Consider the following 57,671-nt stretch of genomic DNA (forward strand, 5'->3'; position numbering starts at 1 on the left):
CATCTCCCTCAGAGCTTCATTAATCTAGCTCAGAACCTCGTTCATCTCCCTCAGAGCTTCATTAATCTAGCTCAGAACCTCGTTCATCTCCCTCAGAACCTCATTAATCTAGCTCAGAACCTCGTTCATCTCTCTCAGAACCTCATTCATCTGTCCCAGAGCTTCATTAATCTAGCTCAGAACCTCATTCATCTCCCCCAGCCTCCCCTCATCTATGTTTAATTACTTCTGACTTACCTCACTCAACTAATAACTGCCATAACTCATTTCTTCATCACAAATAGTCAGCGCATCTGGGCGGCAACGTTTAATTACGACTTTTATCCCCAAGACTCCCTCGCTTCTAAGGTCTTCAATATACCCAGGACAAGCAGCTTTCGCTTCAAGAAATGTTTGGAAAGGGCCAAAATAGTAGACGCAGTGAGGGTGTTCAGTGATGATTTCTGCCCAGTAATCACTAATAACTATCTGAATAATTCTTGAAGCCAAAGATTTGATTCCGTTAACCATACAAGAAAAGTGAGAACAATAGTTGCTATTTAACAGCATGATTGTTGCTGTAATCTTTATCGTCTGCTGAAAGCATGAGGATATGTAAGATTAGCTATGCTCAATGTTAAACTTCTATGTCACCATAACTACTTGCACTCAGTTCTCAACCCGATTGCCTTTTGCTGCGCGGATTTCAAAAGAGCGATCGTACTTTCCTTGGTGAATCGCAAAATACCTCAAGTGCTTGTATGTTCAGGCTTTGTGTAAATGTCGTGATAAACAAATAACTCCACTGAGTGCCGTGCCTTCTGGTTTGGGTACTTTCTTTATACGGGTACTTAAGTCACTCAATCTACAATTGATTAATGACAGACAACTCGTTTGCACCACTTATAGGACAACAACAAGCCGTAGAATTATTAACTCAGGCTGTTAAGCAAAATCGGCTGGCTCCAGCTTATCTATTTGTAGGGCCGGATGGTGTGGGGCGGAGTTTAGCAGCACGATGCTTTATAGAATTACTATTTTCTAGTTATGTAAAGACAAAATTAATTACGTCTTTACAAAATCGTTTGCGTCAAGGTAATCACCCAGATGTTTTGTGGGTGCAGCCGACATATCAATACCAAGGACAACGACTGACAGCAGCAGAAGCAGCCGAAAAAGGAGTGAAGCGCAAAGCACCGCCTGTCATTAGACTAGAGCAAATTCGGGAGATTACTGAGTTTCTTAGCCGTCCGCCTTTGGAAGCACCGAGGAATGTGGTAGTGCTGGAGCAAGCAGAAACAATGGCAGAAGCAGCAGCCAATGCTTTGCTGAAAACTTTGGAAGAACCAGGACAGGCGACATTAATTTTAATCGCACCCACACCTGAGTCTGTGTTGCCAACTTTAGTGTCGCGCTGTCAACGCATTCCATTTTATCGCTTAGATACAGCGTCTTTAGCTCAGGTACTAACTCAAACTGAGCATGAGCAAATTTTGCAACATCCGGCATTGTTGAGCATAGCAGCTGGTAGCCCAGGAAGTGCGATCGCATCTTATCAGCAATTACAAGCTATACCTCCTGAACTACTCCAAAACCTGGCAAAAGCACCTTCATCCTATCGTCACGCTTTGGAGTTAGCTAAAAAAATTGATAAAGAATTAGATACAGAAGCTCAACTGTGGTTGATTGATTATCTTCAAAATTCCTACTGGCAACAATGGTATCAACAAGGAATTATCAAACAGCTAGAACAAGCTCGTAAATTTCTACTTTGTTATGCCCAGCCACGCCTTGTTTGGGAATGTACATTATTGTCTTTATATCAGCAATGTAATAGCCAAGTATGAAAATGGGCATTGGGCATGGGGCATTAAAACTTTCCCAGTTATCTTGGGCTAAAACGTTGACGCAGACGAGAGATAAAAGTATTTACCTCTGGTATTTTCATCAATAAAGCAATAATTGCAAATACACCGATTCCTACTAAACCAGCTACAGCTAACTCTATTAGTAGAATCAATAAACCTTCTTTACCTAAAACGTACTGACAACCAAGCAATGTGCCATAGCTTGCTACCCCAGCTACAACGCTAGCAGCAGTTAAACCTATTATTGGTACACTCCACTCACGCCAAGGTAAACCATTGAGTTTGCGATCGAGTAACCATAACAGCATCAACATTGAGCTACAGTTTACGCCTACCGTTGCTAACACTAAACCAGAAGCACCAAAAGGTTTGACTAAAATCCAATCTAAAAAGGCGTTGAGAAAGATATTAAAAGCACTAATGCGAAAAGGTGTTTGACCATCGCCTAAAGCATAAAACACCCGCACTAAAACATCACGCCCCAAATAAGCAAACATCCCAATACCATAAGCAATGAGTAGCGAAGATACTAACTGTGTAGCATCTTGCTTAAAAGCTCCGCGCTCATAAACTACTTGGACAATAGGCACAGATAAAACCACCATCAGCGCCCCTAAAGGTAGCATAGTCACGGCGGTAAGCAACAATCCTTGGCGAATGCGTAATTTTAAGTCTGGCCAATTTTCTGGTTCAGCAAGTTTGGCAAATATTGGTAACAGAGGCAATAGAACGATGTTAGAAATAATCCCTAAAGGAGTTTGCACTAGTAAATTAGCATAGTTAAAGCCAGCAGCAGCGCCAGGGATAGGGCTAGCAAAATAAAGAGCAGTAGCGACGTTAATTGGCATCATCCCTGAAGAAATTGTCGCCGGAGTCATGATTTTGATTACTTCTTGCACACCAGGGGATTTAAAATCAAATCGCAACCTTAATGTGCCTAACCCTAACCGCCACTGGACAATTAGCTGCACCAACCACTGGAGAATTGCTCCTGCTAAGGTTCCCCACGCTAACATCATGCCACCAATAAAAGCGTATTCTGGCCGGATAATGTCTTTACCCAGTTGCAAAGTTAAGATACCAATGCCTGCAATAACAGTGATACTAGATAATAAAGGACTAATAGAGAGTAACCAATATTGATTGGCTGCATTGAGAGTACCAAAGCCAATGCCAATTAATCCCGAAAATAAAGCCATCGGAGCCATGATGCGGATCTGTTGAACTGCGATCGCCCTGGTTGTTTCTTCCAAGCCATAACCGACTAAACCAACGATCTCATCCGCAAAGACAATCTGAGCCAATGTCACCAGCAATAACAATCCACCTACTAGGGTTGTTACTGTTTCTACTAAAGGAGCTGCTTCTTCTTGCTTGCGCTTGGCTAAAACACTAACAATTGCACTATGTAATGGGCCATTGACGCCACCTAGTAAAATTAACAGAAACCCAGGAATAATATAGGCGTAACTATAGGCAGTAGCAGCAGCACCGACACCAAAAGCGGCAGCGATCGCTTGCTGTCGGATTAAACCAAATACTTTACTAATTAAGGTAGCTATGGCAACAATGCCAGCAATTCCCGCAAAAGAACGAGAGGGTTTTTGGTCTTGTTTGGTCACGAATAATACCCGACAACTTTTTGTAAAGGATAAAGATAGAAAATAAAACCTTAATCAGGTTTAATTAATATATTTCATCCTTCATCCTTTTTATCGGCATCCTAAACTATCTTGTGTCGAAATACCAGTAACTGGATTAATGCCATCAGCGCGATCGCACAACAATGCCACTTGATAACGGTCAATCAAAGCATCTGTAAAATCAGCACCAGTAATCACCGCATCATAAAAGCGGCTACGGGTCAAAGTTGCTTCGGTAAAAATAGCATTTTTAAGGTTAGCACCATCTAAAGTCACCCGATCTACCAAAGCGCCTGTCAAGTTTGCACCTTCCAAATCTGCCTTTAACAAAACTCCTTTTGTCAAAATTGCGTTGGTTAAATTTGCTCCTTGAAAGTTTGTACCCCGCATTTCTGCTGCTACAAAAGTTGCACCAGTCAAATTATTATGAGAAAAGTCACGATTGTTTAAATTAATGTTGTTGTAATTGATTATATTTGTTTGAGCAAAGGCTGGTTTAGGATTGATAATCACCCATAAACCAGCCAATATCAAAATTACTATCAAACTCAAAAAGCGTAACCAAAACTTTTTCATAGCTTTCATCAAAATCAGCCTTAAGTTCTGAGTGAAGAATGAAGAGTTAAGCTTAAATAGCCTCTCAGCAACGCCAGTTCGCTCAAGTCGGTAAACCCGCCCACGCGACTGGCTCCTCAGCACTCAGAACTTTCCACTTTCCACTGACTACTTCCAATCCTTACCAATCCGAATTGTCACATCAGATCCTAAATCACCAGTTGCCGCTACTTCAATTTGACCTAAGCCTACAATTTTTTGCAGGTCAGCTCCTACTTCTCGCTTTCCTTTTTGGACGATAATTTGAGTTTGGCGTTGAGTATCAGGCCAATCTGGCACTGCATAGACATTAGTGAAGCCTTTTTGTTTGAAATATTTGATAACTTTTTCAGTTAATTGAGGTTGATTAGAAGCATTTTGAATAGCAATTTTGAGGCTAGGAACTGGTCGCAAATCTTGTTTGAGGCCTGGGACGTTCACCCCAACATAATCATTCAATAGGCTCTGTTGTCCAGTCATATTCAGCCAATAATTATTAGGATCTTGGCTAAAACGACTAAACGTACCAGGCAATACGGTCATTTGGAAATTATCCCGTTCTAAGTTCAGGGAAAAATTCACCAAAGCCATCATTTCTTCTATTTTTAGGTTGGTATCAAAGTACTTCCGCATAATACGGGTTAATTGAGGCAACCTGGGTAACACTGTAGGACTATTAAGGCGTTCTTGTAGTGCTTTCATCAGTGCTTGCTGTCGCTGCACCCGTGGTAAATCACCCATACCTGGTTCGCGGAACCGTGCAAATAGTTCTGCTTGTTCGCCGTTGAGAGTTTGCCAGCCGCTGACTAAATTCACTGACCGTCGGCCAGAAGTACCTTCATATGCCATTGATTGGGGAACAAAAACCTCTACCCCACCCAATTGATCTACTAATTGCCGTAAGCCACTAGTAGAAATGCGGATGTAGCGGTCAATAGGCGCATTACTTAAGGTACGGCTGACTACCCGTGCCGCCAAGACAGGGCCACCTTGAGCGTTAGCATCTGATACTTTGGTTAATCCCTTTTCTGGGATCGCAATCATTGTATCCCTGGGGATCGAAAGCACTTTGATAGATTTATCGCTGGGGTTGAGCCTGACCATGAGCATGGTGTCACTTTTGCCAGCAAAACTTTCTGGTGAACCATCAACAGTACCTTTAACTGGTTCAATACCCATAATTAAAATGTTCATGGGTCGTGAGAGTTGATACTCGGAGATTTTCCCCCATAACTCTCCAGGTAGCGGGATTTTTTGCTGTTCTTTACCAGCTACTCCTGCATCTTCATCGGTTTGATCTAAATTGCTCCATAAAGGAGTCCACAACGCCAAGGTGGATACTAGCAGCCCGGATAAAATGATCCCCAAAACAACCGTCAGTATCCACAATAACCATCGAGGCATGGTCAAGCCCAATCGCTCATAAAGCTGATTGGGGATTTCGCTTACAGACTCCACAACGCCACGGGAAACATTTGCTTGCTGTTTTGGCTGGATTTCCGGTTCTGGTGCTGGTACTTCTTGAGGCGTTACTTGATTTTCTGCTTTTTGTAATTGTTGAGGTCTGACCTCATCTATATCTAAAGCTGGTACTTGTTGAGGCGTTACCTGATTGTCTGTCCATTGAATTTGTTTAATCACATTTATCTCCCCACTCAACCACTCCCTAAAAGTATGTTAATGCAAGCTACAAATCTTGCCAGTGCAAAAGCCCACTGTACACTTGTAGTGTTCTTCAGTAGATGTGTATGACAAATGACTAGTTCATTGTTCTGCGTAATCCTTGCTGGTGGTAAAGGTGAACGTTTTTGGCCCTTAAGTCGTTCTGGGCGACCCAAGCAATTTTTAAGTCTTGATGGTAGCTCTAGGAGTCTACTACAAGCAACCGCTGATCGGTTGCTAGAACTTGTAGGCGGTTGGGATTCTATGTTTGTCATAACTTCTAATCAGATAGCTGAAGGAGTACGACAACAATTGCCACAACTGCCGTCACAAAATTTATTAATTGAGTCAGAGCGAAGAGACACTGCCGCAGCTGTTGCTTGGACAAGTTTAGAAATCAAACAGCGTTATGGAGAAGACGCTATCATTGGCTTTTTCCCTGCTGATCACTGGATTGCCGATCAAAAGGCATTTGCAAACACATTAAGCGCTGCTAGCTCTCTAGCGGCAAGCACAGAAGCGATTGTCACATTAGGGATCAAGCCTACTTTCCCATCAACTGGTTACGGCTATATCGAACAAGGCAAAAAAATAGGTAGCTTTAATGAGTTGCCAGCTTATCACGTCAACCGCTTTACTGAAAAGCCCAACCGTGAAACAGCAGAAGCTTTTTTATCAACGGAACGGTTTAGCTGGAATAGTGGTATGTTCGTTTTTCGGGCTGGGGTTGTTCTGAAAGAACTTTATACCCACGCTCCGGAAATTATCGAACCTCTAGCACAAAAGGGTTCTGATATTTATCCTCAGTTGCCTAAAAAAAGTATAGACTATGCACTGATGGAAAAGACCAATCTAGCATATGTTTTACCAGTCGAATTCGGTTGGGATGATTTAGGAGATTGGAATGCAATCGAGCGTTTACTTAAAACGCAAGAGACTCCCAATGTGGAACTCGCTACCCATGTAGGGCTGGATACACAAGGGGCAATTCTTTATGCTACCGATCCCGAAGATGTAATAGTTACTATAGGTTTAGAGGATGTGGTGATTGTGCGCGATCGCAAGGTCACCTTGATTGTCAAAAAGGATCGTACCCAGGAAATTAAACAGATCCTCAAAACCCTTGAAAGCGATCCCCGATTTACCGACTTGTTATAACTATAAAGTTAAAACCCTTGGCAGAGGCTGAAATACCCCTTTTTCAATTATAACGGGATCAGAGCTAGGGATTTAAGTATTCTAAGTAGGAGAGATGAAAACTATATAAAGTTATAAAGTTTTTTCTTTTCAATCTAAATACTTAATTCCTAGCCGTCAATCCCCAGCCCCTGACAAAAATGTTCCTCACCCAAACAGTTCCTCGTCAAAGAGAAATTATCGAAGTAGTCCTCCGTAATGGCTGGGACTATATGCGTAGACTACTTACCGGTGGTAAAGCTGATGAGCCTCAACTGCCTACACCTGCGGTTTTAAAAAATATCTTAGTGGATTTAGGGCCAGTCTATGTCAAACTAGGTCAACTAATGTCCACTCGTCCAGATTTACTGAGCGCTGGCTATATTGAGGAACTGTCAACTCTGCAAGACGAAGTACCGCCAGTTCCTTGGACAGAAATAGAAGTACTTTTACGCAAACAAATCAAAGGGCCGCTGGAAGCAACCTTTAGTAAAATCAATCCTGTCCCAGTAGCCGCGGGATCAATTGCTCAGACACATCGCGCAACATTAGCAGACGGTCGGGAAGTTGCTCTGAAAGTACAACGTCCAGGAATTGATATTACAGTTGCCCAAGATATTGCTTTAATTCAAGGAATCGCCGATTTAGTAGCAAGAACCGATTTTGGTCGCACCTACGAAATCAAATCCATTGCCGAAGAATTTACCAAAGCACTAGAAGCCGAGTTGGATTTTACTCGTGAAGCCAATTTTACAAATCAATTGCGGGAAAATTTATCCCACAGCCGCTGGTATGATCCCCAACAAATAGTAGTTGCCGAAGTTTACTGGGATTTGACTACAGAAAAATTAATGGTGATGGAGTGGCTAGAAGGAGTACCACTTTTATCAGCAAATTTAGTTGGTGACAATAACGGTACAGATCCGGTTGCACAGCGCAAAGCAATTACCACTTTGCTATTTCGAGTTTTTTTTCAACAACTATATATAGATGGCTTCTTCCATGCTGATCCCCATCCAGGCAATTTATTTTATCTCCAAGATGGTCGAGTTGCACTCTTAGATTGTGGCATGGTAGGAAGACTTGATCCGCGCACTCAGCAGATATTAACAGAAATGTTGTTGGCGATCGTGGATTTAGATGCTCAACGATGCGCTCAGTTAACTTTACAGCTATCGGATTCTACCCAGCCAGTAATTTTAATTCGCTTGGAAAATGATTATGACCGGATGCTGCGAAAGTATCACAACATCAACTTGTCTCAAATCAATTTCAGTCAAGTAATTTATGAAATTCTGCAAATCGCCCGCAATAATAAAATTCGGCTACCTAGTAACATGGGCTTGTATGCCAAAACCTTAGCTAACTTAGAAGGGGTGGCTCGTGGGTTTAATCCAGAACTTAATTTTATAGAAGAAATTCAGCCATTGCTAACAGATTTGGTTCGCCGACAGTTAATAGGCGATAATCCTTTGCGATCGCTCTTAAGAACAGCAATGGATATCAAAAGTCTCTCCTTACAATCTCCCCGCCAAATTGAACTGTTATTAGACCGAGTGACTTCGGAAACCTTACAGTGGAATTTCTCGCTGCGTGGTTTAGATAGTGTGCGGCGTACTATGGACGATGCTGCTAACCGCCTATCTTTTAGCATTTTGGTGGGATCACTGATTATGGGGGCAGCAATTATTTCTAACCACGCACAGACAACTCAACTATCTTTTTTAAGCAGCGTCCTCTTTGCATTCGCTAGTTTGTTGGGGCTATGGCTAATCGTTAGTATTTTACGCTCAGGTCGTTTAAAATAAGCTTTATGCCGATAATTGTGGCTGAAGACCTGAGCAAATTTTATCCAGTGGCGGTGAAAGAGCCTGGCATTAAAGGAACAATCACCCACTTTTTCCGCCGCACATACCGTTCAATTAAAGCAGTTCAGAATGTTTCCTTTGAAATCGCCACGGGCGAAGTAGTAGGGTTTTTAGGGCCAAATGGTGCTGGTAAAACTACTACACTCAAAATGCTCACAGGGCTGATTCACCCTTCTAGCGGAAATGTGAGAGTGGCTGGGCAGATTCCATTTCGTCGCCAAGAAGCATTTTTGCAAAAAATTACCTTGGTGATGGGGCAAAAACAGCAGTTGATATGGGACTTACCAGCACTAGATTCTTTGAAAATCAACGCTGCTGTGTATAACATTCCTGATAAAGAGTTCCAGCGGCGGGTAGGAGAGTTAAGCGAGATGCTTTCTCTAGAAAGTAAGCTTACCCAACCAGTGCGGAAACTTTCTTTGGGCGAGCGGATGAAAGCGGAACTGTTGGCAGCACTTTTGCATCGTCCCCAGGTATTATTTTTGGATGAACCGACTTTGGGACTAGATGTGAATGCTCAAGTAGGAGTACGTGATTTTTTACGCGAGTACAATCAGCGTTATCAAGCAACAGTTTTGTTGACTAGCCATTACATGGCTGATATTACAGCTTTATGCCAACGAGTGCTGCTAATTCACCAAGGAAAGCTGATGTACGATGGTAGCTTAAATGAACTCCTAGAACGCTTTGCCCCTTACCGGGAAATTCATGTGGAGTTAACCGCATGTTTGCCAAAAGAAAAACTTATTTTCTACGGTGATATACATCTTTTAGAAGGACGAACTGTACGTTTTTTAGTGCCGCAAGAAGTGCTAACCCAAACAGTATCAAAGATTTTGGCGGATTTAGAAGTAGTTGATTTAAAAGTAACTGAACCGTCTGTAGAAGAAGTGATTGGAAAAGTGTTTCAGGCGGGAGTTATATAGTGAATGCTGAGCGCTAATAAAATTACTCATGAAGTTAATAGCTAATACTAATTTGAAAAAACTAATGTGACAGATACAAGCTTGAGAACCTAGATGAAATCTGGCTTTGTGAATTTTGAATTGGTAAAGCTTTGTAGAGTAGAAGGCGGGTAAATGAAGCAGATTTTGAGAAAAGCCTTAACTTTGGTTGGAGTTTACTATGCGTATACGCTCGAATACAGAGCAGAAATGATTTTATGGGTTTTGTCTGGCTCTTTACCTATTATCTTCATGGGTATTTGGATTCAGGCAGCACAGGGTGGAAACTTCGATTTGTCACCTATAGATTTTATTCGTTACTTTCTAGTAGTTTTCATTATTAGGCAATTTACCGCTGTCTGGGTAATTTGGGAATTTGAAAGGGAAGTAGTAGAAGGGAAATTATCACCTAGATTGTTACAACCTCTTGATCCTGTATGGCATCATGTTGCGCTTCATATAGCTGACAGAATTGCTCGCATACAGTTTGCTCTAATATTAATAGTATTATTTTTTTTACTTTATCCCCAAGCTTTTTGGTTACCAAGGTTGAGTAATTTATTATTTTTTCTATTAACAGTAGGGCTAGCTTTTACTTTACGGTTCTTAATTCAATACACTTTTGCCATGTTAGCTTTTTGGACGGAACGGGCTAGCGCTTTAGAAAATTTCTGGATGTTGTTTTATTTATTTTTGTCCGGGTTAATAGCTCCTTTAAAAGTATTTCCTGAACCTGTACGGGCAGCAGTTATGTTAACACCTTTTCCTTATTTAATTAATTTTCCAGCAAGTATTTTGGTAGGTTTACCTGTAGATTTAGGACGGGGATTTCTGGCAATGATAGGTTGGATATTGCTGTTTTTCGTTGCTAATCGCTGGCTGTGGCGTATGGGATTGAAACGTTATTCTGGGATGGGAGCGTAAATACTCGGTTACCTTTTCACGGCTTACTGTTACTCACAATTAATACCGATTTCAATAATGTTTGCGACACATAAATTATTCGTAAGGGCACAACATTGTTGCGCCCCTAACCATTGTCGTATTCTTTTTTCAAATTGGTATAACCCACAGTATCATGGAATTCCTTGGCTTATAATTTCCGTCTTTTAAAGCGAACTGAATGATTTTAGTCCACTTGAGTTGACTTGCGCTATGAACCTGTGAACTTTCATCTCTGGGCGGGGTGTCGGTAAGCACAATAGTTTGATGTTTCTCAGATTCCCTCTTATAAATTACTCGGTATTGTCTTAAACTTATCTGCTGCTCCCAAAGAATAATCTTCTAATTTAAAATCTGCAAATGGTTTATTTTGTAACCTATCTCTAAGAGCTTCATCGACAATTACACCATCTGATTGTTTTTTAACGCCAATAATGATTATACTTCTTTGATAAGCCGTTGAGTCTTGATTGGGCTGACAATCACTGCGCTTAAATTGACCAAGATTTAATAAGCGATAAACTTTAACACTGGATGTATTAATAAATAGTTTTTTTGCTAAAATTTGTATTTGCTTAGAACGTTCTAAAGCTCTGCGTTGTTCAATAGCTATATTTCCTTCACAAGAAGCCGTCCCTACAGAGATAATTTCACTAGGATTTTCCATAATATTCTGTATACCTTCTTGCTCTAGGTTCAACTTTAATAAATCAAGACTAATAATTTTATCATTATATTTAATTTGAAAATTGCTTCCTAAAAGCCATTTATATTCTACTGACAATACAGCTATATTAAACTCTGCACTTCTGCCTAGACTATCCCTACCTTCTGCATAAGTAAAGTAATCCACTTTACCTTTCCTTTGTGGCGCTTGCCCATAATTAGTAACTGAAGTAAAGCTTAATGTTCCTAGAACTAAAGCTAGCAAAGTCAGTAATCCTAGAGATGCCAGTAGCGCTGCAAATAGTGCCAAAAGTGGCATTTTTTGTGCTTGCTTATTTTGGGGTAGTAGAGTTTTAATGATAGGAGATAACAACTGTTCAGTTTGATGATTGCCCTCTACATTTATCGTTGCAGTTGTAGTTGGAGTTAGTTGTTCTTCAATCTCCTCAAGACGCTGCAAAATTTCTTGGGTATTGGCAGGACGTTTGCCTATTTCTGGTGCCATCAACCAATCAATTAAATTCAACAGCAAGGGTAAGACATGATTAGCACGATTTCGCCAGTGCAAAACATTGTGGTGAATATCGTACATTTCTAAGGGATGATATCCCGTGAGTAAAAATACAAAAGTTCGTCCTAAGGCAAAAAAATCTGATTGCGGTACAGCTTGACAATTCATTTGTTCTAGGGCGGTATAACCAGATGACATAATTGCATCCATCCCGCTACAGCTGCTAGGTCGGGGAAGGAAGTTTTTTACTACTTCTTTAGCACTACCAAAATCAATTAATACTAAATTCCCCCAAGCTTGCTGAATCAAGGGATCTAAAGGAGAACGGATCATGATATTAGATGGCTTAATATCTCGATGCAGGTACTGCTTGCTATGCAATACATCTAAAATTTCTACCAACTGTTTTAACCAAGCTATAGCTTGTGCTTGGGAAATAGGGCGATTCTCCTGCTGTAGCCATTGTTCTAAATTCGACCCGTTGATTTTTTCCATTGCGATGCAGTGCAATACCAAACCACTTCTAGTTTGATATTGGAAATAGCCATCTACTTTAGGTGTGCCAGGATGATTCAGTTGCCCTAGTATAGTTACCTCTTGCTGGAATAGTTCTATTGCTTTAGCGTCGCCTGAGACATCTTTCTTAAGTACTTTAAGGATTTTCGGCGTGTCTTGTTCGTCGTATGCTTCATAAACTTTGCTAAAGCTAGTTTTGTCAGTTAACAAGCGCATCACCCGATAGCGCCCTAGTAATTGCAACTGAGAACCACAGCTTTGGCAAAAGCGATTTTCATTATCGTCTAATTGATTGGGTTGAGGGCAAACGGGATTAATACAAAGACTCATGAGTGGCTAAACAGTAGTACAAGGGAAGCAATCTCTTATCTAAATTCTTGCGTTCCCGTCCAATGATAATGAGATTTATCTCAACTGTGCTGTTTTAAGAAGGCTTCCACAGTCTGGTTAAATGCTTCAGGTTGTGTCAAAAATGGCCAATGATTACCAGGAACTTGACAGATGCTTAAGTTCTTAAGGTAGGTTTTGTAAGGTTTAAGTTGCCAATCTTGACGGTTTACACCTTTTTCTGGCTGTACGAAGAGAGTAGGTAAATAAATTGGCTGTGTTAACCCAGGCACTCGCATTACATCTTCAAAAATTCCATCGCGGGCGGCAATAGTAAATTTGCTGCCCCAGCTACCATCTAGTTTTTGTTCTATTCCAGCTTGGAAAACTTGCTGGTGTAAGTAAGTCCATCCTTGATACTGGTTTAACTGCTGCGCTTGTTGTTTGGCTTCTTCGTAACTAGCAAATGGGCCCATACTTTTGAGAAAAGGTAAGACGCGGTACAGTAGGGGAAATGTCACCTTGAAGAAGCTGGGCATTTTCCAGATGAAGATGGGATCAACAAGAATCAAACTCCGCAAACGTTCTGGATGTTGGCGTGCCCAGATAGCAGCTAATTTGCCTGTCCACGAATGACTGACAACATGGGCACTAGACCATCCTAAATGATCCATGAGTGCTTCTAAATCGGCGATCGCACTCTCAAAACTATAATCTCTCTCCGGTTTGCTGCTTTCACCATGACCGCGCATATCTGGGGCCACGATGTGGTATTCTGCCGCTAAATAATCCCCTAAGCTAGACCACACAAGGGCATGATCGGCTAAACCGTGTAATAGCAGTAAGGGTTCTTGACCTTGCTGCCACTCTAAGTAAGACAGTTGAATGTCAGACTTTGATAAGGTTTGACGTAGAGGCATCATTGCATACCCACCCAGAGATAGAAGCTCTGCGCTTATATGTTACCGCGAAAAAAGCTTATGAGCCTGGGGCTTTTGTAAGTTTTCAGGGCAAGCAAAATGCCTGCCCCATAAAACAAGTTTGCAAATCAAGCAGTGACGATATAAGGCGAGTTAATCGCCACTACACGACCTGCATCTACTAAAGCTTGATATACTATTGCCGCTACCTCAGCGCGTGTAGCATCACGGGTAGGGTTGAGCTGTTTGAGGTTTGGGTAATTGACGATAATCTGCTTACCTATAGCTTTCGCTACTTCGTCTTTGGCATAGTCAGGAATCTTGGCTTGATCATCAAATTTGATATTGGTTGCACCATTAGCAGATAACCCTAGTCCATTTACCAGCGAGACTATAACTTGCACACGCTGGATATTTTTGTTCGGAGCAAATGTACTATCAGGAAAACCAGAAAGAAATAAACCTTGGTATGCCTGCTGAATCACCTTAGATGCCCAGAAGTCTGCTGGTACATCTTTGAATTTGGTAGCCGCACGGTTTGGGGATGGGTTAAAAGCTTTGACTAGCAAAGCAGCATATTGTGCCCGTGTCATTGTAGCATCTGGTCTAAATGTGCGATCGGGAAAACCGCTAACTATGCCCTGTTTGACTAATTCCCGAATAAACGCAGCTGCCCAATGATTACTAATATCTGTTAAATCTACAGGTGTGGGTGTTGGGGTTGGTGTTGGGGTTGGGGTTGGTGTGGGAGTTGGAGTTGGGGTTGGGGTTGGTGTTGGTGTTGGGGTTGGCGTGGGTGTTGGGGTTGGTGTTGGTGTTGGGGTTGGTGTGGGAGTTGGAGTTGGGGTTGGCGTGGGTGTTGGAGTTGGTGTGGGTGTTGGAGTTGGTGTGGGTGTTGGAGTTGGTAACCCAATATCTACAAACTCTATGCTACCCGTAACTTTAGCTGGATCTATTTGATTTCCAACAGAGATCAACTTGTTAGTACCTGCATTTTGTAAATCAAACTTACCGTTGTTGCGTAGGACGTTACCTCCTGGGTTATTGGTACTGCCTAAATCTGGTAAGGCGTTTGCAATCACCGTCAAACCATCATCAGTGTTTTTTTCACTGAAATTATTACGTAATACAGGACGTGCAGTGCCTGAGACGACAATCCCAGAACGGTTTTCGGAAATTTTGTTATCGATAAGTGTGGGTGATGCTGCATCACTAATGGCAATGCCGAAACCTGTTTTGAAGAAGGTGTTACCTTGAATTTGCCCTTTAGAATTTTTAGCTATTGAAACTCCATTAGCAGCATTCTCAGAAAACACATTGTTGAGGATAACTGGATTAGCATCACCGGTAGCAAAGACTCCCTCACGCTTAGATTGAGTAAATGTGTTATTAGCGACTGTAGGCGTACTTGATTCTATCCAGACGGCACTACCACGGCTAGCTGGATTTGTGACAGTTACTCCCCGCAGTTCTGCACCATTCAATAGCACGAAGGTGACATTTTGACCAGCAAAAGTACGACTGAGGTAGTTACCACTGCCTTCAATTAAGATGTTGCTGCCTTTGTTGGCTTCATTACCAACTACTTTTACACCAGATGGAATCGTTAGGGGAAAGACTTCACCGCTAGCTACGCTGTAATTACCATCTGTTAGTTGAATTGTTGTATCAGATGTGGCAACCTTGAGAGCTTGTGTAATTGTTTTAAAAGGAGCTTGTTGGCTTCCAGGGTTAGTACTAGTGCCGGTTACTGGATTTACGTAAAAAGTTTGAGGCATACTTATAGTGCGAAAAAAGACATAGATATCCTAGCGCTAACCATAGAATTGGGTAGCAATTGCTAAAATTTAAATAGCTAAATTGACTTCCAGCGCAATATTATACATTCCGCAAAAAGCTAGAAGAATATTTGTGTTACCTTGCAGTCTGACTTATTTGGTGCAAGGTGGCTCAGTATTATTGGTGTTATCCAACTAGCGATCGCACGATATGATGTAGTTGCGATCGCCTGGAAAAACGCCACCAAACTGCTATAGTCGGTTGGTGATGAGTTGTTTCTGTATTACCTAGTTTGTCAATAGGATAACGAAACCAGCACACCTGCAAACAGTGATGAGGTTCATAAGCCAACAGCCATGTTTTTTCATAGCGCACCAAATCACTTACCCAAGCTGGCTCAATTGTTTCTTTTTGTACCACTGTGGTAATGAAGCTTGCAAAAGCGATCGCATCTTCTCGGTGTTTTTTAATACCCTGCGGCAAATGAGTTTCTGCATATCGCCAAAACAAAGTAGTAAAATTTCTACCTAATACCTTGGCAGTGCGTGGTAGCAATTCGCGCACTTCTCCCAAACGCTTCCATTTGAGGGAATTGGCAAAAATATTTACCTGCTGTACAGAAAGTTGAGATAGCTGCTGTGTCTCCTCATCACTCAATCCCAATTCTGCACCAACGGTTTGCGGGTTGGCGAAAAAACGCTTTCTAAATTCACTATTAGTATAAAGTTGGGCTAAAACTTGCTGCGTTTGTGCTAACCCCATCTACCATGACTCCTGCCAATTTGCCGTGCTTGTTGCAGTTCTCCTATCACTTCTGCAAAGGGTGGCAAGTTTTCATCTCTTTCTAAAACAATTCCTTTAACTGGAATTTTAGCTAAAACTTCATCCATGAGTTGCCAAACCTCGACTGGCGTTGGCTGGGAATGGCTGTCAATCAATACACCGTCATGCCAATGTCCACCAACGAAATGCAACTGTACCACCCGTTCCCAAGGTAATTCTTTCAGAAAATTATCAATATCATAGCCAATTTTACTTTGGTTTTTGACTGAGCAAATGTTTGCTGGAGTTGTTGCAGATAAGCTTGTCCTCGAAGACTTAGGCGCGATCGCTTACTTACAAACCATAAAATAAAGATAATCGATAAAACGCCCATGCCAATCAGAAAACCCACGTTATGGCGTCCCTTTCCCAAAGCGATGAGGAACTTATAACCCCCTAAGCTAAAAATAATTGTCGCCGCAATTAAGCCAACTGTAATATTTGATTTTTGCCATTTCTGAGCATATAACAGTTGTTCATTTTGTAGCTGTTCTTCGTAAATATTGCAGTATGGTTGTACTTTCTCAGTTATTAAATCCAGAGATTTCACTGCTGGAGAAGAGGAATAACTAGAAAATACTTGATGTTCTAGAGGCTGTAGTTCAGACAAATCATCGTATTTTGGCGTTAGGCTGAGGAATTGTTCAGTGATTTGTAAATAACCTCTCTGAATTAAGTTCAAAATTGCTACCTTGACTACTTCTAATGCTCCTGAACGCAAGTAAGCAATTTCATAGGGATCTGGTTCACTAGGAATTAACGGCAAAGGTTGGTTTTTTGTTGGATCTTGTACCAGCCACCCACAGACTAAAAGTGCGATGAGAATGACGCTGCCATACAACAGCAGAAAGTCTGGCCCATACATATCTGCAATTGGATTATGTAGTAAAATATCCATCAAATATGCTCCTTATTAGCACACCACTCAACTTTGGGAAATTCAAAATTCCAAATTAAGAATTCCCATAAATTTAAAGGCTTGGAACAAGAGCGCTATATTTATTCACGCTTATGTATCTCAACACTATGAGCCACAACTTTTACGGAAAACATTTATATTACAATTTTAATACATATACCAGACTACGAAAAGTTACCTCTAATGACAGATGACTAATAGCTAATAATTACTCAATCAACTTTCATAACAGGTAACTTAGTACCACACCTTTTACAAAACCCAGCATCTGCATCGTGGAAAGCTAAACCGCAACCTGAACAAATTGTTTCTACCTGGTTAGCAGTTTTTACCAATCGCTTAATTAAATCTCCTACCTGCCAAGGAATTAATGCGATACCAGTCAAAATCATCAATACTGTTAGCCATCGTCCCAATTCTGAAGCTGGTGTTACATCACCAAAACCCACAGTTGTCATTGTGACAATTGAAAAATACAATGCATCCAAAAAAGTAACAAAAACTTTAGGGTTAACAGGATGCTCAACTTGATAAATTAAACCAGAGTAAACAAATATAATTGCAAATAAAGTAAATAATATGCGTGCAAATATTACACCGTCTTCAGTACTGATACTACCAAAGAAAAATTTTTTATCGATAAACCTAATTAACCTTAAAATTCGGAACCATCGCAACAGCCGAATAAAGCTTATATCCACTGCTCCTAAAAAAAATGGCAAAATAGCCATCAAGTCAATAATTGAATATAAACTCAAAAAATACTTAAGTTTATTTTCTGCACTCCAGAGGCGAATTATGTATTCCAATGCAAAAATTATCAGAATAGCAGTATTTATAAGATTTAGTTGAAAGCGGACAAAATCAGGAATATTATAAGTTTCAACTACAAAAATTCCTGACGATAAAAGGACAAGTCCAGCAATCGTTAAGTTAATTGTTTGGCCTAATGGTGTTTCTAAGTCTGTTAAGTAAAATTCGGCTTTTTCTCTGTTAAGTAACATATTTAACGATCACCAATTTTTAATAGTTGCAGAAATAACAGTTAAAATACGTTATTCTTAACCATTATCCTAATCAAACCCTGAGTTGTATGAACCATGAATCTTTTATGCGTCTAGCCCTGGTAGAAGCAAAAAAAGGTGATGCTCCTTATGGTGCAGTGATTGTTAAAGATAACGAAGTAGTTGCCGCAGCTCATAATACTGTAAGGCGAGACAGCGATCCATCAGCTCATGCAGAAATCAATGTTATTCGTAGTTTAACAGCTAAACTTAAAAATCCATCTTTGACAGGTTATAGCATATATACAACTGGCGAACCTTGTCCGATGTGTGCAACTGCTTGTGTTTGGTCGGGTATATCAGAAATTATATATGGTGCTTCAATTCAAGATTTAATTTCTGTAAATCAGTCACAAATTGACATATCTTGTGAAGAAGTTATTGCCAAGTCATTTAAAAATATTAAGGTAACAAAAGGAATTTTAAAAGTAGAATGTTTGGAACTATTTATACAAAATAATTTGCAATAATAAGTAGGATGCAGAAGGCAGAGGGCAGAAGGTAATAATTCCTTCATGAGCGGGTTCCAAAATTTGGCATTTATTTGGCATTTAATATTTATATATTTTAATCAGGCTCATTTAAATAAGACAAATATGTATTAGCAAAGATAGCAGCTTGCGTGCGATCGCGCAAATTTAAGCGATTCAACATATTTGTAACGTGATTCTTAACTGTGCCCTCAGAAATGTATAGATTCTGAGCAATTTCTCGATTACTAGCACCTTGAGCAATTAACCGCAAAACCTCTTTTTCTCTGGGAGTAAGTTCAGCTAAACTAGGGGGTATTTGTGGCGACTGATTTGATCCTACACTGCCAAACTGAGTCAAGAGTTTTTTAACTATTCCTGGCCCTAGTTGAGTATATCCTTTATGAACAGCACGAATAGCAACAGCTAACTCTTCTGATGGTGTATCTTTTAGTAAATAACCCATTGCTCCATTTTGCAATGCTGCTTTGACATATTCATCATCGTCAAAAGTTGTTAATACTAAAACTTTAGTTCCAGAAAAACGTCTGAGAATTTCTCGCGTAGCAGCAACTCCATCCATGATGGGCATTCTAATATCCATTAATACTACATGGGGCTGCAATTGAGCAACTAAATTAATTGCAGCTTCCCCATTTTCTGCTTCTCCCACGATTTCTAAATCTGATTCTAGTTCTAATAATGCTTTTAATCCTTGACGAATCAAACTTTGGTCATCTACTAGCAATACTTTAATCATCTAGTCAACCTCGTTAGGGGAATATCAACAGTAATTTGACAACCAGAACCGGGATTAGTTTTAACACTAAATATACCTCCAAGTGCTAGAGTGCGATCGCGCATACTTTGTAAGCCAAAACCAGTAGTATTTTGCTTGAAGTCGAAGCCTTTACCATTATCCCTAATATTTAAACGTAAACTTTTTGGAGTTTTATCAATTTCTATTTTAACTTCTGACGCTTCTGCGTATTTAGAGATATTTGTTAATGATTCTTGGATGATGCGATAGATCGCAGTATTAATTTCAAGTGGTAGAGAATATTCCAGGTTAATTCTACAAATTGGTAAAATGCCAGTTGAGCGTTGAAAATCTTCTGCTAATATAGCGATCGCTTGTTCTAAAGATTGCTCTTGTAAAGGATGAGAACGCATGGTAGAAACCGATTGCCTTACATCTTGCAATGCTTTAGAACCTAATTCTTTGGCTCTGGCTAAGAAACTCTGTGCTTTAGTTGGGTTAGATTGGGAAAGTTTTAAAGCAGTTTCTAATTGCAGATTTAAAGCAGTTAGTGAGTGACCCAAGGAATCATGAATTTCTCTAGCAATACGGTTACGTTCTTCTAGGGTTGCTTGATTTTCAATTCGCAAAGCATATTGACGAAGTTTTTCGTTAGCGATCGCTAATTCTTCTCGGCTCTGGCGTTCAGATAATACTGTATTCATTAGCAATAATACAAAAATTAAGCTTAAACCAAATAACAACGCTAGACTCAAGGTGAAAAAATGAAATCGCTCTTGCACCTGTGGCGGTACTGGAAAGCTTTTTACCCTGCCCTGTAGTGTAAATAAAAATAAAATAAATGATATAAATGTGACTGCTAAACGACCAGGTAATTTAAAAATTAAGCAACTTCGAGTGACTAATATTATATAAATAAAAGGAAAAATTCTAGCAGACCTTCCACCAACAGAACCAGTTATTAAAATTAAGATAATTTCACACGCTGTATAAATTATCTTATTTATTTGGTTACTAGTGGGCAATCGCAAACCCATTAATCCAAAAATAATCAGACTCGCTGTTGCTAGTTCTGGAAATTTGCTCGAAAATCGCGGCGAAGGATATGGAATTATAGCAGTTAAAGTGATTATTGCTAATAATATCCATTCTAAATAAAGCAGAAAGCGAAAAGGATGATTGTTAACTTGTATTGGGGGTTTCATGGAATTTAGATGTTGATGAAAATCTAGTAGCTAGTTATCTGGCTGTAGTGTTCTTAAAGATAAATGTAAAACTGAACTGATTCGTCGGCAGTTTTAGAACCTGAGTTTAATTTCTATTTAATACTTAGTATTATTGCTCATGCGTAAATAATGACTAAAGTCATGGATATACCCATGACTTTCTCCTCATGTGGTTATTGGAGATGAGTTCTTATGATGGTGACAGTTAAACAGGAAACAACACCCAAGGTAAGTCATGAACCTCAAAAAAATCTCACTAGTAGCTGGAGCGATCGCCTTAACTTTAAGCGCAACTCCCTTTGCTGTAAAAGCGCAAACAGGCTTTTCTTCAAACCGACTAGTTGCACAAGCTCAAAATACACAAACACCAAATGTAAAAGCTCCCAAGAAAGGGCTATGGAGACAACTGGGACTAACGGATGCACAACAAAGCCAAATAGAAGCAATTCGTCGTGAAACCCGTACCCAAATGGAAGCAGTTCTAACCCAAGAACAAAAAAACCAGTTACAAGAACAACTCCAAGCACGTCAAGCGCAAAGAGATCAGCGTCAAGCAGGACAACAGCCAGGCCAGCGTCCCAACGGTAGACAAGCAGGTGAGCGTCCCAACAGAGGTTTTGCGAGGCTGAATTTAACTGAAGCTCAAAAAGCTCAAATGAAGCAAATTATGGAGTCATCGCAACAAAGAATTCAAGCAGTACTGACTCCCGAACAACGGACAAAACTTCAGGAACTTCGTGAGAATGCACGTTCACGCCGTCAACAGCGTAATTCTAACCAAGGGCCACAATCTTAAATTCTAGGCTTAAATTCTAGGCATTAATATCGCAGTGTATGATGCAACCTCTGTATGCTTCCCCAAATCCCACTCCTCGCCTGCAACAACTTTTAGATTTAGTTGATCGCCACGCTGAAGCACAGGGAATAGCTGTCCCTCAAATTGTATATATAGAGAAATTGCGATCGCTTCCTCAAGGAACTTTTGGTAGAGCTTGGGCAAACTTGCTTGATGAAAACAAATTACAACCATTCACCACAGGTATCCGTCGCAAGCAACTCCACGATGGTATTCATGTTCTCACAGGTTATGGTACAGACCTCATCGGTGAAGCTGAATTACAAGCATTTGTATTAGGAACTAAGTTTCGATTAACTAACCTAATGCTAGAGCTAGGACTGTTGCGAGTTATCTACAAACACCAAGATTATCGACAACAGTTTAGTTGGGACAGACTGTGGCAAGCATACCAACGAGGTTATCACTCTCACTTTGACCCAGATACTTGGCAACCAGAATTACTCTGGCATTTACCCTTAACTGATGTGCAAGCATTGTTTGCTCTAGCCAACAATTAAGAGTCCTGAGCTAAAACGGAACTTACGCACTCAGATCCCCCAAGCCCCTTAAAAAGGGGCAGCCCTGCGCCCTTGTGGGTTCCCCGACTCCCTCAGTGGCGTGGCTTTAGAAATTCCCCCCTTTTGAAGCTACGGTGTACACACATCTGTGTACTAAACCGAAATCATTGTAGATCCGTCATTATCCTCCGATAAATTGGAGGACTTTAAGGGATTTTAGCCCCCCTTTTTAAGGGGGGTTGGGGGGATCAAAAGCCTGTAGGACAACTCTCAAAGACTTGTGTGTACACCGTAGCTTTTTGAAGGCGGGATCAGAGTTTCAGGCTTCAGTGCGTAAGTCCTATAAAAGTGCTGAGTTTTGAGCAAAACCGGAGTTTCCAACCCCTTGCCAGCGGAGGATATACCGGGTGCAAAAGCAGTCTTCATTCGGTAGGGTGCGTTATGGGCGGAACATCCTAATGCACCGAAAATCTCGGATGGTGCGTTGCGCTACGCGACAACTTTTTCACTTCTTTACTCAGCACCATCCTTCACACCAGATGAGACAATTGGCTAGTCCCCCTAGCAAAAGTTAGGAGTTTTGAGTTATGAGTTAATTCAAAACTCCTCGCTGTTTTAAAATGTCCAAAGAATTTGCCATTGGTAGTAAAGTACGTGTCGTAGCGATACCACCCTACGTTAAAACTGCTGATCCCATGCCGATGTTACGTCCCCCGGATGTAATTCACTTGGGAGAAGAAGGTATAGTAATTGACCGTCGCCCTGGCGGATATTGGGGTATTCGCTTTGCCAAAGGAGCCTTTCTTCTAGATAGCCAATACATCGAAAGTACAGATACTCCTTCTATTGCTCCCGAATCTGATCAAGAATGAGAATAGTAGTAAGGAAGAATTGTAAACTTGTGTGAAGTTATAATTCTACTCTGCACAATGATTTCTCGTCGCACTTTTTTGAGTACATTAATTGCTACCTGTTTTGCGGTGATCAGTTGGCTGAATTTTACACCTGCTGCTGATGCTCTTGGTGGCAAACTTCCTACAATTAATCAACCAGCACCAGAATTTACTTTGCCAACCAACACAGGCAATGGCAAGATTTCTCTCTCGGAACTGCGCGGTAAGTGGGTAGTTCTTTATTTTTATCCTAAAGACTTCACCTCTGGTTGCACCATAGAAGCTCGTCGTTTTCAGCAAGACTTGCCTAAATATTTGGAAAAAAATACCCAGATTGTTGGAGTTAGCGCTGATGATGTTGATTCCCATGCTGAATTTTGTGATTCAGAAAAGCTGAAGTTTCCTTTATTGGCTGATACTACTGGTGCAGTGAGTAAAGCTTACGGTTCTTGGATTGGTTACGTATCTATGCGCCACAGTTTTATCATTGATCCAGAAGGCGTTCTGCGTGAAACTTTTGTCAAAGTCAACCCAAACATCCACAGCACAGAAGTACTGGCGCGACTTGAACAATTGCAGTCCGCAGCTTCTTAAAATCTAACTTTTACATCCACTGAAATTAGTTTTTGATATCGAACCACAGATAAACACAGATGCATACCGATAAATATCTGTGTACATCTGTGGTTTTTTTAGGACTTACACACTGAAGCCTGAAACTGTGATCCCCCCTAACCCCCGTTTTTAAGGGGGGAACATCTAAAGCTCCCTTTTTAAGGGGGTTTGGGGGATCTATTTTAGTGTTATACCAATTCAAAAAATTTTTACAACACATCAATCATTTGTAGGGGCAGAAACTTTTGTGTCCCTACTTCCTATATTTGTCGCGTTTCTTTTCCAAATTGGTATTAATTTAAATTTTTGCAAGAAGTTTATTGATTAAAACAGGAAACTTCTAGGTTAAAACAAGAATGTTCTAGTTTGGAACAGGAAACTCCGAGTTCGGAACAGGAAACTTTGAGCTTGGAACATGAAACTCCGAGTTCGGAACAGGAAACTTTGAGCTTGGAACATGAAACTCCGAGTTCGGAACATGAAACTCCGAGTTCGGAACACGAAACTCCGAGCTTGGAACATGAAACTCCGAGCTTGGAACAGGAAACTCCGAGTTCGGAACACGAAATTTCCGTATTTAAACTCAGCATTACCAGAAGCGATCGCATTTTATCATCAGCGATCGCCTCATCGCCTTTATATTCTTTTAAATTGCTTAGTAATCTGTCTTGTAACGCACCTATTTACAACCCTGAGGAGGAATTTAACCGCCTAATTTTTTAATAACATCTACAACGATTAGTTAAAGAGGAGGTTGGATGAACGCAGAGATAAACGCACTTTGGGACAAGGTGCAGAAAATGATTCAGGACTTCATTATTCTGTTGCCTAACATAGTGCTGGCGTTGATTGTCTTTGCAGTATTTGTCTTTGTTGGTGGGCAAATCAAGCAACTAGTCAAGCGCCTTACCCGCAATCGTCGCCACGCTCGCAATTTGGGCATGGTGTTAGGACGATTAGCGCAGGGAGCCACAGTATTAGTGGGTTTGTTTATTTCTCTGTCAATTGTAATACCTTCACTACGAGCAGGTGATTTGGTGCAATTACTGGGAATCAGTGGGGTAGCAATTGGTTTTGCATTCCGCGACATCCTTCAAAATTTTTTAGCTGGTATTTTAATCCTTTTAACTGAGCCGTTCAAAATTGACGATCAAATTATTTTTAAAGACTTTGAAGGTACAGTAGAAAATATCCAGACACGGGCGACAAGTATTAGAACTTACGATGGTCGTCGCATTGTCATTCCCAATTCTGAACTATTTACAAATTCGGTAACTGTCAACACCGCCTTTGATAATCGTCGGTTAGAATACGATATTGGCATTGGCTACAATGATGATATTGACCGGGCCAAGCAACTAATGTTGGAAGCTCTACACAGTGTAAATGTTGTGTTAAAAGACCCGGCTCCCGACGTACTGGTGATGGAACTTGATGAAAGCACTGTGAATATCCGTGTTCGCTGGTGGGTCAATCCGCCGCGACGAGCAGATGCTTTAGACTCAAGGGACAAGGTGCTTTCTGCAATTAAGAAAAAGTTAGTCGAAAACGGCATCGACTTACCCTATCCCACCAGACAAATCTTATTCCACGACCAAACAGAAGAGACAGATGGCGATCGCTCGCGTCAGCGTGAAGGCTGGCCCGCAGGTAAAGGCGAAGTCCCCAAACCTCGCAGTATCAGTGGCTCGCTTAAGCAGCTAATTCTCATGCAGAATGGTCATCACAAAGGAGATTTTCACAAAGCCAATCAAAGTGCTGAGTTCTGATACTGTTTCACTTTAAGATTGATACAAATAGGCATTGGGCATGGGGCATTGGGCATTGGGGATTAAAGAAATTGCCCAGCCCCTTGTCCCCTTGTCCCGAAGCTGTGGGAGGAACGCCGCGATCAGTTGATTACTCCCTGTGTCAAAATGTTACACAATTAGGACTTGCTATTTGCATAGCCCCTAACCGATTCGCTAGGCTATTTACATCCTGGTTAATTCTGAGGCTTGCTGTGTATGGATTTTGAAGGCAAAGCTACCGCCACAACTGCTACAGACAATATAGAATTGCAAGAGCCTGCTACTGCTCGTAGACCGCTGCAATTACTGCGAGATACTGAGGCTTTGCTACGCCGTCCCACAGTTGCAACACTAGTGCCAATTTTACCGCCTAAGCTAAGTAACAGATTACAAACAACCTCATCTGTAGCAGAGGAATCCTTAAAGATACTAGCAGAAATTAACTTGGAAGAAATTAGCGACTTTGAACTACGTCCTGCAAGGATTTTTGTTGGTTTAAGTTTTGTTGGTTTTGGCGCGCTAATGATACTTGTGTTGTTGCTTTACTTGAACACGTTACAACTAGAACTTAAGACAGTTGAACAGATTCGGCAATATTGGTATCAATATATTTGGTGTGTCTGCTTGGGTGTAGCGGGGATGTTTATTTTGGGTCGAGAAGCAATGCGTCCGATCCGTAAGCCGCGAAAACTACGAAAACGTTAAATCTTGATGAGCGATCGCAAGGAAGCGTAGCGCAATCATGCGATCGCAACATCTGATATTTAAAACCAAAGTCAATTTGCTAACTTTAATACTTTGTTGTGTAAAAGCTGGCTAGATATAAATACCACAGGGAGAAATTTTATATGAATCATGACGCTTTTATTGTTAAACCTGGGTCAAAGATTTCTTTAGCCAAGCAATACGACCCAGCTTATAAGGGTATTTACCAACAAAAAACTGATGCTGAAGGAAAATTACAAGCAGATATTCAAAGACTAGTACATTATCAAGATATTCTTTATGCCCAAAATACTTATGCATTGCTAATTATCTTTCAGGCAATGGATGCTGCTGGCAAAGATAGCACAATTAAACACGTAATGTCTGGTGTTAATCCCCAAGGTTGTCAGGTATTCAGTTTCAAAGCCCCAAGTGCAGAAGAATTAGATCATGACTACCTGTGGCGTTCAGCAAAAGCTTTGCCAGAACGCGGCCGCATTGGCATATTCAACCGCTCATATTATGAAGAAGTATTAGTGGTTCGTGTCCATCCGGGAATTCTCAAAAAGCAGCAACTTCCCCATTTACCGGAGGGTAACCAAATATGGCAGCAACGTTTTGAAGAAATCAACAATTTTGAAAAGTATTTGGTAAATAATGGTGTAGTCATTCTCAAATTTTTTCTCAATGTTTCCAAATCCGAACAAAAAAAGCGCTTTTTAGCGCGAATTGAAACACCAGAAAAAAATTGGAAATTTTCTGCCAATGATGCCCGTGAACGAGCTTTTTGGGATGATTATATGAATGCTTACGAAGATGTTTTTAGTAATACTAGTACTGAATGGGCACCTTGGTACATAATTCCTGCCGATCGCAAATGGTTTACGCGCCTTGCAGTTGCAGATATTATCTGTACAAAATTACAAGAACTCAATCTAAAATATCCTACCGTCAGTGAAGAACATAGGCAGCAGCTTTTGGCAGCAAAGCAAATGCTAGAAACAGAGAATTAATATCATTGCGCTATGCAGTGAGTTCAGCACTACGGGAGAGGAGACAATCATTAGCTACTTGCTATCTTATAAAAACACAATGCCAGCGTAACCAAGATTTATTTAACTTCGCTCTAGACGAATACTTGGTAAGTATAGTGGTTTTTTACTAAGCACAATATATCTTAAGTTACATAAAGCTCATGCTATTACTAAACTTAGAACAATGAGGCTTAATTAATTGTTTTGATCAAGAATGTGGCACTGTGATACAGGCATTTCGTATCTCGATTTACTTTTGAGTAGTGGCTGCCTTGTGTTCATTAGTCACAATTGTCTCCACGTTTTTAGATATGTTTATGTTAGAGGCTAAAGAGTTAATGTCTCTAGCCTTAATTCCTTGAACAAAAGCGAGGTAACGAGCTATGGATACTCCTGTTAAATATGGCATTCAGTTAATCAAGGAAGAAGCACGGCAATTAGTAAAGAAAGGATTACTTAATCGACAACAGCCAATTTACACTCTCTATCAATATATTCCCGGCCGTGACTGGGACAGTATTGAGCTTGAGCTAGAAAGCAATGAATTCTTGCTCAGAGATAGAATTATTGACCTGTTAAGTTGTGAAGATTGGCAACAAGATTGAAGCAGCTTATAGCAGCTTAACTGCGCGAGTGGCAATTTCAAAATTTACCATTAAAGATGAAAATTTAAAACCAGAAAGCCTTGAAGCTGATTCGGAGGTTGATAAATGGATGAACAGCGATGTATGGGTTAAATCTTGTCCAGTTCAATACCCATAATTAATACCGACGTGCAGACACACAGACAGTGCTGTTGTAAGGATTAGCCCGACCCAGGCGGCTGCACTCCCAGAAATGAAGGGAGGCGGGGAAGTTTTGATTATGGCCAAATGAACGGAAATAATATCACTTGAGAGCCTTTTTACGAAAACTTGAGGGATGGCGAATTTGAGCGCAATGATGGTTGCAAGTTGCTCTTAAGTTTGTGAGACAGTTCGGATAGGTTACTGAGATTTACCGTTACACTAGCAGCTTGTAGCTGGTTGATGCTTTTAGGCAGGGATATCTTGCCTTCCTATCCACCCATTTATAGTACTTGTCCGTTTCTTGGAATAAACCGTAGTAATAGCTTTCTTTTGGTGATGAAGGATTTTAGGTAGCTCTTCTACAACATTTTCGGATAATAGACCGACTCGTTGGCTCAGAGATTCTGGCATTTCTTGCCAGCAGTGGCGGCAAAACCAGTAAATCTTAGAACCATTTATATGTTGTAGCAGCACATCAGAACAGCAAGGGCAGTAATTCATATTTTTTAGAAAACCTAATTAATAAAGAACGTTCTTGAAAATCACTTCAGCCGATTCTTAAGCACGTCACAATTAAAAACAAACTCTTTATATTTTGAGGATAAATTTTAAATATGAGGAACTTGTGAGGAAGATTAAAGGATTTTTATTTTTGCAATCTTTGTACACATTTGCTCATGCATGACTCTGATGATGCTAGATGTGAATTGCATTCCAAAAACTTTGTAGAGTCGCTTGATGTTACTTGCTCGTAGTTCCACGTTAGCAAGCACAGTAGTATTAGCTACATCCTCACAAGATCCTCAAATTATGTGCGTATAAATATAAGTGTGAAACTTAAGCCTAGAAATAACTAATACATCTAACTTAAGTATTTTTATACGTTAAACGAACTTAAACGATGCTAGAAATACGGGAAAATCAAGAAGCGGATCGCCAAGCTTCCAAAGAACAAGCCTTAGTTTTACCTTTGGGTGAAGTTGGGATTGTAGATATTCCCTTGGTAGGTGGCAAAAACGCTTCTTTGGGAGAAATGATTCGGCAGCTCAGGCGCAAAGGTATAAAAGTTCCTACAGGATTTGCAACTACTGCTTACGCTTATAGGTACTTCATCTCTGCGGCAGGTTTAGAAACAAAGCTTAGAGAAATTTTTGCAGATTTAGATATTGAAGATGTTAACAATCTGCGGCAGCGTGGTAAAAAAGCTAGGTTGTTAATACTCCAGAATCCATTTTCTTTAGAATTACAGGAAGCGATCGCCAGAGCTTACTTAGGTCTTTGTCAACAATATGATGCCGATACCGATGTAGCAGTTCGCTCCAGCGCTACTGCTAAAGACTTACCCGACGCTAGCTTTGCCGGACAGCAAGAAACTTATTTAAATGTCCACGGGCTACAAGCTGTATTAGAAGCTTGCCACAAGTGCTTCGCCTCAACTTTTACTGACCGTGCCATTTCCTATCGTCAAAAAAAAGGTTTCGACCATTTTGACATTGCTCTATCGGTAGGTGTGCAAAAAATGGTACGTTCTGACCTGGCAAGTTCTGGCGTCATGTTCTCCATCGACACTGAGACAGGGTTTAAAGATGCTGCCTTGATTACCGCTACCTACGGTTTGGGCGAAAATGTTGTCCAGGGAGCAGTTAATCCAGATGAATATTTAGTATTTAAACCTACTTTGAAACAGGGATATCGCTCAATTCTAGAAAAACGCCTTGGTAGTAAAGAAATTAAAATGGTCTATGACCAGGGCGGCACAAAATTGACCAAAAATATCCCAGTTCAACCTTCTGAACGCAGCGTATTTGCGCTCAATGATGAGGAAATTTTACAACTTGCCCACTGGTCTTGCCTCATTGAAGAACATTATTCCCAAGTACGCGGTACATACACACCGATGGATATTGAATGGGCAAAAGATGGCATCACTAATGAGCTATTTATTGTCCAAGCACGTCCCGAAACAGTACAGTCTCAGAAAACCAAAAACGTGCTGCGTAGTTATCACCTCGTAAAGGAAGCAGGGGAGCAAGGGAGCAGGAAGAGAAGTCGCAAGGAGGGAAACCCTCCGGGCGAACTTCGGAGAGCAGAGGAGAAAAGAGCTTCAAATTCCCCTCTGCCCCTCCGCCCCTGTGCACCCGTGCCTCTTGTCACAGGTCGTAGCGTGGGTGAGATGATCGGGCAAGGTAAAGCTAGAGTCATTCTGGATGTGCAGCAAATTCAGCTTTTCCAACCAGGAGAGGTACTGGTTACAAACCGGACTGACCCTGATTGGGAACCAATTATGAAACGTGCCAGTGCAATTATCACTAATTCTGGTGGACGTACTTGCCATGCAGCAATTATTGCCAGAGAGATGGGAGTTCCGGCGATTGTCGGTTGTGGTAATGCCACAACTATATTAAAGACAGGGCAAGAAATCACCGTTAGTTGTGCTGAGGGTGAAACTGGAAAAGTTTACCAAGGTTTATTACCTTATGAAGTACAAGAACTACCCTTAGAAAAATTGCCTCGTACCCGTACTCAAATTATGTTGAACGTGGGCAATCCAGAAGAAGCATTCAGTTTAGCGGCTATTCCTAACGATGGCGTGGGATTAGCAAGGATGGAATTTATTATTGCCAACCGCATCAAAACACACCCGCTAGCCTTAATTCACTTTGATGCGTTGGAAGACGAACTTACTAAACGCCAAATTGCCGAGTTAACTATCCAATATGCAGATAAAAAGCAATTCTTTGTAGATAAACTTGCTCAAGGAATTGGTACTATAGCAGCTGCTTTCTATCCCAAACCTGTGATTGTCCGTTTGTCGGACTTTAAGAGTAACGAATACGCTAATCTCCTTGGTGGCAAACAGTTTGAACCCAACGAAGAAAACCCGATGATTGGCTGGCGTGGTGCTTCTCGCTACTACAGCGATCGCTATCGTCAAGGCTTTGCTCTAGAGTGCCAAGCTATGAAGCGAGTACGGGATGAAATGGGCTTAACTAATGTAATTTTAATGATACCGTTCTGCCGCACCCCCGAAGAAGGTCAGCGCGTACTTGCAGAGATGGCAAAACATGGTTTGGTGCGAGGCGAAAACAATTTACAAGTCTACGTGATGTGTGAATTGCCCAGTAACGTACTATTGGCAGATGAATTCTGTAAAATATTTGATGGCTTTTCCATCGGCTCAAATGATCTAACTCAATTAACTTTAGGACTAGATCGGGATTCGGAGTTAGTAGCGCATCTCTTTGATGAACGCAATCAAGCTGTGAAACGAATCATAGCTAAAGCAATCCGCACAGTCAAACAGCAAGGACGGAAAATCGGTATCTGCGGTCAAGCACCCAGCGATTATCCAGAATTCGCCCGTTTCCTTGTAGGACAGGGAATTGATTCAATCAGCCTCAATCCTGACTCAGTATTGAAGACACTGCTAGAAGTCGCCGCCGCCGAAGCGCGATCGCAGTGAATTGCAAGAGGCAAGGAAGAAATAGCGTTGCAGAACAGTGGGATGAATTGGGGCAAGCTAGGTTATAGCGTCGCTTGTCCCAAACGAGTTTATTGCAAATTTAACCGATTTCCTGGTTTTATTACGATGTTTGCAACAAATGCTTTGATGTTTGTTATAAATGTTGCCTGATCCATAAATATCATCAAGACGTTTACAACAAATGCCTTGATGTTTGTTATGAATGTCGCCTGATCCATAAATAAAATTAAAACGTCTGTAACAAATGCTTTGATGTTTGTTATGGATGTTGCCTGATCCATAAATAAAATCAAAACGTTTGCAACAAATGGGGGGACGATCACTAGGCCAATTGGCACACCATGCGTTTGCATCTTCTGTGGTTGAAATAGGTCAAAATTTAAATAGACGCGATCGCATTTATCGGCCATGCAAATTACCAACAGTCTCCATACCGCCATTCTTGTTACTGACCTCGAACGCTCCGAACACTTTTATGGCAAAGTATTGGGACTAACCAAAATTAATCGTTCCCTGAAATACCCTGGTGCATGGTATCAAGTCGGCAACTATCAAATTCATTTAATAGTTGCGCCATCTGTTCCTACAGAAAACCAAAATGAAAAATGGGGACGTAACCCTCATTTTGCTTTCTCGGTTACTGATTTAGACATCGCCAAGCAGGAATTGCTGGCTCACAATTATCCCATCCAAGCCAGCGCTTCTGGTCGTGCTGCCCTCTTCATCCAAGACCCGGATGGGAATATTATCGAATTGAGTCAGCAGTGAATGGGGCATTGGGCATTGAGCATGGGGCATGGGGCATTGGAAATAAGGAGAATAATTAATTACTCTTGACTATTGACAAAATATTAATGACAAAAGACCAATGACGAATGAAAATCATTGCCTACAGTTATAGTGATCCATTATTAGAAACCCCACCTGATCCTAGTAATTGGGGATGGGAAGTGGATCGGATTTATTATGATTTAGGTCAGCGGTCTGAATTACAACAATTATTCACTGATTGCAAAGCTGAACCAGCAGATTATCTATTAATCCGCCGCTTGGAAGAGTTGGGTGATACTGTAAAGGAAGTGAGCGATCGCCTCAGTGAACTAGAAGCAATCGGTATAGTTGTCATTGCTACTGAACAACCCTACACATCGGAAAATGGCAATCTCCGCGCCGAATTGCTGAAATTGCTACACGAAATTCAACGTCAGCAGCGTAGCCACCGTATCCGCCAAGGACACGCCCGTAGCCGTCTGGATACCGCGCCTCCACCTGGCAAACCGCCTTATGGATACCGTCGCAGCAAAGATAAATACATTGTTGACCGCAGTACTTCCCCAGTAGTCAAAGATTTTTTTGAACAATTTTTGCTTTATGGTTCCTTGCGGGGTGCAGTCCGTTACTTGGCAAAAAAATACGGTAAGAAAATCTCTGTGACGACGGGACGGCGCTGGCTGACTAATCCAGTTTACCGAGGCAATATAGCTTATCAAGATGGCGCAATTATCTCTAATACTCACATTCCCATAATTTCCCAGGAAGAAGCCGCCCAAGTTGATCGACTTTTGCGCCGTAATAGTCGTTTACCATCTCGAAGTGCGAGTGCGCCGCGTTCTTTGGCTGGGTTGGTTGTTTGTAGCGAGTGTCAGTCTCACATGACTGTTACCCGCGTTACCCAACGATACCAAGACAAAGAGTATCTTTATTTACGTCCTATTAGCTGTCCCCAACGCCCCAAGTGTCGCGCCATTCCCTACGAAAAGATTTTAGAAAATACAATTACAAAAGTTTGCCAGGATTTACCCCTAGCAGTGGCGGGGGTGAATTTTCCGCAGTTGGATGCAATTAAGAATAGTTTAGGAGAGGCGATCGCTCGTCAGCAAGAAATACTCACTCAAATACCTGCTTTAGTAGAAACTGGAGTTTTAGATACTGAAACCGCAAAGTTGAGAGTATACAAACTCCGCACAGAAATTTCTGCACTCCAAGCAAAGCTAGCGACTCTCCCACCTGTAAACTTGCGTTCTGTTGCCCAAGCTGTTTCAATTCCGCAATTTTGGCTAGATTTATCAGAAGCCGAGCGAAGATTTTACTTTCGAGAATTCATTCGCCAGATTGAAATTATTCGTCAAGATAAAGAGTGGCATTTAGAAATTATTTTTATTTTTTAATAGCTATAGCTTTCTGATGATTTAATTAATTTAGCTATTTTTGCTACTTTTACTATCAAGTTTTTGTGGCAATCCTATCAGAAATAAAATTTTATATTTGTAATTATTTTATCTATTTTTAGGTTTTGAAAATCACCAATAATCCAAAAACGGTTGGGTTGCTGAGGTTATACATGATAATTTAAACACTGTCACCATGTGTCCCTGAGTTATTAAAACAGGAAATTTTAGTAATTAACTAAATAAATATCAAATTCCTTAGTCACAGTAATTACTTAGTTATACAAACTTTTAAAATCGGCTTACTTGTATCAACTTTTTAGGCAATATCTTTAGTAAACTTAAATAAAAAAATTAGGCGATTTTCTTATAAAAAAAATTTACTATTCAGAAAAATTTGAGTTAATTTGGAATCTAGCAATTGTTAAACCCACAGGTTGTTACTGGGTGGCAACATTAGAGACTCGCTTTGATCTCTATGTAATCAAACCAGCAAGTAAAATGATTATCATAGAATATGCAAGAAGGAAGCTTTATTTGGGGTCATCTAGGAAAACAGCATCGGACGATTGAAAAATGGATTGATGGGGTATGGTTAATAGTGCTGCTTTTGGCGGCAGTGTTACTATTTAGCGTAAATCTTGGAGGCGCACCGCTACGAGATTGGGATGAAGGTACTGTGGCACAGGTTGCCCGTGAGATTTTGCGTTCTCCAACAGGTTCAATGGGTTGGCTTTACCCAACTTTGGGAGGTGAACCTTATCATGACAAGCCACCTTTGATGCATTTGCTAATTGCTTGGGTTTATTCCCTTGGAGGCGTTAATGAATGGACTACACGCTTACCAGGAGCAATTTTAACATCCTTATCAGTACCTATACTGTATTGCATTGGGCGAGAAATATTTCGCCAACGATGGGCAGCTATTTACAGCGCTTTAATCTACCTCACAATGCTACCTGTAGTGCGTCATGGACGATTGGCGATGTTGGATGGCACGGTAGTAAGTTTTTTGATGATAATGATGTTGTGTGTATTGCGATCGCGCCGAGATTTGCGCTACTGTCTTGGCATTGGCATCGGCTTTGGATTAATCTGTCTGACTCAAGGAATGTTAGGCATATTGCTAGGTGCGATCGCAATTGTATTTTTGTTTTGGGACACACCAAGGCTACTGACTAGTTACTATTTGTGGATAGCAATCTTCATTGGCACTTTGCCAGCACTTTGTTGGTATAGCGCCCAGCTATTGCACTATGGTCATACTTTCATGCAGGTTGCTTTTATAGATCAACCGATTAACCGAATTGGCACAGTTTCTGAGGATAACTCCAGACTACATTGGTATTATCTCAAGGAAATTATGATGTACGCCTGGCCTTGGTTACTTTTTTTGCCACAAAGCCTACGCTTAACTTGGGAAAATCGCAATCTTAGCTGGGCAAAACTAGTACTGGTGTGGAGTGGTGTTTACCTGCTAATAATTTCCTTTATGGGAACCAAACTTCTGTGGTACTTATTCCCGATTTACCCTAGTTTAGCTTTAGCTTTTGGTGCCCAGCTAACAGAGACAGAAAATTTACCTTTAATGTCACCTTATCCCCGTTCTTGGGTGGCTGGGTTGGCCCTACTTGCTGTAGTGGCTTCTGCTGGTAGCATTTTTTTTAGTTGGGGTACAGTACCGAAAACAGACTTACAGATGATTTTTGCAGCTATTGCTCTAACCATGACTTTAGCAGCTATTCTCGCAGAGAGAGGCGATGGCCAATTCCTCAAGATTTTGTTTTGGGGAAGTTATATTTCACTGTTGCTGTTAATGAAATCTAACTATTGGGTTTGGGAATTATGGGAAGCCTATCCAGTTAAACCAGTCGCTAGCATGATAGCGCGAGCAAATCCAGCTGTTAGGAAGATTTACACATCTTTTCCCTACAGCCGTCCTTCGTTGGATTTTTATAGCGATCGCACTATTATTCCGGCATCCCTGGGGGAACTACAATACTATTGGCATTACAATGGGCAACCCTACTTTCTAATTAATGCATCTGCTTATAACAATCTCCACCTGGATTCCATTAAGCTAATTGACCAAACTGAAGGTTGGAAACTGATTACAAAAGATACCAATCGGTTGTAAACATCTCAAAGTGTGAGGCTACAATCCCTAATCCTGCTTTTGTCAATTTCTAAACGTTTTACCTCATAAGTGATCGCAAAATTTTAGATTCACAAAGAACCTACCCAAAATTTATTAATGGGGACAATCTAAAATTTTTAATTCAGGATTCACCTTGAATTGTTAAGTTTTCTATGTCAGCATCTACTCGAAAGCTGCTTAGTAAACATAACGCCATCTTTACTGTTCATCCCAGCATCAGGCCTAATGTAGAAATTACCTTAAGCTCATCCCACCCCTTGAAGGAGTAGGCTTTCTCGCCGACTTTCGGTAAGTTGGCTTTTTATCACAAAAGTGCAAAAGTACTTTCTGCCATAGGTTTAGGGATGAAATAACACCGTATACTTTCTGTTGTAGAAAATATACGGTGTTATTATACTTTAATTAACAGTGTATAAAAGCAGACAAAAGCAATTATAAAAGTAAATATATTTATTGCGAATTTTCCCTTACTTCTTTTATTTTCTCTGTTTTTTCAATCGGTTGACGATCACAGCTTGTGTTCTGCTGTGTTATGGCAATCGTACTCAAAAGAATAGCACCTCCCACAACCAGGGCTACCACAGGACGTTTAAGGAAAACGAAATCTCGTATAATCCTAGCTAACGGTCTGCTTTGACGCCGTAGCGCCGAAGATACGATCATCTGTTTGAGAGTAAAAGGATCGCGGACATAATGCCCACTCTGGCAAACTACTAGCCGTTCTTGGCAATACGGACAGCTAAACAAGCCAATGCACGTCTTAATTGGTTTCTGCGCGGCATTTCTCTGGCAAATTGGGCAAGTAACGTAATGATTATCAAAGGTGTGTGTATTCATCTACCTTGTCCGCCTAGTCCATTTACTTACTCTATAAACAATAGCTAGCTATATTGAAGCCCTGATCAATGCTTAGTAGACTCATCGGTATGGTCTTACATGAGTCATTAATCATACATACAGTTTTATTTTTACTAAGGATGGTTCAATAGTCGCAACACGAGTATAGCTAGATTTTGTAGAGAATGGCTCTCCTTTACTATTTGCTTATAATGCAACCACCCAGCCTATACATACTGTATTTTTTTTACAAAGATGGAGTCCTTATGGAATCGTAATTTACCACCTATTGTTGACCCTTAACTATTAATTCTCTCTCATTTAACCATTCTCGCCATAAAAATTTTAAGCAGTAGAATTTTTTTTAACTAAAACTTTGTAAATTCTGCCAATCAACCTAACTTGTCTGGTTGCTAAATAATGGCTCACAATGAGAAGTAACAGATAAAAATTTAAATTTTTTCTTACATTTACCTCACCTGTCAATGACTCTCTTGCCTCCCACTGAATTGAGGAAGGTGACTGAACAACCTGCCTTTCCTTCACCTTCCGCCCGTTTAGCCCGCTTAATTAACCGTTTTCAACCATCTATAGAAACTGTTGTGCTGCTTTTAGCCATTTTAATTGGCGGCGGTACAGGTATGGGTGTAGTTACTTTTCATTATTTAATCCAGCTAATTCATAGCTTGATGCTGGAAAATTTAATGGGCGCTATCGGTGTTTGGGGTGCGTGGACTTTAGCCTGTGTTCCCACTCTTGGCGGATTAATCGTCGGATTGATGCGCTGGCGCACTCAAGACTTTGGGCCTGGGCTTTCATCTTTGATTGCGGCTTCCCAAGGAAAAGAGATCAAACAACCATTACGTCCAGTAACTAAGATGTTAGCGGCATCTGTGTCACTAGGAAGCGGTGCTTCTTTGGGCCCAGAGGGGCCAAGTGTAGAAATAGGTGCCAATTTTGGCATGTTATTGTCATTGGTGCTACAAGTATCCCAAGAGCAACAGCGCTTGCTTTTGGGTGCTGGTGCTGCTGCTGGATTGGCAGCTGGATTTAACGCTCCGATCGCCGGAGTGTTTTTTGCTCTAGAAGTGGTGATGGGTGCTACTTCTTTTGCTACCTCTGCTGTAAGTGTAGTGCTGCTAGCAGCGGTAGTGGCGGCATTAATTGCTCAAATCGGTTTAGGGGCACAACCTGCTTTTGCTTTACCTGTCTATCAAGTCCGCAGTCCCTTGGAATTACCGCTTTATTTAGGGTTGGGTTTAGGGGCAAGTCTCGTATCTCTGGCATATAAGGAATCAATTCGTTTAGCCAAAGCCTGCTTTGCTGGCCAGATTCCCGGTTTTGCTTTTGTGGGAAGAATTCCTAAGCCCATACATCCAATTATTGGTGGTGTCATTGTCGGCGTATTAGCTTTGCATTTTCCGCAAATTTTGGGCATCGGTTATGGCACTGTACAAGCGATGCTGCAAGATGTGGAGTTTTCATTACCCTTGTTGGTAGCACTACTGCTGGTGAAGCTGTTGATGACAGCAGTTAGTACTGGTAGTGGTTTCGTAGGTGGGTTGTTTGCACCAGCGATGTTTCTGGGTGCTTCTTTCGGATCGGCTTATGCCAAAATTTTGACTTTGATAGCCCCTGCAATTGGGGAACTGATGGCTGCACCGCCTGCTTATGCCATGGTGGGAATGGCAGCAGTTCTGGCTGCTAGTGTCAGAGCACCGTTAACGGCAATTTTAATGCTGTTTGAATTAACCCGCGACTACCGCATTGTTTTACCTTTAATGGCAGCAGTGGGTTTAAGTGTGTGGCTAATAGAGCGAATCAAGCCGAATTTTAATTCTAATTCTAATCTGCAACAAATTGGTCTTTCGGAATTGAAAGACGAAAAAACAGAAATTTTGCAGCAAATTTTAGTAGAAGATGCAATGTTAACTTGCCCTAAAAAGTTGCCAACAACTCTTGGGGTGTTAGAAGCAGCTATGGAAATGGCACGCGATCGCTGTCATAGTGCTTTAGTAGTTGATGAAGCCGAGCATTTAGTTGGGATTATTTCTCTGGAAGATATTAATCGCACCCTCCGGCTTGGGCAATCTTATCAGAATTCGCCAACTGAAATTCCGGGTTATTTATCCAGTCAAACTCTTCTAGATATTTGTACCACTGAAATTCTCTATGCTTGGAGAGATGAACCTTTATCTGAAGCTTTAGATCGCATGGCGCTCCGGGGTTTGCATCAGTTACCTGTGGTAGCCAGAGACAACCATGAACGGATTTTAGGCCTACTAGAAAGGGAGCAAATTACACTTACCTGCAATTTAGCAGTGATGCGTAAGTCACTTCACAGCTATTTACCAATGCTATCCACAACAGATGTGGTCATTAGTCGTTCAATCAATAGTCAGTAGTCAGCGTAAAATATCAACAACCGATAACTGACAACTGACAACTGACTAGTTATTAAGCAGTGGCTTCTATGGCTTCAGCATCTTCTCTGTCTTCTGGATCTACCTGTCTCAGACGAATATGCTTTTTACCTAAAGTGATGAGAAACTCATCTCCTGGTTTGAGATTCATTTGTTTCGTATAGGCGGAACCTATCAGCAAGTTCCCGTTGGATTGCACACTAATTCTATAGCTAGCACTACGTCCGCCGCGCCCATTAGCACTGGGTGTGCTATCCAATTGAATGCCTTCGGCATCAATTAGCGCGTTTAAGAACTTCATCATATTGACGCGCTCTATACCGTTTTTGGTAACTGTATAGTAGCCGCACTTCTTAGCTTTATCTTCTTTGCTCTCGTTCTCTAGTTCTTTGACTTTTCTGAGCAGTTCTTCACCGACTAGGGGTTCAATTTTTTTCTGTTTAGGCATCAACTTAGGTTGAAAACGAATGTTTGAAGTGTTTGAATCGATTTTATTTTAGCTGACATTGAGCTAGTAGGAACAGTATCCTTTAGTTTTTATTTCAGCCTTGCCAAGTATATTACATTCATAGGCTAAATTGTTACTCTATTAGCAATATTGCCAAGACAATATATTTTGTATAATCCTGGCAATGCTGATAACTATATATATGTTGTGAATTACTGCTAGACTATACTTGTTTAAGTTTTCTAAAGTAGCGCTAAAAATATTGTCTACTTGCCTATCTGGATAATTGAGGTAGAAAATGATAAGCAAAACTGATCCTTAGTCATTAGTCAGCGATCAGTGTTTAATATAAAACAACTGACATCTGAACAGATGACAAATAAACGAAGCTTTTGAGGATGAAACTAACTACGAGAGGACACTACAGTGTCAAGGCATTGCTTGATTTAAGCTTACAGCCAATGTATGGGCCTGTGTCTGTGAGAGCTATTGCCAATCGCCAAGATATCCCTGCTCCATACCTAGAAAAATTACTAATAGAAATGCGTCGTGCTGGGTTAGTGAAATCGATTCGTGGCAGCATTGGTGGATATCAATTAGCACGAGAGCCTGCACAAATCTCTATAGGACAAATTCTAGAATCAGTCGGTGAAACCATTACTTCTTTACCTCACCACTCGCCAACAACAGCACAAGCTGAAGATTGGGTAACATTTACCCTCTGGCAGAGACTCAATCAAAAATTAAAAGAAGCTTTATACAGTATTACTCTGGCTGACCTTTATTATGATGCTCGTAGTTGGCAAGCTTCTCTTGGAGAAGAAGCTAACTTTGTAGTTTAGTCAATATACATTAGTCATTGGTATTACCTGTTAATACCCATACTTCAAAATAGGGGATTTTAGCCTGGACGCATTAAAACATGGGGGTAAGCCGCCTCGTTTCAAATATTTGTTATTTTTCATAAATAAATTTAGTTACTCAGTTCCTTTATCTTCTGGGCTTACTCTTTCCCTGCTCCCCGCTCTCTGTCGCCTGTTCCCGCCCCGGAAGGGCTTGGTTATTCAAAAGACAAATGACATCAGCTGTTATTTTAATTATTGCTGCTGCTTTAGATTACTTAATTGGTGATCCTTGGGGTTGGCCTCATCCAGTACAAGTTATGGGGTGGGTAATTTCTCGTCTTACCAAACTGTCTCTGAAATACTGCCATAATTCCCTAACACAAAGAATAGCTGGTATTTTACTAGGCATTATTTTAATAATTGGTAGCGGCGTCATTAGCGCTTTGATAATTGAAAGTGCCAAATGGTTGCATCCGTTATTCGCAATTGCTGTACAATGCATTCTTCTAGCGAGCTGTTTTGCTCTTAGAAGCTTGAGAGCAGCAGCGGTTACTGTTTTAAAACCTTTAACATTGGGAAAGGTAGAAGAGGCGCGTGATATTTTAAGTAATTACGTTGGTCGAGATACTCAAAACCTCTCAAAACCAGAAATTTTGCGAGCCGTCCTTGAAACTGTAACGGAAAATGCCACCGATGGAGTGATGGCTCCACTCTTTTACGCAATTGTCGGAGTATTTATTCCATTTGTAGGGGCAGTTCCACTAGCTCTAGCATACAAAGCCAGTAGTACTCTTGATTCAATGGTGGGCTACCGAGAAGCACCCTATACTTATTTAGGGTGGTTTAGTGCGCGGTTAGAAGATTACTTAACATGGCTGCCTTGTCGGTTAACTGTAATAACTCTGGCACTGTTATCAGCTAAACCTTTGTATATTTGGCGCATCTGTTGTCGAGATGCAGTTGGTGATCCTAGCCCGAATTCGGGTTGGAGTGAGTGCGCCTATGCAGCAACTTTAGGCGTACAAATGGGAGGTACAAACTGGTATGGTGGCGTACCTAAGCATAAGCCTCTGTTGGGAGATGACATTTATCCGATTACTTTAGTCAGTATTCAGTCCGCGTTGCAATTAACTAGATATTGCTTTTTGCTTTGGTTGGGGGTAGCGATCGCTATATTATTAATACTCGCAAACAGGTAATGATATAGAAAATTGGTAATTAGTCATCAGTAAACAGTACGTAGTATACAGACTGATAACTGATAACTGCTAACTACTCAGGGTATCGAGCTATTGCTATGTCTGTAAAAGTAGTTGAAATTCTTTCGTCAGAAGAACTGCGTCGTACTCTCACTCGTCTTGCTTCTCAGATTGTCGAGCGGACGCGTGATTTATCTCAATTAGTATTGTTAGGTATTTATACTAGAGGTGTAGTATTAGCCAAATTACTAGCCCGGCAGATTGAAACACTTGAAGGTGTGCCTGTAGAAGTGGGAGCATTAGATATTACATTTTATCGGGATGACCTTGACCAAATTGGGTTGCGGACTCCGGCTAAAACTGATATTCCTTTTGACCTCACAGGAAAAACGGTTGTTCTGGTGGATGATGTCATTTTTAAAGGCAGGACAATTCGCGCTGCCTTAAATGCAGTCAATGAATACGGTCGACCAGAGGTGATTCGTTTGGCTGTCCTGGTAGACAGAGGTCATCGTGAAGTACCAATCCACCCAGATTTTATTGGCAAGCAGCTACCCACTGCTAAAGAGGAGATTGTTCGAGTTTACTTACAAGATTGGGATGGAAAAGATGCGGTGGAATTGATTGCAGATTAACTCCTGCGGGAAATTCAAAATGCTAAATTCAAAACCCAAGAATTTTTTAATTTTGAATTGGAGTATAGCAAGGGGTGTTCAACATTCTGGAGCCAATTCTCAACTTCTATACAGAAAATAAAGAATTTATTGACAACCTGCTTTCCGGCGGGTTGCCTACTATTTTGCCTGCCGTTGTCAGTTTTTTCTGGTGGCTGATGTGGCGACAACGCCAGCGGCGCATTCCTGCGGAAAATTTTGCCTTTGAGGTCATTAAACCTCAAAGTTCAGATTTGATGCAGCGCATTCTCGGCGGTGATGACAAAGACCCCTTGGCAGACCGCAATATCACCTATCAAAACCGGGTAGCGAATCGCAACATCCGCCGGGAACTCCAACAGCAGCTAGAGGAATATCGTTGGGTGTTAATTGTAGGGCGCACCGGACTGGGAAAAACGCGGGAAGCAACGGAATTGGCCAAGCATCTCAATCAAGCAGGTTGGACAGTGCTTTACCTGAAACCAAATGAATGGCTGGATATTCCGGCTAGATTACCAAGGTCAATTGATGGCGATCGCAAGTTATTGTTTTTCTTAGATGACCTCAATCAGAAAATCTTCCGCAGTTATGAGGAGATATCACCAGAAGCCGAAAAAAGTCTGGTAGAAAAGTTTACAGTACCTTTGCAACAGCGACTACTCGATACCTTAACTAAATACGAATATTTTTGTGGTAAAGCTGAAATCCGCGTGATTGCTACAGCGCGTAATGAAAAGCAACCAGACTTTTTAGAGGAGACAAGCGCTTGGGAAAAGCTGCAATGGGAAAAATATCCCAAGCTGTGGCAGCAATTTCGGCTTTATGAATTGCCAGAACCTGAAGATCAGGCAATTGTTGATGTGTTAACAGTAACTGTCCCCAAAACGAATATCCCCACCCAGCCACAACAGTATCCTGAATTGGCAAGACGCAACGATGCTACTTTCAGAAATGTAGTCGAGAATCTTCAGCGTCTCAGAAATGATGGTTTACCTTTAAATTCGGACACTTACCGCGAAAGTTTGGGAAAGACATGGCGAAATCGCTATCAGGAATCAATCCAGAGATACCCTGCTAGCCGCTACATTTATGATGCAGTAGATTTACTACGGCAATTCGACCTCCCACTATATCGTTTTATAGTAGAAGCGACAGCACGAATGTTGGCAGGTGGCAATTGTTGGCAACGGTTGCGATATCGTTGGCAAATTAAGGCTGCGATCAACTTTTTAATTCATGCTGAACGCATTCTGGAACCGCGAGATGGGCAAATAGAAGCTAAGGGTATTCACATAGAAGCTAGAGAATATGCCTTAGCGTTTACTCAGTTAATGTTAAAGCTGGCGGATCAGCATCCTACAGAAATGCAGCGCCTGCTACTAAATTTTGGTGTGGAAATGTCCCTACTAAGCCACCATCAAGAAGCTATTGCCTGTTGGGATAAAACGATAGAAATTCAACCCAATTATTATCAAGCTTGGGGTAATCGGGGTATTGCACTGAGTCGCTTGGGACGTTTTGCAGATGCGATCGCCGCTTACGACAAAATGTTAGTAATTAAACCCGATGATTACTTAGCTTGGTATTATCGAGGTAACGTTCTAGATGAAGATGGACAACATGAAGGAGCGATCGCATCCTATGACAAAGCGGTTGCTATCAAACCAGATTTACATCAAGCTTGGAACAATCGCGGAATTGCCCTGCGGAATTTAGGACGACATGAAGAGGCGTTGACATCCTATAACCAAGCAATCGCAATTATACCAAATTTACATCAAGCCTGGGTTAACCGAGGCAATGCATTACGAAACTTAGGACAATTTGCCGAGGCAATCGAATCTTATAATCAAGCACTCGCTATTAAACCCGAAGATAATTACAGTTGGTACAGCCGCGGTAATTCTCTCAAGAACTTGGGTGAATTAGAAGCAGCGATCGCGTCTTACGATCAAGCACTAGCGATTCAACCCAACGAGGAAGCCTGGTACAATCGGGGTCATGCCCTTGGTGATTTAGGAAGGTATGAGGATGCTGTAACTTCCTATGAGCAAGCATTATTGATTGAACCCAACAAACATGAAGCTTGGTACAATCGCGGCAATATCCTATTTAATTTAGGAAGATATGAAGATGCCATAACATCCTACGACCGAGCAATTTCCATTAAACCCGATAAAGATGAAGCCTGGAATAACCGGGGTAATGCCCTGTTTAATTTAGGAAAATACGAAGAGGCGGTAAAATCTTACGACCAAGCATTATTAATTAAATCTGACAAACATAAAGCTTGGAAGAATCGCGGCAATGCCTTATTTAATTTAGGAAAATATGAGGATGCGGTAAAATCCTACAACCAAGCATTATCAATTAAACCTAACAAACACGAAGCTTGGTACAACCGGGGCAATGCTCTGCGTAATTTGGGAAGATATGAGGATGCGGTAAAATCCTACGACCAAGCATTATCAATTAAACCTGACAAACACGAAGCCTGGAATAACCGAGGATTAGCACTGACGCATCTAGAACAATATCAAGATGCGATCGCATCCTACGATCAAGCATTACTAATTAAACCTGATAAACACGAAGCCTGGTATAACAAGGCTTGCTGTTACGGCTTACTAAGTAACGCTGATTTAGCGATTGCGAACTTGCAGCAAGTAATCAAACTCAATCCTGATGAATGTCGAGAAATGGCAAAAACTGACTCTGATTTCGACAAAATTCGGGAAGACCGACGCTTTCAAACTTTAGTAATGGGCTAGACGTGAGCTTCTAACTAGCGCTTTGAAGCACAAGCAACGAATAGAAGAAATACTGCTTCCCTCATACCCCGTTCCCTGTTCCCTTTAATCTTCCAATGATTGCGCTGGTACTTCGACTGCTGTTACGTCAATTGTGCCATCTGGTGTGAAGCGCCGAAAATGGCCACTTTGTACTAACACCTGTTCTCCACAGCTAGGACACTGCAACTGACTATTATTTAAACCTGTAAATTCATATCGGCAGACAGGACACCGATCGGCTACTAAGTTACGTTTTAGCCACCAGCGAAACCCAAAGAACGCAAGCACGGGTGCCAATAACAGCAACCCAACTATAATTAGCAACGAATTAACTAACCAGCCCAAGCCTAAAGATGCTAGCAACCAAGTAACTGCTAACAAGGTGAGCCAAGGGCGAAGATTTACAAGATTCAATTGAAAAGATTTAAGGCTCATTTTTGAAATTTCGTGTTGCTCTCCTTCTAGGATAGCGAGTTTAGTTAATAGTCAATAATTGGGATGAGGAGGGAAGGGGGACACGGAGAAATAATAAATGCCTAATGCCCAATGCCCTTCAAAGTAGCTCTTGCAGACGTTTTTGCAAGGCTGACATCCCAAAATTAGCGATCGCTTGTTCTCGTAGCCAATGCCCATCACAACGTTGGTCATTTCCTGTAAGAATTTCTATACAAGCTTTAGCCACAGCATTCGGATCGCGGTGGGGAACTCGCCATCCCAGCTTACCATCCTGCAAGGGGTCAGCTGAACCATCGTCGTCACCAGACAGTACTGGCACTCCACATGCCATCGCTTCTAGATAGACAATGCCAAAACCTTCTTGGGAAGGCATAATGTAGGCATCAGCAAGGCGGTAGTGTGCGATTAACTGTTCTGTAGGAACGAAACCAGCAAAAACAACGTGTTCGCTTACACCTAAATCCTGTGCTAACTGAGCTAATCTCGGTTGGTCATCACCGCGACCAATGATTAAATATTTTACTTCCGAGAAAACCTCAATGATTTTTGGCAATGCCCGAATAGTCACATCCACACCTTTATAAATATCCCCTGGCCACAGCCGCGCTACAGTCATTAACACTTTGGCATGAGTTAAGCCGTATTTTGTCATCAACGCTGGTGACTTGGGGCCAGGAGTAAATTGATTCCCATCAATTGCACAAGGAAGTAGCTTTACCTTTTTAGGGGCTATAGCATTGGCAGCGCAACTGCGATCACGGCTATAGCGGCTAATTGTCCAAATTGCGGATGCGGACGCGAGTGCGTTACGTTCTCTGTTTTTGAGCGGTTCCCAAACTTCTTTACCATAAGTTAGGACAGTGTAGGGAATACCCAATGGTTGGCAAAGAGTTTGTACAAGTATTGCTAGATTGATGTGTCCACAAAAAACGTGTTGGGGACGTTGTTGAAGCAGACACTTAAGCAACGCCGCTATCATTCTGAGTCTCCCAATTTGGGGAGATTGGCTTTTAAAGCCATGAAATTTTAAATTTTCGGATTTTAGTGGATTTGAATCATTTGAACTATCTCGCAGTACAAATACTTCTGCCTGATAGTTTGAACTTAATCCTTGATAAGCGCGAAAAATATCTTTTACATAGGATTGAATGCCACCCTCGTGTATAAAAATTTCCAAAAATACGAAGACATGGCTGGCTTTTTTGTTAGCTTTATTACTTAGCGCATTTTTCACTTGAGTAGACCACACGCATAGGGGCACAATATATTGTTCCCCTACAATGGCTTAGATTCCACGCATTTGAAAATGCCTGTAAACTTGTTTTTCAGCACTTTACTGAATTCCTCGTATATGGAAATACTGTGCCTCTAATGCTGCCCTTCTAGAGCATATTTAACTATCAGTAAACAATTCCTACCATCGGAACCACGTTCGTAGACAACATGGTCAGCCAAGCGTCTGAGGAGAAACCATCCATATCCTCCTATTTGGAGAGTACCTGGCTCTGGCTCTGCGATCGCATCAGGATTAAAAGGCTTCCCATAATCCCAAATTCTCATCTCCAGCCTGTCAATCCATAAGCACACCTCAATCTCTATGCTTGTTTCCGGTGGTAAAGCAGAGTGAGCGTGGCGCACTGCGTTAGTAAAGCCTTCGGCTAATGCTAACTTGAGACGATAAAGTTGGGTCTCTGACCAGCCAAGTTGAGACAAATGTTGCAGACAGAATTGCTCAAACCATTGTTGCACCTGGTTTAGGAGCTTTAGTTCGCTCTTCACCGTCAGATGGTCTTGCTGCACTATGCTAAGCATTGACCTTGACTTGAATATTAAGTAAGTGATAAGTAAGTGGAAAATTCGGGTGTTTGTGATCTTTTAATGATTTTAGATTTGGGAATAACTTTTAAATCTAAAACTAAAGATCCAAGATGCAACCTGGTTCAGTAAAATTGACGCCTGTTGATTTTTCTGAAAAGCATATCTTTCAGAAGTATGAGTGACGGCAGCTGTAGTCGCTGGAAAGGCGAGGGCTTGTCGTCAAACATCATAACTTCGGTACATGCTCTTGAAATTAACAGGCGTCAAAGTGCTTTGTAGCAACTTGACTAATTTAGAACAGTCCCAAGGTCAAAGATTTATCTAACGGCAAGGCAGCACCAATACCCAGCCATAGGGTTACGAGAGTTCCAAAGAGGAAAACTGTGGTTGCTACTGGACGGCGGAAAGGGTTTTGGAACTTATTGACGTTCTCGATAAAAGGAACGAGGATTAGTCCCAGAGGTACTGAAGCCATTGCTAACACCCCTAAGAGTTTGTTAGGAAGCGATCGCAAAATCTGAAATACAGGGTACAAGTACCACTCTGGCAAAATTTCCAATGGAGTGGCAAAAGGATTTGCGGGTTCACCGTTCATTGCTGGGTCTAGCACAGCTAGAGCCACAATACAAGCGAACGATCCCATAATAACGATGGGAAATACATACAGTAGGTCATTAGGCCAAGCGGGTTCGCCATAGTAGTTGTGGCCCATGCCTTTGGCGAGTTTGGCTCTTAACGTAGGATCGCTGAGATCAGGTTTTTTTTGTGTTGCCATTTTTAAATATGCTCTCCTGCTTAAGTTGAATTAAAGCATTTGTGAAAGCCATGAGCTATCAGGCAACCCAAGCCTGCGGCTTTCCGCAGGCTGGGCTTCTACAGCTTTCAGCTTAAAGATATAAGCCTTCGTTGTTTTGTTGCTGATGTTTCATCTTCTTATTGTTCATAAGTTTAAAACAAACAACTCAATCTGAAAACTGACTGCTGTTGCCTTTTTACGCTTGGGCTGAGATTACAAAGGGCCAGAAATGCCTTGCTTGCGGATCATCAAGAAGTGGAACAGCATGAAGACCGCAATCAACCAGGGCAGAACAAATGTGTGGGCGCTGTAATAGCGAGTTAGAGTAGCTTGACCGACGCTGGAACCACCACGCAGTAGGTCAGAGATGAGAACACCAACTACGGGAATTGCTTCTGGTACGCCGCTGACGATTTTCACAGCCCAGTAGCCTACTTGATCCCAAGGTAGTGAATAGCCAGTAACGCCAAAGGAAACGGTGATTACAGCCAGGATGACACCACTTACCCAGGTTAGCTCACGAGGTTTTTTGAAACCACCTGTGAGGTAAACCCGAAAGACGTGCAAAATCATCATCAGCACCATCATACTGGCAGACCAGCGGTGGATAGACCGAATCAACCAACCGAAGTTTACTTCAGTCATGATGTACTGTACAGAAGAGTAAGCTTCGGCGACTGTTGGTCTGTAGTAGAACGTCATGGCAAATCCAGTGGCAAACTGGATAAGAAAACAAACCAGGGTAATTCCGCCCAAGCAGTAGAAGATGTTGACGTGGGGAGGAACGTATTTGCTAGTGACATCATCAGCTAGTGCCTGAATTTCCAAGCGTTCCTCAAACCAGTCGTAGACGTTGGCCATACAATCTCAAGTTCCTAAAATTCGGTTGCGGTTGATAAATCTCCCAACTAGCAAGTTTGGGATTTCAGCAAAGAGGAATTGGTTCGTTTGCTTTTGAGGCTTCAGAGTGATAAGAATTTTAAGAAACTCAACACTCTGTAAACATTTAATGTATTGCGTTCTCTTTGCAAACCAACACTAAAAAGGTGGACACAAAGTAGATCTTATCGTTTGTTGAGTGGGATGCAATGAAATCTGCTGACTTAACAACTTGATTAGAACAATGCATCACTTCTATAAAAAAAGTAACATAGTCGAGAGATAGATTTCATCAAACACGAAGCAACTGGGCAGTTCTAGGCAATTTGGGCTGAGGTGAAATTCATAATGGGCTTCTTCATGCAAAAACGAGTTTTTCGGCTGGTATTTACGCTAGTGTTGGCATTTTGCTTGGGGTTGGGTGCAATTATCCAACCTGCCACGGCTTTGACGGAGGAACAAAAATTAGTATCAGAAGTGTGGCGAATTGTTAATCGCACTTATCTGGATGAGACGTTTAATCATCAAAACTGGGCGGTAGCGCGACAAAAGGCTCTGGAAAAGCCGCTGAATAATCACCAAGCAGCTTATGAAGCAATTCAGAAGATGCTCAAGAGCCTTGACGACCCTTTTACCCGCTTTTTAGATCCAGAGCAGTACCGGAGTTTGCAGGTAAATACTTCTGGAGAACTAACAGGAGTAGGCTTGCAAATTGCTCTTGACCCGCAGACTGGCAAATTGCAAGTCGTAGCTCCAATAGAGGGTTCACCAGCAGATAAAGCCGGAATTAGGCCCCGCGATCGCATTGTTAAAATCGAAGGTATCTCCACGGAAAATCTGACTTTGGACGAAGCTGCTGCTAAAATGCGTGGGCCAATTGGCAGTCTCGTCACCCTGTTAATAGAACGGGATGGCGGGGAAGAAACCGAAATGAGGGTAGTACGCGATCGCATCGCTCTTAACCCTGTAGTATCAGAATTGCGTTTTTCTCCAGAGGGTACACCTATTGGTTACCTGCGCCTGAATCAATTTAACGCCAACGCCTCAATGGAATTGGCACACGCTATTACTAGTCTAGAAAAAAAAGATGCTGCTGCCTACATTCTGGATTTACGAAATAATCCTGGTGGGCTATTACAGGCGGGAATTGAAATCGCTCGCCTGTGGCTAGACTCTGGTACTATAGTTTACACCGTTAATCGGCAAGGCATTCAGGGTAGTTTTGAAGCTTTTGGCCCAGCACTGACGAATGATCCTTTAGTAATTTTGGTAAATCAAGGAACTGCCAGTGCTAGTGAGATTCTTGCTGGCGCACTGCAAGATAACGGTCGTGCCCAACTGGTAGGCGAAACTACCTTTGGTAAAGGTTTAATTCAGTCTTTATTTGAATTATCAGATGGTTCTGGCTTGGCAGTAACAATTGCTAAGTATGAAACTCCGCAGCATCGAGATATCAATAAATTAGGTATTAAACCAGACAAAATAATTACCCAAGAAGCAATTACCCGTGAACAGATTGCCACAGAAGCAGATCAACAATACCAAGCAGCGATGGCACTGTTAACGAAAAACTCAGTAGTGGCGGGAGCTGGTAATTAGGGATGGGGTATTGGGCATTGGGCATTGGATAAAGAAGACAAGGAGCATGGGGAATGGGGGAACAAGGAGCAAGAGTTAATCATGGTTCTTTCCCCTTGTCCCCTTGTCTCCCCTGCTCCCGTGCTCCCCGCCCCTTGTCCCTTTCCAGTCCCCTTCATAAAAGCGCTTGCATTTTAAGTAAAGCCTGTAAATCCAAAGAAGCGAGACGTGAATAAGCTTGATCAATCACACGTTTGCCTCTTAAGAAACCCGTATTAGCACCGGGACAAATGTACTGAAGAGTTTCTGGTGTAAAGTGTTCTAAAATGTACTGAAGACTTTTAATTTGTCGGGGCCAGTGAAAGGTTTTGGCTGTTCGTAATGGAACTGGTTCACTGTGTTGGTTAGGAACTAAGTGGCGTCCAGAAAACAATACTCCCCCAAGGTCACTATAGTATAGACAAGATGAACCAGGGGAATGACCTGGTGTCCAAATCAGTTTTGCGGCTGCATCGAGAGTAAATTCTTGACCAAAGCTGGTTACAGTTAACCCAGGTAATAAATAAGCTTCTTGTTCTTGAATTAAAACCTCGCAGCCAAAGGTTGGCTGAATTTCTGCTGTCTTGCCAATAGCACCACGATGAGTGATAAATAACCAGCGTACACCCCCATGTGATCGCAAAAAATCCAGATTTATCTGCTCTAGGGCAGGGCAGTCTATCAGGATATTGCCTTCATTTCTTACAATAAAGTAAGAGGTTCCCCCTAATGTGTCCCGATTGGGTGGAAAGGCAAAAATGCTGTTTAGCACAGCCCGTGGTGGCTTAGCTGTATGACTTGGCTGTTGCGGTAAGGGGCACATGAGAAAAAACCGAAATTGAGGAGTTGTAGACAATCTGGTTACAGAGTTCAACTGCTGAAGCTTTGAAGCTTTAGAATTTACAAACGCTGTTAACCGTTTTGAAAAAAAATTGAGATTTTATAGTCTGGCTTGTAGCGAAAGCTGTGGTGCTGACACTACAGGTAGGATATTTTGTCAAAATTACTGAAGATCACATGACATTTTGGTTTCTCCTCCTATTGGGACTAGCTACTTATCTAATGGTGCAGCGTATCGTCGCTCACAGCACCCGAACTCCAGTCTGGCTTTTGTGGCTGGTTTTAATGACACCTGCCTTTTTGTTGACCGGATGGACGCTACTTTATGGGGAGAAACAACCTCCGCCACCGTCATTGATCCTTTGGTCATCAATCATCTGCCTTCTGTTATACTGGCTGTTGTTTCAATGGGGGCGTCCAGTATCAACAGATACACAGACTGAACCCCAAACGCCGGAATCCCAATCGGTTATCCATCCTACCGCAGAACCAGTAACAGTGCGTCCCATTGAACCAACGGAAGAAACCCAGCTGCGAAATTGTTTTCCCTGGTCTGTATACTACATCCAAAACATTGAGTACCGACCGCAAGCGGTTATCTGTAAGGGTCAGTTACGAACTACCTCAAGCAAAGCTTATCAGCAGATCAAGTCTAATATTGAAGCACAATTTGGCGATCGCTTTCTGCTGATTTTTCAAGAAGGGGTTAATAACAAACCTTTCTTTGTGCTTGTTCCTAATACTCAAATTGCTAAACAAGTAAACGCCAGCAAACCAGAAAATTTAACGCGACCAGGATTAGCACTCTTGCTGGTATTAGCGACTTTGGTAACTACTACCTTGGTGGGGGCAAAAATTGCTGGTGTTGACTCCAAGGCAATACAATCTGATCCAAGTGTTTTCCTTCAAGGATTACCCTATGCTTTAGGGCTAATGACTATTTTGGGTATCCACGAACTTGGTCACTATTTAACAGCCAGGTTCTACAAAATTCGCTCAACGCTGCCCTACTTTATCCCCATGCCTTTTTTCTTAGGAACCTTTGGCGCATTTATTCAAATGCGTAGTCCTATTCCTAACCGTAAGGCTCTATTTGACGTTAGTATTGCTGGGCCAATTGCGGGTTTTATTGCCACCTTACCTTTATTAATATGGGGTTTGGCTCATTCTGATGTGGTTCCCCTAACTGAACAAACAGGACTGTTGAACCCTGATGCTCTCAATCCCAAATATTCCATCTTGTTAGCGCTACTCTCAAAATTAGCACTAGGGAGCCTGTTAACGTCAAAATCGGCTATTGACTTACATCCAGTTGCAGTAGCTGGCTTTTTAGGGCTAATCGTGACAGCATTAAATTTGATGCCAGTAGGACAACTAGATGGGGGTCATATTATCCACGCAATGTTTGGACAGCGAACCGCAATAGCAATTGGTCAAATTGCTCGCTTGTTGCTGCTACTACTTGCTTTGATTCAGCGAGAATTTTTATTTTGGGCGATCATCTTATTATTCATCCCATTGATTGATGAACCTGCTTTGAACGATGTCACAGAACTGGATAACAAACGTGACATTTTAGGTTTATTGTCAATGGCTTTGTTAGTTGTGATAGTACTACCACTGCCGCAGGCGATCGCTAACTTGTTGCAGATTTAAATAGAACTCAAGTGGCTGCTACATTATATCCCCGCCAGCAGAGTAACACTGCTGCTTGGGCTTTACATAGCATGAACAGGTCAGCATCATGTCGCACTGACATCAACTCTAAACATTCTGCTTCAGCAAGCTTACCGTTAGAGTTGTCCTCAAGCAGGATGTTATATCGTTTCATATCCGCGGCTGTTTTATGACTATGAAAAATCTGCCATAAAGTATTGTTGTCTAACTTATCCAATGCTGCAAGGTCAGCTTGAAATTCCTCTGGTACATCATCCCAAGCAGGAGGATTACCTACTTGTAAAGCGTGTAGCATTCATTACTTCTTCCAAAGGACGCTGGGTAGCATGGGCAGTATTTACTAGGCGTTGATAGAGAATTTCGGGTATCTGAAGAGTAACAGTTTCAGCACTCATATTTAGTAGTTAGCGACATCATGAAAAAATGGAAAGTTAAACAGTATAAACCATATTATTTTACTTTTTAGTTTTTGAAAGTCGAGTAGCAATATAGGTAAGTTAATGGTGCATTATCCGGAGTACATAAACCATTATTTCTATTATTTATAATTTTATTTACTCAATGTGAACAAAAAATTTGCCTTGCCCGGCAAATTCAGCACTGCCAGGCAAGGCACACTCCATACAGTAATTACTGTACAAAACAAAGTTTAAATAATTCCAAACACCGAGCCGACAGTAGACTTAATTGAATCTCTTGCATCTTTCAAAGTCTGGGCAATAGGATGTTTTGTCTGTAAAAACACCCGCGCACAGTTGCGTCCCGGCATACCAGAGATTGAACCACCTGGATGTGTTCCTGCGCCAGTTAAAAATAGATTATCAATTGGTGTTTTGTAGTTTGCTATTTCTGGCAAAGGACGGAAAAATACCATTTGATCAAGAGACATATCAATGTGGTAATAATTCCCTTTGTATGCACCTAATCTTTCGCCCAATTCCGCCGGACTTTCTACACGACGGGCAATAGTTGCATTTTTTACATTTGGTGCGTATGTCGCTAACTTATCAACTACCCTGTCGGCAACTTTGTTTTTTAATTCATCTGTCCAACCAGTACCTTTCAAACCTGTGCCTTCTGCACCTGCTATTTGATATGGGGCAAAAAACTCAATCCATACAGTGTGTTTGCCTGGTGGTGCTAAGGTTGGGTCAAGGGCACTAGGCATTACCACATACATTGATGGGTCAGAATCAGGAATTTCTCCTAAACTACATTTACTATGAGCTTGTTCCACGTGAGCGACGGAATCGGCAACCAAAATAGACCCAATTAAATATTCATCTTTGTGTTCATGGTATGGAAAATGCAGCGGCTCGTCTAAAGCTAAATCTATCTTCAGGATAGTTTCGTTATTATTAACGATGCGGCGTTCTAATCTCTCCCATAAATCTGGGTCGGCTGCATCAATATCGCTTTTATCAGTCATTTGTAAGAACAACCGCTTGGCATCGATATTAGAAATAACACCGTATTTAGCCCGATATTCTGTGCCACCAGCAACCCTTACTCCAACAGCTTTGTTATCATCAATCAATACTTTTTCAACATGCTGGTCTGTGAGAATAACGCCACCTTTACTTGTAACTAAATTCACCAAAGCTTGTACAAGTGCGCCAGTACCACCGCGAGGTCTAGCCATACCAGGGTTGTGACGCATTGCCATCATAATTGCACCAATGGCAATGGTTTTTTGTGATGGCGGCGCGCCAAGTTCTGCTGCTAGTCTAGCTAGGGGTGCTTTGAGAAACTCTTCATCAAACCACTCGTTGAGTAAATCTTCGGCGCTGGTTAACATGGTGCGAATAAAGTCCAGCGTTTTATTGGGCGAACCAATTACTGAAAATAAATCTTTCAGTTTTGTAATGTCATAGTTACCGACGATATCTATAATTGATTTCGGTGGTGCATTAAACATGGGAATCATTGCACCTATTGCCCGCTGCCAGTAGTCTACAAATTCTGCGTATTTTTTAGCGTCACGTTCGTTGTAACGGGCAATTTCTGCACAAGTTTTTTCTACAGATTTGTGAGCTAAAAAATACTTACCATCAGGATGAGGACAGAACGCAACTGGATCACACTCCAGATATTCCAAACCGTATTTTTCTAGTTCTAATTCTTCAACAACTGGCCCTAAATGTATAAATTCGTGGTCAATAGCACACAAGTTAAATTTAAATCCTGGGGCTTCTTGCGGTATGCATTCTTCAGTTGTCGCCGCACCACCCGGAACAGAACGTTTTTCTAATAAGAGGACACTATAGCCTGCTTTCAGCAAATAAGCAGCACAAACTAACCCATTATGTCCTGCGCCAATAATTACAACATCGTACTCTTGCATATTTGGAATTTTGTAATTGAATAGATTGCTAATTTTACAAAACTTGAAAAAAATTACAACACTTATAGTGAGTAAATCTTGGGCTGACTATCTGTTTTACTATTAAATAAATAAAAAAATAGTTTATGAAGAAGGTATTTGCTTCATATTAACTTCTACTAAAAGAATTAAATTTTCCTTTTGTACCTGCATATCTTTTATACGTAATAAAGTATTGTCCCATTCAAAATATGGTAAATTCTGTAATTCTTTGAGCTTCTGCATTAATGCTGTGATTGTCTCGATTGACAGACCCTCTCCCTCAGTACAATTAAAACTCTCCAGTAACAAAGGTTGGGGATGAAGAGGTGGACGAATGATTGCTGTAAATCCTAACGGACGACTATTTCCCCTTTCTGTTAACATCACTTTTAACCTAAATTCGATTTTACCGTTACCGGGTAAGGATAATTGGATCTGTTTTAGGTTGAAAGTTACAATCTCGCCTTCTACATTCAAGTCCCAGCTTTGCATCTGGCTTTGAATAAACTCTGAGGAAAAGGCACGATTAATATCCGTTTCAGTCATTACAATGCGGGCGATCGCATTTACTGGCTCATTCAGTTCGATTTGACCAAGAAGAGCACTTAAAGGATTGACAGCAAAGCTATCTGTTTGTATTTTTATTTCCTGTACACGGATATCTTGTTGAAATACCAGACCTTGGCCAGTCAGCGAAACCTCATCTACCTCCCCTTGAACTATTTTAAATAGATCGGTTTTCACATCTACGTCTATTTTTTCTACCTCGTCCAGCTGGTCGGTTAGCCTGTTTTCTGCTGCTTGTGCTAGTAATTCTTCCTCCAAGCTGTGCTTATCTGGCATGAATTTCTATACTCCTTGTATCCTCTTCCCTACTCAATTTAGACCTTGGAGGCTTAGGAGTGTATCTATAGTACGGTATATACAACTCGGAGGATAAAAGAATAAATTTAAAATTAAAACCTGTTTTTTAGTATTTATATCTTAGTATTTTTTTAGTTTAGTAATAATTAATGACGCATAGATATAAAGAATACTATCTACTTAATCTTTATTTTGGCTCGATTGCATATTAGCTAAACCTTGATTTTGAGCAATATCAAGCTAAGAAAAATCTATCAAAATGTAGAGATATAGGTTGATGGGTATTTTCAGTACCCATCAACTGCTTAAAAATTAAATTGTACTTGATTCTAGAGTATGAGATTTCATGCGATGCGGATTTTTTACAACTATTTGAATGCTGCGATTTGGCCCTGTCACCAAACCACGGCGTTGAGGTCGTACATCACCATGATCAACTAGTGCTAATTCCCAAGTGGATAAGATTTTGGCTAGTACCACCTTCATTTCAAATTGAGCAAATGCCATACCAATACAGCGTCTAGCACCACCACCAAAAGGCAAAAACTCATAGGGAGAAAATTGACGTTCTAAAAAGCGTTCTGGCTTAAATTGTTGATGTTCTGGGTATAAGTCTTCTCGTTGGTGGGTGAGATAGATGGAACCAAGTACGACTGTGCCTGATTCAAGTTCGTAACCACACAAGGAGACGGGTGTTCTGACTACCCGTGGAAAAGTCAGCATCCCTACTGGATAAATCCGCAAGGTTTCACAGTAAACAGCATTAAGGTAGGGTAATTTAAAAACGCTGGTGGGGTCTGGATTATTACCCAAACTATCTAATTCTTGTAATAGCGTTTGCTGTACTGAAGGCAACTTATGAATCCAGTACAATGCCCACGTCAGGGCTGTCGCAGTGGTTTCGTGTCCGGCTGTCAACAGAGTCATCAATTCATCACGCAACTCTGCATCGGTCATGGCTTCACCTGCTTCATCACGCGCAGCCATGAGTAAGCTGAGAATATCTGTACGCGATGAGTCGGGATTGTCTCGCCGTTCTTGAATCTCTTCGTTAAGGAGTTGGTGAACTCGCTGTTTGCGGCGCAAAAATCTTCCCCAAGAACTACGGGGGCCAAAATCTTGGCGGAGAGCAGGGAAATAAAGTTCAACTACCCTTAAGGGGGAAGTTTCATTTAGCATTGCTGCCAAAAGTTCCTCTAACTCTTGAGCGCGGGGCCCATCGTATAATCCAAATACGGCTTGCATAATCACCCGCATGGTAATGATTTGCATAGCCGAGCGCACACAGAAGGGTTTACCTATCTGCCATTGGCTAATTACTTGCTCTGTAACATCGTTAATCACCTGTCCGTAGGTTCGCATTCTGTCACCGTGAAACGGCGGCATTAATAATTGGCGTTGACGGCGATGTACTTCACCACTAACTGTAATCACAGAATTCTTCCCTAGCATCGGTTCAAATACAGTGTTCCAGTCATTAGGAGCTTCAAATTCCTTAGTATCACTGGTCAAAAT

At 41.4% G+C, this 57,671-nt stretch carries 54 protein-coding genes (1 of these 54 running past the window's edge); 26 read left to right on the plus strand and 28 right to left on the minus strand.

All coding sequences use genetic code 11. The features are described from left to right. Window positions 1-246 precede the first annotated feature (246 nt). Window positions 247-489, minus strand: a complete 243-nt coding sequence (locus AC5JL8_RS23970; RefSeq protein WP_495882178.1) for a DUF1816 domain-containing protein — start codon at window positions 487-489, stop codon at window positions 247-249. Between the two features lie 368 nt (window positions 490-857). Here AC5JL8_RS23970 and holB point away from each other — a divergent pair, with 368 nt between their 5' ends. Beyond that, window positions 858-1,826, plus strand: coding sequence for a DNA polymerase III subunit delta' (holB, locus tag AC5JL8_RS23975; RefSeq protein ID WP_495882179.1), 969 nt, complete (start codon window positions 858-860; stop codon window positions 1,824-1,826). Window positions 1,827-1,864: 38 nt separating this feature from the next. Here the strand turns inward: holB and murJ are convergent, their stop codons facing one another. The 3 genes from murJ to AC5JL8_RS23990 all read right to left on the minus strand — a co-directional run bounded on the left by murJ (window position 1,865) and on the right by AC5JL8_RS23990 (window position 5,725). Beyond that, the gene (murJ, locus tag AC5JL8_RS23980; RefSeq protein ID WP_495882180.1) at window positions 1,865-3,469 is read right to left on the minus strand and encodes a murein biosynthesis integral membrane protein MurJ; all 1,605 of its coding nucleotides are present in this window, start codon (window positions 3,467-3,469) and stop codon (window positions 1,865-1,867) included. A 90-nt stretch (window positions 3,470-3,559) separates the two neighbouring features. Beyond that, on the minus strand, window positions 3,560-4,066 hold the full coding sequence (locus AC5JL8_RS23985) for a pentapeptide repeat-containing protein (RefSeq protein ID WP_495882229.1): 507 nt from the start codon (window positions 4,064-4,066) through the stop codon (window positions 3,560-3,562). A 147-nt stretch (window positions 4,067-4,213) separates the two neighbouring features. Then, the gene (locus AC5JL8_RS23990) at window positions 4,214-5,725 is read right to left on the minus strand and encodes an LCP family protein (protein WP_495882181.1); all 1,512 of its coding nucleotides are present in this window, start codon (window positions 5,723-5,725) and stop codon (window positions 4,214-4,216) included. Window positions 5,726-5,839: 114 nt separating this feature from the next. Between AC5JL8_RS23990 and AC5JL8_RS23995 the strand changes: the two genes are divergently transcribed. The 4 genes from AC5JL8_RS23995 to AC5JL8_RS24010 all read left to right on the plus strand — a co-directional run bounded on the left by AC5JL8_RS23995 (window position 5,840) and on the right by AC5JL8_RS24010 (window position 10,658). Continuing rightward, on the plus strand, window positions 5,840-6,904 hold the full coding sequence (locus tag AC5JL8_RS23995) for a mannose-1-phosphate guanylyltransferase (protein ID WP_495882182.1): 1,065 nt from the start codon (window positions 5,840-5,842) through the stop codon (window positions 6,902-6,904). 179 nt (window positions 6,905-7,083) lie between these two features. Continuing rightward, window positions 7,084-8,730 carry an ABC1 kinase family protein gene (locus tag AC5JL8_RS24000; protein ID WP_495882183.1) on the plus strand — a complete coding sequence of 549 codons (1,647 nt, stop codon included), beginning with the start codon at window positions 7,084-7,086 and terminating at the stop codon, window positions 8,728-8,730. A gap of 5 nt (window positions 8,731-8,735) precedes the next feature. Continuing rightward, window positions 8,736-9,716 carry an ABC transporter ATP-binding protein gene (locus tag AC5JL8_RS24005; RefSeq protein WP_495882184.1) on the plus strand — a complete coding sequence of 327 codons (981 nt, stop codon included), beginning with the start codon at window positions 8,736-8,738 and terminating at the stop codon, window positions 9,714-9,716. Window positions 9,717-9,869: 153 nt separating this feature from the next. Next, window positions 9,870-10,658, plus strand: a complete 789-nt coding sequence (locus AC5JL8_RS24010; protein WP_495882185.1) for an ABC transporter permease — start codon at window positions 9,870-9,872, stop codon at window positions 10,656-10,658. 304 nt (window positions 10,659-10,962) lie between these two features. On the opposite strand, the gene AC5JL8_RS24015 is transcribed toward AC5JL8_RS24010, so the two are convergent. The 7 genes from AC5JL8_RS24015 to AC5JL8_RS24045 all read right to left on the minus strand — a co-directional run bounded on the left by AC5JL8_RS24015 (window position 10,963) and on the right by AC5JL8_RS24045 (window position 18,140). Further along, window positions 10,963-12,699, minus strand: a complete 1,737-nt coding sequence (locus AC5JL8_RS24015) for a serine/threonine protein kinase (protein ID WP_495882186.1) — start codon at window positions 12,697-12,699, stop codon at window positions 10,963-10,965. An 80-nt stretch (window positions 12,700-12,779) separates the two neighbouring features. Then, window positions 12,780-13,616, minus strand: a complete 837-nt coding sequence (locus AC5JL8_RS24020; protein ID WP_495882230.1) for an alpha/beta fold hydrolase — start codon at window positions 13,614-13,616, stop codon at window positions 12,780-12,782. 128 nt (window positions 13,617-13,744) lie between these two features. Continuing rightward, window positions 13,745-15,394 carry a DUF1565 domain-containing protein gene (locus AC5JL8_RS24025; RefSeq protein WP_495882187.1) on the minus strand — a complete coding sequence of 550 codons (1,650 nt, stop codon included), beginning with the start codon at window positions 15,392-15,394 and terminating at the stop codon, window positions 13,745-13,747. Window positions 15,395-15,581: 187 nt separating this feature from the next. Next, window positions 15,582-16,157 carry an SCO6045 C-terminal-like domain-containing protein gene (locus AC5JL8_RS24030; RefSeq protein ID WP_495882188.1) on the minus strand — a complete coding sequence of 192 codons (576 nt, stop codon included), beginning with the start codon at window positions 16,155-16,157 and terminating at the stop codon, window positions 15,582-15,584. Continuing rightward, window positions 16,148-16,378: a multinuclear nonheme iron-dependent oxidase gene (locus AC5JL8_RS24035; RefSeq protein WP_495882189.1), complete on the minus strand. Its 231-nt coding sequence runs from the start codon at window positions 16,376-16,378 to the stop codon at window positions 16,148-16,150. The genes AC5JL8_RS24030 and AC5JL8_RS24035 overlap by 10 nt, the downstream gene beginning before the upstream one ends. 20 nt (window positions 16,379-16,398) lie before the next feature. Then, window positions 16,399-17,115: a TIGR04222 domain-containing membrane protein gene (locus AC5JL8_RS24040; protein WP_495882190.1), complete on the minus strand. Its 717-nt coding sequence runs from the start codon at window positions 17,113-17,115 to the stop codon at window positions 16,399-16,401. Between the two features lie 233 nt (window positions 17,116-17,348). Continuing rightward, the gene (locus tag AC5JL8_RS24045) at window positions 17,349-18,140 is read right to left on the minus strand and encodes an ion transporter (protein WP_495882191.1); all 792 of its coding nucleotides are present in this window, start codon (window positions 18,138-18,140) and stop codon (window positions 17,349-17,351) included. Window positions 18,141-18,229: 89 nt separating this feature from the next. Between AC5JL8_RS24045 and AC5JL8_RS24050 the strand changes: the two genes are divergently transcribed. After that, window positions 18,230-18,670 (plus strand): nucleoside deaminase, encoded by a 441-nt coding sequence (locus AC5JL8_RS24050; protein ID WP_495882192.1) that lies wholly within the window; start codon window positions 18,230-18,232, stop codon window positions 18,668-18,670. Between the two features lie 97 nt (window positions 18,671-18,767). On the opposite strand, the gene AC5JL8_RS24055 is transcribed toward AC5JL8_RS24050, so the two are convergent. Together AC5JL8_RS24055 and AC5JL8_RS24060 are read right to left on the minus strand one after the other, a co-directional pair. Then, complete coding sequence (locus AC5JL8_RS24055) at window positions 18,768-19,430, minus strand: response regulator (RefSeq protein ID WP_495882193.1); 663 nt, start codon at window positions 19,428-19,430, stop codon at window positions 18,768-18,770. Continuing rightward, window positions 19,427-20,635 carry a sensor histidine kinase gene (locus AC5JL8_RS24060; RefSeq protein WP_495882194.1) on the minus strand — a complete coding sequence of 403 codons (1,209 nt, stop codon included), beginning with the start codon at window positions 20,633-20,635 and terminating at the stop codon, window positions 19,427-19,429. Before AC5JL8_RS24060 ends, AC5JL8_RS24055 begins: the two co-directional genes overlap by 4 nt. A gap of 256 nt (window positions 20,636-20,891) precedes the next feature. Between AC5JL8_RS24060 and AC5JL8_RS24065 the strand changes: the two genes are divergently transcribed. The 9 genes from AC5JL8_RS24065 (at window position 20,892) to AC5JL8_RS24105 (ending at window position 27,654) form a co-directional block, all read left to right on the plus strand. Beyond that, window positions 20,892-21,452, plus strand: a complete 561-nt coding sequence (locus AC5JL8_RS24065) for a Spy/CpxP family protein refolding chaperone (protein WP_495882195.1) — start codon at window positions 20,892-20,894, stop codon at window positions 21,450-21,452. A 38-nt stretch (window positions 21,453-21,490) separates the two neighbouring features. Further along, window positions 21,491-22,012, plus strand: coding sequence for a hypothetical protein (locus tag AC5JL8_RS24070; RefSeq protein ID WP_495882196.1), 522 nt, complete (start codon window positions 21,491-21,493; stop codon window positions 22,010-22,012). Between the two features lie 620 nt (window positions 22,013-22,632). Beyond that, window positions 22,633-22,884 carry a regulatory protein SipA gene (sipA, locus tag AC5JL8_RS24075; protein WP_495882197.1) on the plus strand — a complete coding sequence of 84 codons (252 nt, stop codon included), beginning with the start codon at window positions 22,633-22,635 and terminating at the stop codon, window positions 22,882-22,884. A 57-nt stretch (window positions 22,885-22,941) separates the two neighbouring features. Further along, on the plus strand, window positions 22,942-23,499 hold the full coding sequence (locus AC5JL8_RS24080) for a peroxiredoxin (protein ID WP_495882198.1): 558 nt from the start codon (window positions 22,942-22,944) through the stop codon (window positions 23,497-23,499). A gap of 387 nt (window positions 23,500-23,886) precedes the next feature. Then, window positions 23,887-24,243, plus strand: a complete 357-nt coding sequence (locus tag AC5JL8_RS24085; protein WP_495882199.1) for a hypothetical protein — start codon at window positions 23,887-23,889, stop codon at window positions 24,241-24,243. Window positions 24,244-24,278: 35 nt separating this feature from the next. Next, window positions 24,279-25,289, plus strand: coding sequence for a mechanosensitive ion channel family protein (locus AC5JL8_RS24090; protein WP_495882200.1), 1,011 nt, complete (start codon window positions 24,279-24,281; stop codon window positions 25,287-25,289). 237 nt (window positions 25,290-25,526) lie between these two features. Next, a complete protein-coding gene (locus AC5JL8_RS24095; RefSeq protein WP_495882201.1) occupies window positions 25,527-26,015 on the plus strand; it encodes a hypothetical protein in 489 nt (162 codons plus the stop codon). A 143-nt stretch (window positions 26,016-26,158) separates the two neighbouring features. Next, window positions 26,159-27,028 carry a polyphosphate kinase 2 family protein gene (locus AC5JL8_RS24100; protein WP_495882202.1) on the plus strand — a complete coding sequence of 290 codons (870 nt, stop codon included), beginning with the start codon at window positions 26,159-26,161 and terminating at the stop codon, window positions 27,026-27,028. 404 nt (window positions 27,029-27,432) lie between these two features. Beyond that, window positions 27,433-27,654 (plus strand): DUF4327 family protein, encoded by a 222-nt coding sequence (locus tag AC5JL8_RS24105; RefSeq protein ID WP_495882203.1) that lies wholly within the window; start codon window positions 27,433-27,435, stop codon window positions 27,652-27,654. A 429-nt stretch (window positions 27,655-28,083) separates the two neighbouring features. Here AC5JL8_RS24105 and AC5JL8_RS24110 read toward each other — a convergent pair whose 3' ends face one another. Next, on the minus strand, window positions 28,084-28,338 hold the full coding sequence (locus tag AC5JL8_RS24110; RefSeq protein ID WP_495882204.1) for a hypothetical protein: 255 nt from the start codon (window positions 28,336-28,338) through the stop codon (window positions 28,084-28,086). A 400-nt stretch (window positions 28,339-28,738) separates the two neighbouring features. Here AC5JL8_RS24110 and ppsA point away from each other — a divergent pair, with 400 nt between their 5' ends. Continuing rightward, window positions 28,739-31,300: a phosphoenolpyruvate synthase gene (gene ppsA, locus AC5JL8_RS24115; RefSeq protein ID WP_495882205.1), complete on the plus strand. Its 2,562-nt coding sequence runs from the start codon at window positions 28,739-28,741 to the stop codon at window positions 31,298-31,300. Between the two features lie 89 nt (window positions 31,301-31,389). Here the strand turns inward: ppsA and AC5JL8_RS24120 are convergent, their stop codons facing one another. Further along, entirely contained in the window at window positions 31,390-31,674 is a 285-nt protein-coding gene (locus AC5JL8_RS24120; protein WP_495882206.1) for a hypothetical protein, read from the minus strand. A 55-nt stretch (window positions 31,675-31,729) separates the two neighbouring features. On the opposite strand from AC5JL8_RS24120, the gene AC5JL8_RS24125 reads away from it, so the two are divergent. The 3 genes from AC5JL8_RS24125 to AC5JL8_RS24135 all read left to right on the plus strand — a co-directional run bounded on the left by AC5JL8_RS24125 (window position 31,730) and on the right by AC5JL8_RS24135 (window position 35,626). Further along, the gene (locus AC5JL8_RS24125; protein WP_495882207.1) at window positions 31,730-32,089 is read left to right on the plus strand and encodes a VOC family protein; all 360 of its coding nucleotides are present in this window, start codon (window positions 31,730-31,732) and stop codon (window positions 32,087-32,089) included. Window positions 32,090-32,196: 107 nt separating this feature from the next. Continuing rightward, on the plus strand, window positions 32,197-33,489 hold the full coding sequence (locus tag AC5JL8_RS24130) for a recombinase family protein (RefSeq protein WP_495882208.1): 1,293 nt from the start codon (window positions 32,197-32,199) through the stop codon (window positions 33,487-33,489). Window positions 33,490-34,006: 517 nt separating this feature from the next. Next, a complete protein-coding gene (locus AC5JL8_RS24135) occupies window positions 34,007-35,626 on the plus strand; it encodes an ArnT family glycosyltransferase (RefSeq protein ID WP_495882209.1) in 1,620 nt (539 codons plus the stop codon). A gap of 471 nt (window positions 35,627-36,097) precedes the next feature. Here the strand turns inward: AC5JL8_RS24135 and AC5JL8_RS24140 are convergent, their stop codons facing one another. Then, on the minus strand, window positions 36,098-36,484 hold the full coding sequence (locus tag AC5JL8_RS24140; RefSeq protein ID WP_495882210.1) for a hypothetical protein: 387 nt from the start codon (window positions 36,482-36,484) through the stop codon (window positions 36,098-36,100). 485 nt (window positions 36,485-36,969) lie between these two features. On the opposite strand from AC5JL8_RS24140, the gene AC5JL8_RS24145 reads away from it, so the two are divergent. Beyond that, a complete protein-coding gene (locus tag AC5JL8_RS24145; protein WP_495882211.1) occupies window positions 36,970-38,889 on the plus strand; it encodes a chloride channel protein in 1,920 nt (639 codons plus the stop codon). Window positions 38,890-38,941: 52 nt separating this feature from the next. Here the strand turns inward: AC5JL8_RS24145 and AC5JL8_RS24150 are convergent, their stop codons facing one another. Then, entirely contained in the window at window positions 38,942-39,355 is a 414-nt protein-coding gene (locus AC5JL8_RS24150) for an AbrB family transcriptional regulator (protein WP_495882212.1), read from the minus strand. A gap of 398 nt (window positions 39,356-39,753) precedes the next feature. On the opposite strand from AC5JL8_RS24150, the gene AC5JL8_RS24155 reads away from it, so the two are divergent. From AC5JL8_RS24155 to AC5JL8_RS24170, 4 genes are all read left to right on the plus strand, one after another. Beyond that, window positions 39,754-40,197, plus strand: a complete 444-nt coding sequence (locus AC5JL8_RS24155) for an Rrf2 family transcriptional regulator (RefSeq protein WP_495882213.1) — start codon at window positions 39,754-39,756, stop codon at window positions 40,195-40,197. A 233-nt stretch (window positions 40,198-40,430) separates the two neighbouring features. Next, complete coding sequence (cbiB, locus tag AC5JL8_RS24160; protein WP_495882214.1) at window positions 40,431-41,399, plus strand: adenosylcobinamide-phosphate synthase CbiB; 969 nt, start codon at window positions 40,431-40,433, stop codon at window positions 41,397-41,399. Window positions 41,400-41,491: 92 nt separating this feature from the next. Next, window positions 41,492-42,034, plus strand: a complete 543-nt coding sequence (pyrR, locus tag AC5JL8_RS24165; protein ID WP_495882231.1) for a bifunctional pyr operon transcriptional regulator/uracil phosphoribosyltransferase PyrR — start codon at window positions 41,492-41,494, stop codon at window positions 42,032-42,034. 74 nt (window positions 42,035-42,108) lie between these two features. Beyond that, a complete protein-coding gene (locus tag AC5JL8_RS24170) occupies window positions 42,109-44,823 on the plus strand; it encodes a tetratricopeptide repeat protein (protein WP_495882215.1) in 2,715 nt (904 codons plus the stop codon). An 84-nt stretch (window positions 44,824-44,907) separates the two neighbouring features. Here the strand turns inward: AC5JL8_RS24170 and AC5JL8_RS24175 are convergent, their stop codons facing one another. The 5 genes from AC5JL8_RS24175 to petB all read right to left on the minus strand — a co-directional run bounded on the left by AC5JL8_RS24175 (window position 44,908) and on the right by petB (window position 48,775). Beyond that, on the minus strand, window positions 44,908-45,279 hold the full coding sequence (locus AC5JL8_RS24175; RefSeq protein WP_495882216.1) for a hypothetical protein: 372 nt from the start codon (window positions 45,277-45,279) through the stop codon (window positions 44,908-44,910). A gap of 118 nt (window positions 45,280-45,397) precedes the next feature. Next, window positions 45,398-46,534, minus strand: a complete 1,137-nt coding sequence (locus tag AC5JL8_RS24180) for a glycosyltransferase family 4 protein (protein WP_495882217.1) — start codon at window positions 46,532-46,534, stop codon at window positions 45,398-45,400. A 134-nt stretch (window positions 46,535-46,668) separates the two neighbouring features. Continuing rightward, entirely contained in the window at window positions 46,669-47,112 is a 444-nt protein-coding gene (locus tag AC5JL8_RS24185) for an ATP-binding protein (RefSeq protein WP_495882218.1), read from the minus strand. A gap of 298 nt (window positions 47,113-47,410) precedes the next feature. Then, window positions 47,411-47,893: a cytochrome b6-f complex subunit IV gene (petD, locus tag AC5JL8_RS24190; protein WP_495882219.1), complete on the minus strand. Its 483-nt coding sequence runs from the start codon at window positions 47,891-47,893 to the stop codon at window positions 47,411-47,413. A gap of 234 nt (window positions 47,894-48,127) precedes the next feature. After that, window positions 48,128-48,775, minus strand: a complete 648-nt coding sequence (gene petB / locus AC5JL8_RS24195; protein ID WP_495882220.1) for a cytochrome b6 — start codon at window positions 48,773-48,775, stop codon at window positions 48,128-48,130. Between the two features lie 366 nt (window positions 48,776-49,141). Between petB and ctpA the strand changes: the two genes are divergently transcribed. Then, on the plus strand, window positions 49,142-50,392 hold the full coding sequence (gene ctpA, locus AC5JL8_RS24200; protein ID WP_495882232.1) for a carboxyl-terminal processing protease CtpA: 1,251 nt from the start codon (window positions 49,142-49,144) through the stop codon (window positions 50,390-50,392). 154 nt (window positions 50,393-50,546) lie between these two features. Here ctpA and AC5JL8_RS24205 read toward each other — a convergent pair whose 3' ends face one another. After that, window positions 50,547-51,233, minus strand: a complete 687-nt coding sequence (locus AC5JL8_RS24205) for an MBL fold metallo-hydrolase (RefSeq protein WP_495882233.1) — start codon at window positions 51,231-51,233, stop codon at window positions 50,547-50,549. A gap of 194 nt (window positions 51,234-51,427) precedes the next feature. Here AC5JL8_RS24205 and AC5JL8_RS24210 point away from each other — a divergent pair, with 194 nt between their 5' ends. After that, window positions 51,428-52,906, plus strand: a complete 1,479-nt coding sequence (locus AC5JL8_RS24210) for a site-2 protease family protein (RefSeq protein WP_495882234.1) — start codon at window positions 51,428-51,430, stop codon at window positions 52,904-52,906. Between the two features lie 7 nt (window positions 52,907-52,913). Here AC5JL8_RS24210 and AC5JL8_RS24215 read toward each other — a convergent pair whose 3' ends face one another. The 5 genes from AC5JL8_RS24215 to AC5JL8_RS24235 all read right to left on the minus strand — a co-directional run. After that, a complete protein-coding gene (locus AC5JL8_RS24215; protein WP_495882221.1) occupies window positions 52,914-53,222 on the minus strand; it encodes a hypothetical protein in 309 nt (102 codons plus the stop codon). Then, complete coding sequence (locus AC5JL8_RS24220) at window positions 53,197-53,322, minus strand: hypothetical protein (protein ID WP_495882222.1); 126 nt, start codon at window positions 53,320-53,322, stop codon at window positions 53,197-53,199. Before AC5JL8_RS24220 ends, AC5JL8_RS24215 begins: the two co-directional genes overlap by 26 nt. Before the next feature lie 254 nt (window positions 53,323-53,576). Then, window positions 53,577-55,271: a beta-carotene ketolase CrtO gene (gene crtO, locus AC5JL8_RS24225; protein WP_495882223.1), complete on the minus strand. Its 1,695-nt coding sequence runs from the start codon at window positions 55,269-55,271 to the stop codon at window positions 53,577-53,579. A 123-nt stretch (window positions 55,272-55,394) separates the two neighbouring features. Next, window positions 55,395-56,135: an LmeA family phospholipid-binding protein gene (locus AC5JL8_RS24230; protein ID WP_495882224.1), complete on the minus strand. Its 741-nt coding sequence runs from the start codon at window positions 56,133-56,135 to the stop codon at window positions 55,395-55,397. Between the two features lie 333 nt (window positions 56,136-56,468). Further along, window positions 56,469-57,671, minus strand: partial view of a cytochrome P450 gene (locus tag AC5JL8_RS24235; RefSeq protein ID WP_495882225.1) — the 3' portion only. Its footprint extends 168 nt past the window's final position; the window shows 1,203 of its 1,371 coding nt (coding positions 169-1,371); its start codon lies beyond the right edge, outside the window; its stop codon occupies window positions 56,469-56,471.

Source organism: Mojavia sp., assembly GCF_059505145.1.

Excerpts from the sequence above, each read along its gene's own strand:
- AC5JL8_RS24045 (WP_495882191.1), bottom strand. The coding sequence starts at position 18,140 with ATGTTACTTAACAGAGAAAAAGCCGAATTTTACTTAACAGACTTAGAA.
- ppsA (WP_495882205.1), top strand. The coding sequence starts at position 28,739 with ATGCTAGAAATACGGGAAAATCAAGAAGCGGATCGCCAAGCTTCCAAA.
- AC5JL8_RS24000 (WP_495882183.1), top strand. The coding sequence starts at position 7,084 with ATGTTCCTCACCCAAACAGTTCCTCGTCAAAGAGAAATTATCGAAGTA.
- AC5JL8_RS24220 (WP_495882222.1), bottom strand. The coding sequence starts at position 53,322 with ATGAGTGCTGAAACTGTTACTCTTCAGATACCCGAAATTCTCTATCAA.
- AC5JL8_RS24145 (WP_495882211.1), top strand. The coding sequence starts at position 36,970 with ATGACTCTCTTGCCTCCCACTGAATTGAGGAAGGTGACTGAACAACCT.
- AC5JL8_RS24015 (WP_495882186.1), bottom strand. The coding sequence starts at position 12,699 with ATGAGTCTTTGTATTAATCCCGTTTGCCCTCAACCCAATCAATTAGAC.
- AC5JL8_RS24060 (WP_495882194.1), bottom strand. The coding sequence starts at position 20,635 with ATGAAACCCCCAATACAAGTTAACAATCATCCTTTTCGCTTTCTGCTT.
- AC5JL8_RS24095 (WP_495882201.1), top strand. The coding sequence starts at position 25,527 with ATGGATTTTGAAGGCAAAGCTACCGCCACAACTGCTACAGACAATATA.
- AC5JL8_RS24005 (WP_495882184.1), top strand. The coding sequence starts at position 8,736 with ATGCCGATAATTGTGGCTGAAGACCTGAGCAAATTTTATCCAGTGGCG.
- AC5JL8_RS24150 (WP_495882212.1), bottom strand. The coding sequence starts at position 39,355 with ATGCCTAAACAGAAAAAAATTGAACCCCTAGTCGGTGAAGAACTGCTC.
- AC5JL8_RS24230 (WP_495882224.1), bottom strand. The coding sequence starts at position 56,135 with ATGCCAGATAAGCACAGCTTGGAGGAAGAATTACTAGCACAAGCAGCA.
- AC5JL8_RS24185 (WP_495882218.1), bottom strand. The coding sequence starts at position 47,112 with ATGCTTAGCATAGTGCAGCAAGACCATCTGACGGTGAAGAGCGAACTA.
- AC5JL8_RS24055 (WP_495882193.1), bottom strand. The coding sequence starts at position 19,430 with ATGATTAAAGTATTGCTAGTAGATGACCAAAGTTTGATTCGTCAAGGA.
- AC5JL8_RS24090 (WP_495882200.1), top strand. The coding sequence starts at position 24,279 with ATGAACGCAGAGATAAACGCACTTTGGGACAAGGTGCAGAAAATGATT.
- cbiB (WP_495882214.1), top strand. The coding sequence starts at position 40,431 with ATGACATCAGCTGTTATTTTAATTATTGCTGCTGCTTTAGATTACTTA.
- AC5JL8_RS24130 (WP_495882208.1), top strand. The coding sequence starts at position 32,197 with ATGAAAATCATTGCCTACAGTTATAGTGATCCATTATTAGAAACCCCA.
- AC5JL8_RS23995 (WP_495882182.1), top strand. The coding sequence starts at position 5,840 with ATGACTAGTTCATTGTTCTGCGTAATCCTTGCTGGTGGTAAAGGTGAA.
- AC5JL8_RS23985 (WP_495882229.1), bottom strand. The coding sequence starts at position 4,066 with ATGAAAAAGTTTTGGTTACGCTTTTTGAGTTTGATAGTAATTTTGATA.
- AC5JL8_RS24030 (WP_495882188.1), bottom strand. The coding sequence starts at position 16,157 with ATGGGGTTAGCACAAACGCAGCAAGTTTTAGCCCAACTTTATACTAAT.
- AC5JL8_RS24050 (WP_495882192.1), top strand. The coding sequence starts at position 18,230 with ATGAACCATGAATCTTTTATGCGTCTAGCCCTGGTAGAAGCAAAAAAA.
- sipA (WP_495882197.1), top strand. The coding sequence starts at position 22,633 with ATGTCCAAAGAATTTGCCATTGGTAGTAAAGTACGTGTCGTAGCGATA.
- AC5JL8_RS24135 (WP_495882209.1), top strand. The coding sequence starts at position 34,007 with ATGCAAGAAGGAAGCTTTATTTGGGGTCATCTAGGAAAACAGCATCGG.
- holB (WP_495882179.1), top strand. The coding sequence starts at position 858 with ATGACAGACAACTCGTTTGCACCACTTATAGGACAACAACAAGCCGTA.
- AC5JL8_RS24100 (WP_495882202.1), top strand. The coding sequence starts at position 26,159 with ATGAATCATGACGCTTTTATTGTTAAACCTGGGTCAAAGATTTCTTTA.
- AC5JL8_RS24025 (WP_495882187.1), bottom strand. The coding sequence starts at position 15,394 with ATGCCTCAAACTTTTTACGTAAATCCAGTAACCGGCACTAGTACTAAC.
- AC5JL8_RS24040 (WP_495882190.1), bottom strand. The coding sequence starts at position 17,115 with ATGGATATTTTACTACATAATCCAATTGCAGATATGTATGGGCCAGAC.
- AC5JL8_RS24020 (WP_495882230.1), bottom strand. The coding sequence starts at position 13,616 with ATGCCTCTACGTCAAACCTTATCAAAGTCTGACATTCAACTGTCTTAC.
- AC5JL8_RS24065 (WP_495882195.1), top strand. The coding sequence starts at position 20,892 with ATGAACCTCAAAAAAATCTCACTAGTAGCTGGAGCGATCGCCTTAACT.
- AC5JL8_RS24070 (WP_495882196.1), top strand. The coding sequence starts at position 21,491 with ATGATGCAACCTCTGTATGCTTCCCCAAATCCCACTCCTCGCCTGCAA.
- AC5JL8_RS24215 (WP_495882221.1), bottom strand. The coding sequence starts at position 53,222 with ATGCTACACGCTTTACAAGTAGGTAATCCTCCTGCTTGGGATGATGTA.
- AC5JL8_RS24210 (WP_495882234.1), top strand. The coding sequence starts at position 51,428 with ATGACATTTTGGTTTCTCCTCCTATTGGGACTAGCTACTTATCTAATG.
- AC5JL8_RS24105 (WP_495882203.1), top strand. The coding sequence starts at position 27,433 with ATGGATACTCCTGTTAAATATGGCATTCAGTTAATCAAGGAAGAAGCA.
- AC5JL8_RS24010 (WP_495882185.1), top strand. The coding sequence starts at position 9,870 with ATGAAGCAGATTTTGAGAAAAGCCTTAACTTTGGTTGGAGTTTACTAT.
- AC5JL8_RS24125 (WP_495882207.1), top strand. The coding sequence starts at position 31,730 with ATGCAAATTACCAACAGTCTCCATACCGCCATTCTTGTTACTGACCTC.
- AC5JL8_RS24205 (WP_495882233.1), bottom strand. The coding sequence starts at position 51,233 with ATGTGCCCCTTACCGCAACAGCCAAGTCATACAGCTAAGCCACCACGG.
- AC5JL8_RS24110 (WP_495882204.1), bottom strand. The coding sequence starts at position 28,338 with ATGAATTACTGCCCTTGCTGTTCTGATGTGCTGCTACAACATATAAAT.
- AC5JL8_RS24080 (WP_495882198.1), top strand. The coding sequence starts at position 22,942 with ATGATTTCTCGTCGCACTTTTTTGAGTACATTAATTGCTACCTGTTTT.
- petD (WP_495882219.1), bottom strand. The coding sequence starts at position 47,893 with ATGGCAACACAAAAAAAACCTGATCTCAGCGATCCTACGTTAAGAGCC.
- AC5JL8_RS24140 (WP_495882210.1), bottom strand. The coding sequence starts at position 36,484 with ATGAATACACACACCTTTGATAATCATTACGTTACTTGCCCAATTTGC.
- AC5JL8_RS24120 (WP_495882206.1), bottom strand. The coding sequence starts at position 31,674 with ATGCAAACGCATGGTGTGCCAATTGGCCTAGTGATCGTCCCCCCATTT.
- ctpA (WP_495882232.1), top strand. The coding sequence starts at position 49,142 with ATGGGCTTCTTCATGCAAAAACGAGTTTTTCGGCTGGTATTTACGCTA.
- AC5JL8_RS24175 (WP_495882216.1), bottom strand. The coding sequence starts at position 45,279 with ATGAGCCTTAAATCTTTTCAATTGAATCTTGTAAATCTTCGCCCTTGG.
- AC5JL8_RS24155 (WP_495882213.1), top strand. The coding sequence starts at position 39,754 with ATGAAACTAACTACGAGAGGACACTACAGTGTCAAGGCATTGCTTGAT.
- petB (WP_495882220.1), bottom strand. The coding sequence starts at position 48,775 with ATGGCCAACGTCTACGACTGGTTTGAGGAACGCTTGGAAATTCAGGCA.
- crtO (WP_495882223.1), bottom strand. The coding sequence starts at position 55,271 with ATGCAAGAGTACGATGTTGTAATTATTGGCGCAGGACATAATGGGTTA.